The following is a 46,347-nucleotide window of genomic DNA, read 5'->3' on the forward strand; positions in this document are numbered from 1 at the left end:
TCTAGTTGAAAATGTTATTTTACTCATGTTGTCCTCTTTTCCCCATATCTTGAAACTTAAGTATATAAAAAAATACCTGTAGTTTAAACACTCTTTTTCAAGTGTCCTAACTACAGGTACCATTTTACAAAGGAGGTTTTACTATTTTTAATACAATTAGTTGATACCCTTCCTTTGTAAAATAATTATGAAATTCATGTTGATTTTTAAATCTAGCTAATGTTTTGATTTCATCAATACTTATATTAGTCCTGAAAGTGATTTTTTCACCGTTTTCTAATTCATATTTATACCTCTTGATTAAACACACCCCCTAACTAACAATTGTTACTGGTTCAATAATTAAACTTCTAATACAGAGATACCTTCATTTTCGCACGGATTAACGTACTTTTAGAAATTCCAGTCATATTTTCAACTTGTTTTTACGAATTAGTTTCTAACAGTTTTAAAGCATGGTTTATTTGTTCCTTACCATACTTATTTGGCCTACCTTCTTTAAAAGTCATCACGTTGCTTAGCAAAAGCCTTGCCTTCCTGAGTACGTTCTACAATCATATCGCGTTCAAACTCAGCAAAAGCACTCATTATATTGAATATTAGCCTTCCGGTAGGTGTTATCCTCAACCAATCCCATATTTAGTACATGGACTTTTACACCTTTTTCAAATAGTTTCTGTACTGTTTCAATGGCATGTGTTGTACTTCTAGCAAACCTATCCAACTTAGTTACAATAAATGTATCCCCAGGCTCTAATACTTCTATAAGTGCTTGAAACTGAAGTCCTCTCTTTTATAGTTCCAGTAAATTTCTCTGAAAAAAATTTCATCGCAGCCTGCTTCTTTCAGTGCGTTTATCTGTGCTTCTAAATCTTGTGATACTTGCATTACCGTATTTAGCCATTAAGTTTTTTCAATCTCCTTTTTAAACCACCACTTATGAAACTAAGTTATGACACCCTTTAATACCTTGATACTACAACACCGCCAATTTGGTATCAATACTTTTAAGTTTTGATACTTAAGTGTAGTGACATAAAACTTCGGTGTTCATTTGAATACGTACACAATTTTTAAATCGAATCTTAATGTTTATTTTACGGTTTAGGTTTTCCCAAACATAGTTTTCACGATCTATGTCATATTCACGCAACAATACTAATGCAGATTGGGGAAAATTCTCAAGTCGTCTCTGAACGATTTGGGCATAGCCGAGTTGGTATTACACTGGACTTGTACTCACATGTAAGTGATGACTTACATGAACTTGCACAGAGAAATTTAGGGAAACATTATTCAAGAGGAGAAACACTCCATCACTTCAAGAAAATAAATGTACAGGATTAGTACAATGGCAATAAGTGCTTATTCAAAGAAAGGAAAATCACAATAAATAAAAAAAGCCAAAAACCCTTGATAAACCAAGGATTAAGACTCTCAACATAAGATGATTCTCCGTTTGGGCTCAAACCAACGGCCTCCACCCTGCCAAGAGCGTTTGCGGATGGTTCGTTTAAGGTCAGGGAGTTTTATGTGTTATTTAAATATATCATAATCAAAGTCTGATACAATAGGATTAACTTTGCTTAACCACATATTAAATCTTAACAAGGCCAAGCGAGGTATTATTTACAGGAATGATAAATATCGGAAGTATAAAAAGGCGAGAACATATATGCGCCAATATGACTTGGGAGGTCATTGAACTTTATTCGTTCCCACCTTTAACATAATATAACAAAATATTCACACAAAAGGAAGTTTTTGTCGAAGAAATTGTAAAAGTTAATTTCCTAATCTATTTTCGAATGAAGATACGAACATTATGAATGAAAAAGATTATGAAAGAAAAATGTTAAACAACAATCCGTTTTTTGTGCGATTCTAGTACCTAATGCGTCAGCTTTTTAGTATCACTTACTTTTAATACATTCACCTCAGCTATGTATTTCATAGTTTCTTTTTCTACATGCTAATATTTGACTTTACAGATTCAAGATGATCATAAGCTTTAAAGGACTACCCAATTATTTTTTATAGCAGTTAACACAATGTTCGTTCGGTCTGAAACATTCATTTTTTTCATGATGGCACTAACATAATTTTTTACGGTCTTTTCGGAAATATAAAGAAAGTTTGCAATCTGCTCATTTTTATAACCTTTGGCAAGTAGTTCTATCACTTCCCATTCTCTGTGTGAGAATACTCCATCTGGCTTTTCAGGTTGATTCATTTGGGCATAATAACCTAACAAAATTTGAGAGAGAGACTGGTCAATATAGCTTTTACCATCCAAAACTGATGAGATTGCAAAGAGTAATTCTTCTTTATTTATCCCGTTATAAAAATAGCCATCCAATTTCAACTTAAATAAAACAGGTAAATCTGCTTGATTTATAGTTGGGATCCATACAATAACTTTCTTGTTTCGTTTTATATATAAATCTATCAGAGAGTGTATGTTTAGCTTCGTATCTATATCAATAATAATTAAATCAGTAGAATTTGCTTCTTCTACTAATTTTCCATAGTCATTGGAACTGTAAGCTTCGATTTCATATCTACAAAAATGTTCTTGTAGTATTTTTATAACTCCCTCTCTTAATAAAGAAGGCTCTTTAACAACTGCTATTTTCACGTTTCTCACCTCTACTAAAAATAATGGAAGATTATTTAGTACTTAGACTTATAATAAATCCAAAATATCACTTATCTTACTCCATGCTTGAATAAATCATCTAATTATTGACCTGGATAAAATTGCTCATGTTTTCATATGCTACTTTAAGGTTACTGATACAATATTCGCGAAAGTTATTACTACATATAAAATCATACGTAATGTCTTTTTTTAATCTTAAATAAATATTTTCTAACTTTTTATCAACAGACAAATTATCTGAATACTCGTTTGAAATAGCATTAGCTATTTCTTTTTCAAAATACTCAACAGTTCCAAATAACACAGTCAAAATAAATCTCTCCTCTTAAAAAAATTCATGGAATAATTTACACAATCCTACTATTTATTTCATTTATAGGTAATGGTTTGTCAAAAAAATAGCCTTGCCCTTCTTCACATTCGAATTCTTTAAGTATCGCAAGTTGACTTTTCGTCTCAATTCCTTCTGCCAGAACTTTTAAATTCAAATTTTTTCCTAATTGTATAATTGTTCTCAAAATTTCTTCATCGCGTTTGTCCGTGTCAATATTTTTAAGGAAGGATTTATCAATCTTGATAATATCCATTGGAAAATGTTTCAGATAATTTAGAGAAGAGTATATTGTACCAAAATCATCTAAGGCAATTTGAACGCCTATAGATTTTAATTTTTTTAATTGTTCTACAGTAAAATCTACATTTTCTACTAATGTACTTTCCGTAACTTCCAATACCAGGCTATTTGGATTAATTCCTGATTCACTGATTATATCCTGAACCATTTCGGTTAAACCTTCTTGACGAAACTGTATACTTGAGAGGTTAATAGACAATCGTGTTTGAAATCGTTTAGGTGTCAAGAGACCCAATTGTTTACATGCTGTTCGAAGTACCAACTCGCCGATCGGAATAATTAGCCCTGTTTCTTCTGCAACTTTAATAAATTTGTTTGGGGTTAATAATCCAAAGCGTGGATGCTGCCACCGAATAAGTCCCTCTAGACCAACTATTTGATTGTTATACAATTCAATTTGAGGTTGATAATAAATCTCAAATTCATTTCTATGTATTGCTTGACGAAGATCTTTTTCAATCATTAATTTTTCTGTTAAATCATAATTAATAGAAGGTGTATAAAAGACAAAAGTATTTTTTCCTTGACTTTTTGCCTTTTTCATTGCAATTTCAGCATTTTTAACTAATGAATTAATATCAGAACCATCCGATGGATATCTACTAACCCCTATACTTGGAGTTACTACAAATTCATGTTGACCAAGTTTAAAAGGAGCAATTAATTCCTTTAATATTTTAGAAATAGCAGATTTTATCTTATTTTCTGATTGATAAGGAATAAGAGAAATGAATTTATCACTATTCCATCTCGCAATAGTACTATCGTCTAAAATATGAGATAGCATTGTCGCTATTTTCCTAAGTACATTATCACCAAATTCATACCCTCCTATGTTATTAATTACATTAAAATGATCAAGATCTAAGAACACTACAGCCAACTTACTGTGATCTGAACTTAATCTGTTCAATTGCTGTTTGGCTTTCTCTTTGAAGTTTGAAGCGTTAGGTAGTTCGGTAACAGAATCATATTGTCGAAATTGTTCTATCTGAAGTTCTGATTTTTTATAATCAATTACAATACCAGATAATCTAGAATAGACTTCAATCTTTTCCTTTTCTGAAGCATCGGGAACACGGTTTTCAGTTAAACAGATTTCAATTCTGCCCACTACTTTTTTTGTTGGCGTAAAAATCGGAATAGACCAACATGCTTCAAATCCAAAATTTAATAATACACTTTTATACTCTTCACATAAGGGACTTTTATTTATCTCAGATGCAATAATAGTTTCATCCAATAAATCTGCACGTTCTGATTGATTAATCGTAATATTACTAATTAATCGGATGAACTTTTCAGGTAGGTTCGGTCCGATGCCTTTGCAAGCAAATTCAATTTCACTATTTCGTAAATGAATGTAACACATAGAACCATGAATTTCTTGCTCTAATATGAAAACTAATTTCTCAAGTATATTAATTGTCGATGTGTTGTTAGCTAGTAATTCTAAAACTTCCTGGTTGTGGTACAACGTTTTTATATGTTGTTTTTCAAAATCTAGCCTTTTATTCATACTTTATCCCCCTTTTATTATTTACTTAGAATTGCACTGAAACTTTATAAAATCACTTGCATTGATTGCTCTGATTCATTTTTGAGTCATATGATTTTAAACCAGGCACTTACTTCAAATAGATTTATTAAACCTATAATAAAAAGTTAGCCACACATAAATATTTATCTCATTATCGTCTTAATTGTTTTTATTTAGGTTTATCTGGTTCAATCATGTATGTTGGATATTCAGTCAAATCTATTTCTTGGTCATTTGATAACATCTTCACAACAGGTCTATGTAAGTGTTTATTTAATTGCGTAACAATCGCTGGATATTTATCAATTAACACTTTCGTTCCTGGTGGATAAGTAGCAACCGATAAACAAAAAGCATTAACGACTCTGTGCGAGAATGACCTATCAGAGGTTGCCATAATAGCTTCCATTGCTTCATGAGGTGGGAGTTTTTCCTTGGTAATTAAATTATCGTATTTGTTAGACGCTCCACAAATTTGCGCGAATTCCAGAAACTCATTGTTTTTTATATGTCTAGGAACTCCCTCACCATTTATTGATTCATGATGTTGATAAGCAATATGTGCTGATACAAGACTAAACTGGTGAATATCGCGTAAGAAATTAAATCCAACTTCTGTATGTTGGTCGTTATCATCTGTTAAAGCCTTGCCAATATCATGCAATAAAGAACCAATAGCTAACTCTTTCATATTTAAATCGTTGTACCCTAACCTTTTTCCCGTTAACAATGACAGGAGAGTTACGTTAATTGCATGTGCATATGGCTGTAACTCGGTTGCGACTGTTCCAGATGGGATAAGTACAAATGTAGGACGTTGTTTTACCTCATCCAGTAATTTAGTTGCAATTTGAAAAATACTTCTTAAATCTAGTTTGTCTTTGTTTTTTACTTGTTCGTAAAATGATTTCATTACATCGATTGTATCTGTCCATGTTGGCATATCCAACATATCCTCTATACTAATCCCTTTTGATACTTCATCTTCAATAAATAAATATTTAATTCCTATGGCTTCTAATATTGGAGTGATTTTAGGATCAATCGTTCGACCAGCTGTAAGTAATATACGCTTTTGTGCATCATAAACAGGTTTTATTAACGTCATACTTTTATAATCATACTCTGATATCTCAATTAATCTCATTAATCTTCCCCCTTTTTTATAGGAAATCAATAACTACTTTTCATTAATAATTAACCTATCAAAAAAAATGGTCCAACCGAAAAAACGGTGGACCTGTATTAAAACAAACTGATGCTAAATCAGTAACAAAATAAACAGACATTTACCTACCAATTTCGGTAACTGCTATCCATAGTCAATTGAATTTCAAGGATAACTTCGCGCTCTTACTAATTCTTTTCATAATGATTATTAATAATAACTAATATATAAACATATGCTAGTATAGGTCCCAATCACCTTTCACTACTATTTTTATTCGATATAAGGAGTGACCTTGCTACATTTGACCTGTTAGTTAAAATAAGGAGTGGAAATCAAACTTACAACTTAAATTTGTACATATTATTAAACATCTCACTAGAAATATTAGATAATTCATCAGATTGATATTGTAAAGAATTTAATAAATCCGATAACGTTATGGTAATATCTGTTGCTGATGCTGATTTATTACTAGATAATTCTTTAATACGATTTATTTCAGAAAGGATACCCTCAAAATCCGTCTTGTTAGGTAAAGAACTAAGTTTTTCCTCTAAACTATCTAAGAAGTCTAAGATTTCATAATTGTCTTCTCTCGCCTTAGAAGTTAATTCAACCGACAACTCATACACTTTCTCAACAGATTCATCAGCATCCGTCTTTAGAGCTAAAGAAAGGTTTTGTATGTTTTCCGCCTCTTTAGTTGTATCCTTCAAAACCTGATTTAAAGTATTAGTCATTCGATTAGTACTGTGAGAAAGATCTGCCAACTCGTCTTTTCCTTCAATTTTACTTTGAGTGGAGAAATCACCAGACTCTAGATTCTTGATTTGAGAGATTATCACTTGAATCTTCTTATAAATATCGCCAAAGAATCGTGTGGATAGAATGAATAACGCCAATAATGATATCACACTGAATATAAGTAAGATTAATGCCATATTCTTTAATGGTGCACTCAAATGATTATAATCTAATCCTACATAAATAACTTTTCCATCTTCAGTGGGAATGAACATTTTATAATATGTCTCGTCTCCCACATCCTCAATATAAGAGGTCCTTTTGGGATTTTCGGCTAAGTTAACTAACGTTTTCTCATCTTTTTCTGTCTCTGAACCAAATTCCCCATATACAACTTTCTCCCAAAGTTCAGTCTTAATTTCCAATAAAGACGGATCAGCAAATACTTGTGGATCTAATACTGCAATCTCCTCTACATTTTCATTTGATTCGTAAACAGTTTCAATCCACGCATTTGGTCCAACTTCCTGAGTAAAATGATAAACCTCATTTGCTTCAAAATAAGGATTTATAATATAATCCTTGTCATCCCCAACATAATAGCCATATTTAAAAAAAGTAGGTGTTTCATTATGCGAACCAGAAGGTGCAGTAGGAAGTACAAATGTATTTTCATCAGCGTATGTCTCATAGGTTACTTTTAGTTCATTACCATGTAGTAAATCATACATAATCCTGTAACCATGTGAGTTTTCCCCTAGAACCTCCTTAAAATTAAACCCAATATCACTTGATGCAGTTGACTTCACTCCTACTATATCACCGTCTTCTTGCTCATCTAAAAGGGATATACCGGCAATATCAAATTTTTCCTTAAGTACTTTCAGTTCTTCATTTGTTATTTCTTCTATGGGTTTATCACCTAATCGATCGCTAATATGTTGTGCAATTAACTTTAGTTTTAGATCCAGCTGATGTTCAATCGCTGTAGATGCTTCTTGAGTCTGAGTGAGACCTTGCTCAATACTTTTGCTAACCTTAAATGCTTCTACCGATACATCAGAATCAATTTTTCCACTTAAATAAATGTACTGAATGGCACCTAATAAACTTAATATGACTAACAGAACGATAAGCAACCTAGTTACAAACTGCTTTTTTAACGTACTACTTTTTTGTTCCATTGACTCTTGCATTTAATTATTCCCCCTCTCTAACAAAGACTTCAACTTTATTTTATCTACCTTACCTTGGGTTAATGGAAATTCTTCTACAAATACTATTTGATCTGGAATTTTAAAAGATGCAACTCGGCCTGAGCAATAAGAGCGGATATCCTTAGAATTTAGTCCATCTGCGATGACAAACGCTACCACCTGCTCGCCATATATATCATGAGGTAAACCAACTACTGCCACACTCATTATCCCCTTAATACTACTTAATATTTGCTCTACCTCACTAGAAACAACTTGTTGGCCTCCCTTTTTAATTACATCCTTTTTTCTTCCTACTAGTTTAAATGTTTTATAACCTGTAAACTCTACTAAATCTCCCATTTTGAACCAACCGTCTTTAAAAGCTTCACTCGTTATATTAGGATTATTATAGTATTCGGTAAATAAACCTCTTGTTTTCACCAACAACTCATTATCAACAGTTTTATACTCTATTTCATTTGCTATCGTAAACTCTAATTCTTCTGAGTTTTCATTAAGACAAACGTTTGCAAGAGAACCTGACTCGGAACTTCCATAATGTGATATAAATGTACATTTTTTCATTAATGGAAAATTGCTCTTGAAATTTGCAGGTATTTTCTCACCTATAACACAAACTAATTCCAACTTTTTTAACACTTCCGGTTTTAATCGACTTGCAAAATTATATAATGCTTTAAATATGGACGGCGTTGTAGTAAATTTATTACAGTTTGATTTCTCCATTGTATCTATGATTTTCACTAGATCGAAATCATTAGAAACAACTAGAGTTGCTCCAAATTTCAACATAGAGTTCATCGCAACCACACCATAAAGTGTACTAGGTGATGCGTAAACAAAAACATTGTCCGCAGGTTTAATATTCATTGCCTCTAATACCTTTTTACTCCCGTAATCAAATACACTATCCTTAAACACTATACCCTTAGGTGTTCCTGTGCTTCCTGAAGTAAAAGTAATGAAACCACCTAAGTCAGACTGTAATTTCTTAGAACTACCCTTAAAGGTGTTTAATTCCCAATCCACACCATTTTTAGACGTGACTACTGTAGTCTCACTGTCCTTACTTTTTGCCCAATTTGTCACCGTTTCTGAAAATGCAAAACCATTATGTTCATCTACCGTAAGAACAATATGGGGATCTAAAAAATCTAAAACATTCAATAAATCATCTTGTCTGAATTGCCAACTCAAAGGTGAAACAGTACCTTTGAGTTTATTAGCTGCTAAAAATAAAGGTAAGAATTCCTTAAGACTAGGAATCAAAAGTGCTACCCTTTTTCCTTCTATATTAAGAGGGGTTAACATGGATTCATATCTAGAAACGGAATCCCTTAAATCACCTGCTGAGAAATAACCATCAGGAGATACTAAAGACAAAACATCTTTCTCTAGATTAGCTAATACTCTATTATAGAAGTTCATTCCGAGTTACCACCCTTCACAATATTAAACAAACCGCCTACTGTTCCTGTTTTGTCAGCATTTTCAATAAACAAACTAAATGGTACTTGGAAATGATCTGCCAAAGCTGTAGTTAAATTGACCATTTGTAGTGAATCAACGTCCAATTCATTTTTAAGGTTAGTTACTTCAGAGACTTCGACTTGCTCTCGCTCAAGTAAGTCAAACATTACTATACAAAAGTCGTTAAATGTCATAAATGTCTCCCCCCTTAAACCATTCGGCGGAACGGTGACGAATCTCACCTAATTTAAAGTTACAACAGTGACCTTCCTCATCATAAGTAATAAAGCGTTTTTCCGATGAAAACTGATCATATAGCTCTACTAATTCCTTGCCGTTTATTAATAAATCCTTACCTCCATGAAAAACTACAATGTCTTTGATTTCAGAAACGTCATCGAATGAAGGTAAATGCCCTTTTTCAAAATCTACCAACATATTACTCATACGTTCTCTAAAATAGTCAGGTAGTTTAATGTTGGTCGCATACTTAGGCGGCGGGCTTACTGTAACCACTTTTGATACATAAGGATGTCTACTTCCTTCAATTGCCCAAGCACCACCTGAACTTGTACCAAATAGGTTAATAGGTAAGTCTGAAAACTTGCTTGCTGCAAATTCGACTATCCCCTTTATGAAATCCTCCCAAGACTCTAGGTCTGCTTTATGTCCATTTACTAGTAATGTTTCCCCTTGACCTGTTCCATCAAAGCTCACCACTACATAACCTTCTTTTGCGAAGTCTTGCTCATATAGATGAAATTCCTCTTTGGTGGAGTCCGTTGGCATGACAAGAATTACAACGCCTAACTTCTCCCCTTTTGGAATACGTATACGTCCACCATATTTTTTCCCTTCGATTGTCAATGTATGGCGTGAAACCTTATCTTCTGATACATTATCAGCAAGATTAAATTGTTCTAAGCATCGGTTATACCATTCTAATCTATCTTGATTTGGTTCCGGGAATACCCATTGTGCAAGATTATAATAAATACCTGCTTTACCATAATGATACTCTGCTAGTTGAGCATCTCCTGACTTCTCAAAACCTTTTGCTAGATTTGAGTGCTCCATAGCTTTATTAGATAATATTTCCGTCCACCCTTTTACGTTAACCATCTTTGACTTGCTTGAGTTGATAAACGTTTCATCTACACCATGAGCTATCCAGCGATGCCAAAAACCATTATCCATGACACTGGCAAAAATGGTCTTATCTATAATCTCATTAGTTGGCATTTTTCTAAGTTTATTTTGTAACTTTTCCATTCTTCTTCCCCTTCATCTTTATCAAATTTATCGTTTGAACATCTGATTCTACTAAATTAGGATTTCTTTTATTCAAAAACATCGCTTCCTAATATTTCGGGAAGTTGAAGAATATCAAATACGTCAAACACTTCGTCCCTGACATGTGAAATCTTAACTTTTTTTCCGGACTCTTGTAACGTTTGCACTAAATTTATTAACAACCCAATACCAGAGGAATCAACAAATGGAATGGCTTCAAAATTCAACACAATGGTCTTATAACTCTCCAACAAAGGAGTTAAGTCACCCTCAATTATTTCTGTTCCTTCAATATCTAAATCTCCCTTAAGTTCAACTTCTATACGTTCGCCGTCTTCTCTCGTAATATATTCAAGCATTATTTTCGCTCCCTCACATTTCAAACTTCATACGTCCATCTTTATCTAGCTTAGCTTTTAGATCATAAGTTACTTCTTTTAATACATGCTTCACATTACCTATTTTTAAAACGGTATCTTCCAATGCCTTGGTGATATGAATACTCTGATCGTATGGGACTGAAATGATTGTTTTTGTCCCCATATCGGACCCTACCTCATTAATATTTACTCCCATTCTTCCATAAACCTCTCCACCACGCAGCACACCAGTAATCCTTAACTCACCGCCTGCATGAACCTTAGAGTTAATACTACCTTGTCCAATAATTGTAATGTCCCCACTACTATACAAATGACTATTCAAGGTATCGGAGACTGTAATATAAGAATCCGGTTCTATAGGAGTTTGACTAAATTCATACAATTCTTCCATTTGTTGAGAAAGTTGATGCAAGTGGGCAACCGTTGTCACTTGATTAGATAATGATAAAAAGATATTGGTGAGATGAACTGAAACTCTTCTCCAACTGTCACCTTCTAAATACTGTTCTCCCCCGTTAGTAACTCCCACATATTTTTTTATAAGTGGAACAAAGTCCTGGAACTTTTTTTCAAGAAGAATATGTATTAACGGTTGAATTCCATTACTAGCAAGATCATTTGATTTAAATGCAGTTGATTGTGTGATCTGATTAATAACAGCAATCATACTATCCAGTTTTTTCTTCATAATCCCTAATAAATGACCTAGTTCAGCAACTAACATATTATTTTTACCTGCAGATAATTCAGAACCTATGACATTCCCCTTCACGATAAGAGACTTTAAAGAAGTTAACGTTGCCGAATGGACGGACTTATGAACCACAATATCCCCACCAGCCTCTACTATCATCGTTTCCTCTATTTCACCTAATACTTCTACATCCCCATTAAAGTGAATATTTCCAGACGATAAATTAACAGGATCACGATGTACTAACTTTGGCATAATCGATGCACTCACCAACATACCTCGTTGTTCAATAACAGGCCGGCCCGATTCAGTTGCCACAATTTTATCATCGACTTGGGTTACACCTTTACCAATTTTTAAAGCGATAGGATGTGTTTGTTTTGCCGGTAATGGCTCATTCGTCACCGTTACCCCGGGATTTCCAGGAATCGGTGGATGAATAACCGCAACCACTTTCCCTTGATCCACTGTAGGAATCATCTTACTCTCTCTAAAATCAATTTCTCCTACCTCGTTTTCAATCAATCCGTTTTTCGTATCAACGTCTACTTTAAGCTCAATCTTACCGTTTTCTCCTGGGGTAGCCTTTTTCCCTTTTGCAATAACAAAAATACCGAGTTCAGTAGTTTCGATCGCTTTTAAAATTTCTGCTTGTTCAAATCCATACTTCACATGGAGTGATTCCATCTTTTTAAATATATCTTCATAAGATAATGTATTTACGATTTCTTTATGTTCTTCTGCAACTAATTTAATATGCTGCGCCGGTTGAACATCTTGAACAATACGGTTGATTTTGTATCCTGGTTCTATTTCAATAGTAACTTCTAATTTTTTCTGATCTATTGAAACTTTCCATTTCGTTTCTCGTTCATCATGATCACATTTAATTTTTATATGATCATTTTCTGAAACAATAATGGTACCTTGTTGGATTGCTTCGTCATTTTGGATAATATTAATATGTTTACCAATACTAACTGTTGGATATTGAGTTGGAGAATCTTTCACATAGAGTTGTCCATTTTCAACCCATACTTTTTCTTTTTGCACTTCTTCTTGTAATGAAATATCTACGTTATTAGTAGAGTGATATGAAGTCTGCTTCTCCAACTTTACATGCTCATCGGAATCCAATTCATTGTCAATTACCTCTTCTATTGATTGATGAGAATATTTATCTTTTGAATGACTACCATGTTGTTCACTTTCATTTCTTACCCTAGTTAATTTAACAATAGCTTCTTTTCCGCCAATCCCCATTAGGCCTCTAGTTTCCTGTTGTTGAATTTCTATACTTACTTCATTTTTTTTCAGTTCCATTAACTCTAGCCCTAATTTAATAGCCTCTTTTATATTCTTCCCTTTAGAAACGATGCTTTGCATGTAAACACGCCCCCTACGAATCAATGACCGGCATATTATAACTGGTTATATCAGAATGCTCTGAATTCACTTTTAGTAAAACCATTGTAATATCATCTCTTTGGGGTTCCCCATTCGTGAAATGATGAATAGATTTTATTACTTCATCCTGAATTGCATTTACGTTTTTTTCTCGATGAGTATCTAATGTTTCCATCAATCTATCCATTTGATACTGCTCACCACTTGAATTTTGCGCTTCTACAATACCGTCTGTATAAAAGAAAACAATATCATTATTTCCAAGTTCAATGGACCCTTCATTGTAGGTTTGGTTAGGAAGCCCTCCAACCATAACACCTGAAACATCATTTAAAGTAACAACTTCTTTATTTTTGTCATTGATGTATAAGGGAGCATTATGACCAGCATTTGCATACGTAAGGATTCCTGTATCTGGGTCCCAATCCGCACAAAACAAAGTTACAAATGAACGTAATTTACGTAAATCTTTATACAAAGCATGATTCATAGAAGTTAACGTTGCACCTGGACTTCTAGTACTTTCTGCCGCTGTTCGGAACGCACCTCTTGTCAATATCATCAGCATCGCTGCAGGAATCCCTTTTCCCATAACATCGCCAATGACAATACGTACCTTTCCATTAACTAATGGGTAAAAATCGTAATAATCTCCACCAATTAACCTTGCAGGAAGTGATGAGCCTACTACCTCACCTCCATCAATTTCAGGGGTATTACCATTTAGTAGAGTCGACTGTATATTTTTGGCTAGATTAATTTCTCTTTTTAATGTTTTACTTACACCACCGTCTTCTTGTTCACTTTTAACGTGATCATACTTGAGGTTATTGCGATACATTACTGTTCCCCCCCTTGTACGGCGTTTAGAATTGTATATACCCCAACCATCTCAAAAACTTCGTGTGCTAAATCATTCACACCAGTTAACTCAATTTTAAAATTCTTTTCCTGGGACATATGAATTGCATCTAGAATAGACCCTATCCCTGTCGAATCGATAAATTCTAGTTCACTAAAATCAATGATCAACTCGTCTATTTCTTTAATCTCTTCTAAATAAGGGTTGATTAAATTTGTAGTCGAAAAATCTAAAACGCCCCTAAGTTTTAAAATGCTAGTTAAGTCTTTTTGTTCTCTTTCAACAATTAATGACACTAAGATCGCCTCCCTTTAGTTTGATTTGTCGTCAGTTATTATTTTTTATGGAACTAATTCTTTGTTTTCCATCTTTGCATTTGAAGCATCAAAAATTAATACAATTGTAGAGCCCTTTGAAGAAGTACATAATATTACCCTCTTTGCCATCTTCATCATTAGAGTAAAACCTTGTCCCATAGATTTTTTTGAAGAATAGCCAGACAATAAAGTGTTATTAGGTAATTCCTCTAAAGAAAAACCTGCCCCTTTATCTTCAATCAAAAACCGGACCTCGTTATTTTCTTCGTCTTCTATAAGTGTCATTTTTCCTTCTTCAGCATGCTTAATCGTATTTGTAATTGCTTCTGACAGTACCAAAATCCAACTCATGAACTTAGATTTTTTATATCCAAGGTTTTCTAATTTCTCTTGAGCCTCATTTCTACATTTTGGTATATCCGCTCTCTCTTTAATATTTCCTTTACAAAAAATGTTTCCTTTTTTATACTCAGCTAGTTCTTCCTGCGAAGCTAGTAAAAATTGTCCTTGAGTTGACGCATATATAACATCACGATAGATTTCCCATTTACTAAGATTATTGACGGGATCGGATGAAGATGGTTTTCCTTGTTCTTTCATTGAACTAGAAAACAATTCCTTTCTAAATATGTCATGAGTTTTTAACATGGCATTCTTTTCAACATTTTCAAAATCTTTATTGTGCTTAATTTTACTCGGAATATCTTCATCCTGTTCATGCCACATCAGCATCTGATCACTTAAACTTAAAATATAATCGATTTGTGCTTCAGAACTTTCCCTTTCAAAGGAAATCTTTGAAAATGAATTAAAAAAGAAACACTCTCCCTGAGTTTGATTAAAAAGATACTCACTAATTTTCTTGGCAAGAAATCCTCTTTTCGTCATATAACTGAGTTGTGAATAAGATATATCGGAAGGGAGAGATGGAAAACGTATTTCGGGTTTTTTAGTCGAATTTTTTAACACATTACCAAAAATCCGCCTCATTTAAGTATCTCCTTTCGATTACAAAATACCTAAAGGAGGCATAATGGTAATTTCATCAATAAATGCTCCTGGCGGCTGATTAATAATAGAAAATAGTTGTTTCGCTATCGTTTCAGTTGGGATCATTTGAGACATATCTGGTGTAGACTCCATACCATCCCAAAAACTACTGCTAATTGACCCTGGAATAACAGCAGTAGTTTGAACCCCTTTTTGTCGGAGTTCAGCTTGTAAGACCTTTGTTAATCCTGACACACCAAATTTTGAAGAAGAATATCCTCCGCAACCTGGTAAGGCTGTTGTCCCAGCTATAGAAACCAAATTTATAATATGACCTTTACCCGCTTCCGCCATATGTCTTCCAAAATATTTACATGTCAAGTAAGTACCACGTAAATTAATAGAGATCATATCGTCAAAATCCTTCGTATCTGATTCTAAAATACTTGAAAATATGCCTACCCCTGCTGAATTAATAAGGACATCAATACGTCCAAATTGTTCCATTGTCACATTAACTAATTCCTTTACAGATTCTTCATTACGAACATCCACTCTAAAACAAAGAACATCTTCCCGATCAAACTCCTGTTCTAATTGGTCAATTTGACGAGCAGCTAAAACAAGTTTTGTACCGTGTTGATTAAGATAATCCGCAGTCGTTCTTCCAATTCCTTTACTTGCACCTATTATGACGATTACTTTATCTTGTAATTGAGACATATCCATTATGCGTCCCCCTTTGATCCAAAATATTCAAAGTAATTCTTTTCTGTTTCCCACAAACCTATCTTATAAAGATTTGGTATATAATCCGATAGCATGTCATAAGTGACTTTAGCAACAACTTCTGATGTTGGATTAAGACCTTTGAACTCGTCCATATCAAGGTTTAAGTGTTTATGATCGTATTTATTTAATACAACAGACTCAACAGTTTGATCTAATTTAGCTAAATCTGCCACCATTCCTGTGACAGGATCTGGTTCTCCTTTGACTGAAACTTCCAAATAATAGTTATGGCCATGACCATAAGGGTTATTACATTTTCCGAATAACTGAGTATTTTCTTCCTCCGAAAGTTTTTCACTATGCAACCGATGGGCCGCACTAAAATGATATTGCCTTGTTAAAATCACCATTTGACCTTCCCCCTTCTCTGACCACAAATAAGGATTTTCATATAACCGAAGTCTATGTAACTCACACCCCTCTAATTGTGGTGTAATGGCATCCCATAAATAAGCGACAATGTTTTCTGTTGTTGGGATATTTTCTTGAAAAAAAGAATGCTCTTTGTTTAGAAACTTTCCATCAAGTTCTTCTTCAACCAAATCACCAACGATCCGCTTTATATCTACAGTATTAACAACAATTCCAGATCGTTGAACTAGCTCTCCTTTAACCATTACTTCTAATTTGTAATCATGTCCATGGCCACTAGGATTACTGCATAGCCCAAAAACTTCCCTGTTCTTTTCTTCACTCCATTCTGATATGCGATAACTATGCATAGCAGAAAAGTCAATTCTCCTTGATAAATAAAGCATATTTCCCTCCCCCTAACTATCTATTTTGAAGCGATACTTCTTTCAAACTCTCTAATTAATGATTCATCATTTAGAAAACTTCCCTTTTTAACCGTAGTCACTGTCGATGTTCCAGGTTTCTTGACACCGCGAGCACACATACACAAATGCTGCCCTTCTACACTAACCATCACTCCTGTTGGTTGAAGGACCTCATGTATAGAACGAGCAATTTGTTCCGTCATTCGTTCTTGTACTTGAGGACGTTTAGATGTCAATTCAACTAATCGAGCAAACTTACTAAGTCCTACTATCCTTTCATTTGGAATGTAACCAATGTGGGCTTTTCCGAAAAAAGGTATTAAATGATGTTCACAGAATGTGTAATAATCAATATCTTTGACAACAATCATTCCGTCATATCCCTCTGAGTCAAAAGTAGTAGTTAAGGCTGTCGCAGGTTCTACACCGATTCCCTCAAACACTTCTTTATACATCTTTGCTACACGCTTAGGTGTATCTATTAACCCTTCACGATTTGGATCTTCTCCTAATATTTCTAAAATGTCACGAATATTTTCCTCTAAACCACTTTTCTGTAAGACTGTCACTTTGCATCCTCCTTAAAATCTCAATAAAAAAAGTCCACCCAAAAAGAAGGGTGAACTTTACATAGAAAACATGCCCTTATGCATGCAAACTAAATAATAATTCATTTCCAATTCTTTTCGGTAACCTGGCAATCATAGTCATAAGACCTTAGACCCGAGGCTTTGCGTCCTTATTTTTCAATAAGTTTGCCGCTATCGAAGAATTCTTTTTTATTATCGTCATTCATTTCTTTTTTTGGAATGGTAAATCATTCCAAAAAAAGAAATGAATGACGATAAAGACTATAAAACTTAAAAATTTACCGTAACAACTATATCAAAAGATTCAACAAAAATAAATAAAAATAATACTTTTAGTCTATATATGTCAAAAAAATCGAGTATCGAACCTTAGACCCAAGTCTTTGCGCCTTACTTTTTGGTAAGGTTGCAATAACAGAATTAGATTCTATCACTTTTATGTTACTACCTTTATAATAAACATTCCTTAGCACTAATATCTATCACCTTCTACTCCTATTTTCATGGATGAATAGGAGTGGTTTCCTAATTAATGGTAATTTTGACTATCAAAAAACTTCTTATTGCATTAAGTTTGCTTTTCATTAATACTATTACAATCTAATATAAATAGTTAGACTTTAAATATTGATGCAATTATATAATTGCATTTATGTTGTTACTTAATAATTTTATAATATATTATGGGAGGGGAAATAATATCTAGATTGAAGGAATTACATCTAATATTAAATTAACAGAAACTTATTAAAATCCAATCATAATGCCCATAGGTACTTCAAATTATATTTTTATAAACATTCTATTGATTTAGATAAGTATTTATAAGAAAATAGTTACTGTTGTAGCAGAAAAAACTAAGAGTGGTGACTAATAATGAGCAGTTTAAATTACCTAAGTAATGAAGTGTTAATTATAGCTTTTGAAAAAGCTATAGATTTAAACTTAGAAAATGATTTCATTATGTTACTAGAAAGTGAAATAAAAGAAAGAGGACTAAAATTCTGATGATTTAGCACCCAATTTAGGGTGTATTTTTTTTGCAATCCTGTAAACTTCCACAATATATCCTCGTCAAAACAATAATCTTCCTCAAGGGGAGAGGGGTTTAAACTAAACACTGACACGTCTTAAATCTTTTGATCGTTCCTCACTAGTACTGAATACCACTACACACGATTAAATGGTATTTGCAGAAATTTCGGTAGAGTATTGTTTACCTAGCCTAATCATCACATTTAACAGTCGCGCTTGATTGATTGTTGAATATCATTTGTCTATTGAATAGTTTGTTCTACTACGTAATACATAAGTTACTCCACAGTCTGTTTCGTATAGAGAAAACTGATTTTCTGATCAAAGGTCATCTGTCTGTGTTCATCTAGCTATGTTCTCTAAGTTGTTTGATTTCAAAAGTTCAGTAATTTTCCACAGTAGTTCGTAATTATCACCCATAATATATAACCACCTACCAGTTTAGATTAAATGAAGGATTATTATGTATTATTTAGATATTTTACTTAGTATGTTGTCTGAAAATTTTAAAACAAACCTTCCTCATTAGTACAATACTTCACCAAAAAGGAACTTATCCTTCTTGTAGCCTGATCCTCAAGATTTTCAGTTTTTAAAGTCCCTGTAAATGAAGAAGGCGTTAATAAGTAATTTAAATATTTTTTACTGCATTTTGAATCATTAAACCTCTTGGATAATGATACTAAAAATACTTTTTCAGACTTTTTCGACAAACCTCTTCCGTTTTCGCGAAAATCCTGTTAATATCTGATGAAGGTGGGGACACAATATTCAATGACCTCCCAGTCGATATGAATACATACACGTTCCCACCTTCTTTCTACTCTCAAATTCAATGATTCCTTCACATTATTGTTTTAATACGCCTTTGTTAGTAATCTATTTCAAAAAAAGACACTTTCTTTTAATATAAAAAGTGCCCCGTTAACCTCCTTGACGTTATTAAAGTAAGCTATGATGAATTATTACTTTACAACTTTTCCCACTATGGTAATCATTAACTTCCATATTATTTACCTTATTCGTCCTTAATATCCTTAGGAAATAAACAGGCTAGGCCAGTGTGACCGCTATAATACAAGAAATAGTTTTTGCTAGATAAGAAGAAACACTTATTACCTAAATGTACCAGCAAAAAATAAGGACCTTCCATTGTAAAATATCTATGTTTATAAAAATCATACAACAATGGAGGTCGCACAAAGGTGGATAAGTGGGAAATGTACATGGAAATACATCAGTTAATCAAACCTAAACGAGGATAGTTGGAGAATGGAACATCGTAAAACGATTTTTGGTGAATAAAGTGTTTCAAATTAATCAGCAGAAATTGTGTCATTCTACTTGACGGTCACAACATTACATTTCCACAACTTATATTGTGTATTGAGTTGTTTTGGGTACATAAAAACAACCCTTTGTAGGATGTTTGTGAAAGCTGTATGTCTTGTTCCACATAATCTATAAATTCAGCATCTCTTATTGAGTACGAGATATGTCCATTTAACAGAATACCCGTTCTAGCTTCTTCGGATATCATTCCATCACTAGGATCCTCCCCTTTCGTACATAGGGTTAGTATGTAACCATCTGTTCCCCATCCACTAAAGAAATCACCTTCGAACTGGGTATTCATAAGGAAATGTTCTATAGTTTCAATAGCTAATCCATTCCACTCCAAATAACCCTTTATATCTTTCTTTATTTTGCTAGAATTGTAATTATAATTGTCGTCAAAATAATCTTTTAAATTATCTTCTTCATGCTCTAAAAAGGCTCCAAAAGAATTATAATAAAGTATTCCTTGGATATCTTCTTCTAATTGATCATGAATTTTAAATTTAGATTTATCTGCAAAGTCTTTAGTATTATTAGAAATAAATACAACATTATCTGGATTGTTTCTTTTACAATAGCTTACTATACTCTCCCAAATTATTGAATCTTGAAAAGAAGGTTTATTTTCACCAAACGGTTTTATTACTCCAAAATACTTATTTGAAACCTTTTTAATTAAGCTTTTATCCTCAGGGTAACCAATTATATTTATACCGTGTTCGTCAATGATATTATCAAGAAACACCTTATATTGCTCTACATAAACCTCAGCCTTCATCTTTCTGTAATTTACTAAGTCATTTATACCTGCTCTCTCAAATCCTTATTAGCTTCTTTTATCTCTTTAACAACTGGCCTTACCTATCCCTGTATTTCTTAAATAATTTCATTATAGTTAAATTCTGTAATACATAAGTCAACCGGTTCATGGGATGTAAACTTTAGCAGTTGCTTCATACGACTGGTTCTAAAAAACAAGTCGTCATAAATGATATTTGTATCTATGAATATGTAATAGCCCAAATTCCCCCTCCTACTCTTACCATTTCCTATAAAAAAGGAATCATTTTTAAAATTATTGAAAATAAGATATTGAAAGAGTTATTATTTTCAAATGATGCTTTTTGTCATCCATAGGGGGGATTTTTTTATTATTGTTCTATCCTAACTAGAGTGTGCTTTCACATTTGTTCACAATCTAAATCAATTTTTAAAACAAAAATCTAATTTATAATCCTAACTATGATACGCTCAAATAAAACAAGGACACATCCTGTTACAACTGTTACAGAATTGTGTCCGAATCGGGAACACTTGAATTCGAGATAGCTTTTGTTAAATTAGACTTTTGCAAAAGCAACAGTAATTTTATTTAATATACTATTCTTTTACGGCCAATTCTAAAGGAATAGGTATTGAGTCTCCTAAAACCAGAGCAGTCCCTGTAGGCAAAGATGACAACCTTGAGATTTGCAATTCTGTAATATAAGGATTACTTTTGCGAATAAAATCTAAATCTAAACTATTTTTCATTCGGTGCATGATAAAGTTTCCGCACTGTGAAATTACAGTTGAAGAAAGTTCATGAGGTTGCTGACTACAGATACATAAATAAACACCAAATTTCCTTCCTTCTCTTGCTATTGTTTCAAAAATATCTGTAACAATGTCTTCACCTATCTTATTTTTCTTAATGTATTTATGAGCTTCGTCAAAGATGAAGTTTATCCTATCAATACTTTCACTTTGTTTTTGCTTTTTAAAAGCTACTCGTAATATTAGGTGAGTTATAAAACGTAAAGTATCATCCGGTAAATGGGAGACTTTTAATATTTTAGTTTTTTTATCATCAAATATTTTATCAAAGTGCTCTCTCTTTTTTTTATCATTCACGAAGTATGCTTTAAAATGAGAAAGTAAGAGGTCAATTCTTGTCATCATAGTTTGACAATGCGATCTAACTTGCAAGTTACCCCTTGATTCTTCTATAGTTAAAGCAATATCAATCCCTTCTTTTAGATTATCAATACTAATTGTAGGATTACTCTCACCTAGATATTTGTTAACTATATATTCTTCTCCTTGATTTATATCCAACCCTGTAATTTCATAAAACCTTTCTGCTAATCCATTCATAAGTAAATCAGATTTGTCAAAGTTCCCATACTTTAACTCAAAGTCCTGCAGAGCTTTATTAACTTTTTCGTTATTAACTATTCTTGAATAGTTCTTTACAAAAACTAATTTTGTAGATGAAGTTTCAATATTAGAATTGAATGCAGAATAACTAATAAAGGCTGCCAGATCCTCTAAAACATCTCCACCCAAATGTTGTGCATACTTTATACCGTTAATTAAAATTGGAAGTTGAACTAAAGATGATGGATTAATAAGGTTTATCCAGTCTTCTATATCGATATAAGCAGGATCTATTGAAATATCCTCAATATGAATCTTAGAGGTGTTTTCAATCTCATACTCATCGTGCACATCAAATATAATAGAATTAAAATTTTCATCTTTCTTTAGGGTTTCTTTAATGATTCTTTTTACTGTAGTTGATTTTCCTGAGTTTGTATTACCAAAAATAGATACATGACTAGAGAAGAACATTTCATCATTTATGGTAGGGGTTAAAACTTCCATGGCTGGTATTGAGCCAATACTTATACCTTCATTAGAACCGGAGTATGTTTTTTCCTTTTCTTCTAAACTTGAAAGAAAGACTTGGTCACCTACCATAGGAAAAATATTCACACCAAAATCCACCCTTTCTCTGGTCATCTCAGCTAAAGGTATTGCTTCAAACACAATGCTTTTTTTAAATTTGGAATAATCTACTGAGTTATAAACTTGTTCTTTCTCATAAATTTTTATGACTTGATAAATCATTGTATAATGATTAAAGCTATCGTATAAGCTAACAAGACTTCCCACGCTGTTTAGGTTGTAAGTATCACCTTGGAAATTAAATGGAAGCTGTTCTGTTATAATCTCACAAGAAATTTTTGATGCAGTTACCTCAAGTACTTTTGCAAAACACCTAGACATCTTTGACTCTCCCTATTTTTTATAATATGTTGTTCACCAGATACGATAAGTAATGTATTTTTAAGCCTTCCATGGTATCTCCACCTATTATATGTAAATTATTTTTATTTTTATTTTGGTTGTGAAATTTGTCTAAACCTTCTTCAGTGATATCCCCAAATATAATTAAATTAAAAGTTTCATTTGATAATGCTTGCTGAATTAATTGATTGATATGCTCGTCCGGAAATCCATAACCCAAAATAATCATAGTAGTATTTGGTTTTTGAAGATTTATAGAAAGCTCTCTAAACAACTCAGAATAAGGGGTCTGTAAACTTTGATTATGTTTATTGATTGTAGGATATATAACAGTTTCCCCTCCATTAAATTCAGTTTCATTACCTATGTGCTCTGATATATATTCTCCATTGAAAAACCAGTTTATAGAACCGTGCAATTTATACAGCCTAGCAAAGCGAGAAACGGGATCCCACTTTTCTCTATACCTATTTTCATCATCTACATATCGTAGTCTAAATACAGAAGGATCAAATAATCTATTCACTACACCAGTAAAACCATTTATGTAGTGGGCACTAATACTTTCGAATGTTCTTTCTATCAATAAATCATAATTCGTAGTAAAGACATTTAATGGTTGGTGATTGTCTTCTTTTCTAACACTAAATAGTAAATTAAATAATTTAGCATATGTTTCTATAGCTAAATTCTCTTTGTCTTTGCTTGTATATATAATCGATTTCTTTAGTTCGGTCAAAAGATCAAGATATAGCTTTTTATATAATTCATATTTGGTATCATCTTCATTTAAGAATTCTAAGCCAGCGTTCAACCAATTTAAGCAAGCTTCTATATTTTTATTACTTTCAAGAGCATATTCTCCAAGATATTCAACGTTTTCTATTTTTTCTTTAGCATTTAGAAATGTTTTTCCCATCAGTGGTATTGCATCAATTGAACATCCTGAACCTATAAATAAATTAATATTCTTGCTTAAAAGAAAGGGTTTTATACGGTTTGTAATTTTTGTTAGTGCTTCTTCAAAATCTTTTTCAAGCATTTGGATATCTTCTTCATCATGGGGATCGTCAAAAATATATAGTAAGTCTTTACTATAAACATTTATATCTGAGGAGATCCTTTCACCCTGTGTTGGCTTAATATTATTTTGATTCGAGCTAATATAATACGGATATATCTTTGTAATAGTAATCATCCCATCTTATTTTAGTTTTAGAATTTCAAGACACATTAAAATCAAGAAATTAATCATTATACAAATCAATCCAATTTTTCAAAATACGTTCAATTGTTTTCATAATCATGAAAAATCATCTAGAACATTAATCTCAATTTCAAGTCTTCCAGATTATGGCCTGTTTGGTTGAAATCTACTTCCGATAAATAAAACCTCTTTAATAAAGTACATTCTTTGATAAACGAAATTATTTGCTGCGCAGTATTTGTCTACTACGTAATACAAGAATTAATCTGTACTCATTAGTTATACAAAAGTATTCAGTGGTAAATTCCTGTCATTTGCAGGTACAATCTTTGTCACTTGCTGGATAAGTACGGCGATGGTGGTAAATTATATTGGAAGAAACCACCTTCATGATATCATTAATAGGAAAATTTTTTTAATTAATTTTCCAAGTATCAACATATAATCCCATGTTATAAGAACAACACCATTGAACTAAAAGTTTTGAACGCTACTCTGTTCCATAACATTAGATCTTTCTGTTTATATGTATTTCGACAAAGTATTGGAATTTCCTCCAAAATAAAACAGGATATCCTATTTTATTTAAGGACATCCCAATCTATAATATAAGAATATAAATTTTCTTAAGTTACTTGAGTCTGTGTGTATCTATTATCTAGTTGAGGTCGAATTTTTCTCAGTTTTTAATTGGTTCACGCTACTAATTCCTTATCTTCCTCTAATTATTAGGAAGGAGAAATAAAAAAGAAGTCTTGCAGAGAATTTAATCCCCACAAGAATTCTTGTATATCAGAAACCATGAAATTACCCTTTTTTAAAAGTTTTTCTTGATAAAGATCGGTTGATGACACTAAACTCCATTGGCATTATTCTTAAATTGTTGAGTATAGTTCTGGTTTACGGTCTGCGACACTTGGTAGTTTTTCTCGTACTCTTTTTATTCTATCGATATCAATTTCAGATATTATGAGAGATTCTTCTTCCCCTGCACCTGATAATATAACCCCCATGGGATCAACAATCATGCTACGACCAGAGAAAATATTTCCGACTTGATCTGCCGCAAAAACATAGATGGTATTCTCTATTGCTCGAGTCTTAAGAATCGTTTGCCAATGGTCTTCTTTCATAAGTCCAGCAGCCCATGCAGCAGGCATGAAAATAAAATCAGCACCATCTAGAGCTAGTTTTCTGCAAATTTCAGGAAAGCGAACTTCATAACAAACCATAAGTCCGACAGTACCAAATTCAGTTTCAATAACGTCACCACTACTAGAACCAGGAATAATCGTATCTGACTCATTAAAATTAAAAGCATCATATAAATGAGTTTTACGATATGCTTGTAACAACTTTCCTGACCTGTCTAGAAAAATAGTAGTATTATAGGCTCTTTGCGTATCATGTGGTGCTGTTTCATAAATCCCGCAAACGACGTAGATCTGATGTTCTCTTGCTGAATCTGCTAATGATCTAACAAATGGGCCATCCACTGGTTCCGCAACCTCTCCCGGCATGATATCTGGGGATAGCACATCAGCCATATAAAGTTCAGGGAACACAATAAAATCTGCTCCTGAATTTTTCGCCTTCGTAATATATTTTTTTGCTTTTTCTACATTGGCCTGTTTATCAATACTAGATGAGAGTTGAGCCACTGCAACTTTCATAGAAGAATCCTCCTTTTTGATTTATACACTAAGCCTACTCGAACTGAAAACTTAGTTACTTAATTCCTTTATCTGTTCATAAATTTCCGCACCAAAGGACTCTATCGCATATTTTTCTCTGACATCTTTTGTTGCCTGTTGAAAAGCTTCTTGATCTGGCTGTATGAATGTCATGCCTTCATCCTTTAACTTTTGAATGTAATCAGCCTCACTCTCCTCAAACGTTTTCTTAATTAATGCGGATGCCTTTTTCCAACTATCCTTAATCTTTTGTTGTTGTTCAGATGATAAAGAGTCATATAGTTCCTCATTCATGATCAAAATTCTAGCTGGCATAATATGATTAGTTTCTACAACTGTGTCTTGAACTTCATAAAAACTACTATCATATATGATTCGATAAGGATTTTCCTGCCCATTAACTGTGCCTGTTTGAAGCGCAGTATATAGCTCTGTAAAGGCAACGGGTGTAGGACTAGCTCCTAGTGTATTAAAGGTGTCTACATAAGTTGAAACTTCTGGAACACGAATCTTAAACCCGTTCAAATCACTTGGTTTTTCAACCGTCTCCCCCTTAGTTGTAATCATACGTGGAGCATCGTAGGTAAATCCTATTACCTTCAACCCTTTATTTGCACTTTCACTTTCCATCAACTCTATTATTTGCTTCCCTACATCTCCATCAATAACTTTGCTTAAATGCTCCCCATTTTTAAAAAGATAAGGCGATATAAACCCATCAGCTACCTTACTTCCTGGTAAAATCCCCGTTATGGCAAAATCAATACTTCCAAGCTTTACGCCTTCAACAATTTCACTATCACTGCCTAGCTGACCTGCAGGATAATGATTAACTTGAATTTTTCCATCTGTTTCGTTATCCAATTCATCAATAAACTTCTCCATTCCTAATGTATGTGGACTCGTAGCACTTACAACGTCACCTGATTTCAACTTAAGCGTTTCTTCAGAATTCTGGGAGTCAGTACTAATTTGAGATTCACCATTAGAATGAGATTCATTACCACATGCAGCTAGTAAAAACAACACACAACCAATAATTATCACTGATATCATATTCGTCATATTTTTCATTAAAGATCCCCCTCTTTAATTAAATAAACTTGGTATAAACAGTGAAGTTTGTGGTACAAAAGTTACTATAAGTAATGCAACGAGTAGCACAATAACAAATGGGAAGGACTCTCGTATGACTGACATAATCGGGACTTTGGCAATAGATGATGTAATAAATAAATGGAGCCCTACGGGTGGTGTCACCAAGCCAATCATAAGATTTACTGTCATAATGATAGAAAAATGAATAGGATCAATACCTAAGCTAGTCAATATTGGAAACATGATCGGAACAGACAATAATATAATCGGAATAGCTTCAATTACCATACCGAGAATAATTAACATTAGATTCACAATTAATAATATAACTATTGGATTTGTACTGATCGAAAATAGAATATCTTTTATTACAATTCCAATGTCATAATAAGTAGCTACCCAACCGAATAGTACTCCTCCTACCGTCACTAGGCCAATTGCACCTGTAGCTATGGTTGAATTGAGTAATACCTTATAGAGTAACTTTGCGTTCATTTCTTTATAATAGAATACGGTTACTATCAACGCGTATAACACACCTATTGCTGCAGATTCTGTGGGACTTGCAATCCCTGTAACAATGCTTCCTACAATAAAAACAGGCAATAGTAGAGCAAAGAATGCACTTTTGGTAGATTGAAAACGTTCTTTATGAGTGGCTTTCTTCTTGACGGCTAATTTGTTTTTTTTGGCATAAATATAAATATACACCATTAGGGCGATCCCCATTATAATTCCTGGAATAATACCAGCCAGAAATAATTTACCTACTGAAATACCTGATATTGAGCCAATAATAATAAGTGGGATACTTGGTGGGAAAACTGGTCCTATTGTAGACGCACTAGCAATAATTGCTGCACTTCTTTCAGAGCTATATCCATCTTTTTTCATTGCTGGAATCAAAACAGAACCAGTAGACGCACAGTCGGCTACCGCTGACCCGGACATTCCAGCCATGATTACATTAATCACAACCCCTACTTGACCCACTCCACCACGTATATGGCCGATAAGTTTTTGTGCGAATTCTACCAGTTTATCTGTAATTCCCCCTCTATTCATAAGTTCACCAGCTAAAATAAATAGAGGTATTGCAGTGAAACTAAATGAATCCATGCCTCCAAAAATGTACTGTGGAATTACCTCAATAGGGATAGATAAGCCACCGGGCATGTGGCTTAATAAAACAATTAGAATCGGACTCATTAATAAAACAAATGCCATATCCATTCCTAATAAAATCCCTAAAAACATTGATATAAATAAAAGAGCTAACAACAAATCACCTCCTCTTATTTACGTTTCCTTTCTCCATTCTTTTTTCAAATTACTGCATAACTTTACAAAAATCAGCATATATCCAACAGGGACAACTAAAGTAACGATAGCCTTATTCCATTGAAGTGCTATAGAAGGAATGCCCCATATATCAATCACATAGATGGCACTGGTATAAATTATGATCAACATAATTAGTAAACTCAGTATAATCATAGCTATATCATTAATTTTCCTTATACGGGGTGGGAGTTTTTCAACAAAAGTAGTAATTCGAAAGTTTTCTCCCCTATGGTACGCAAACGCTCCCCCTAGAAACGCTAAAGCTAGGAAACTATATATAGATAGTTCTCCAGTCCAAGGAAGAGATAGACTAATTAAACGAGAAAAAATTTGAAGGATAACCACACTAGTTAATATAATCATCAAAAGAATGGAGACATATTCTAGGGTCTTATCAATTATTCGCACGATAACCCCAGCTCTCTTCTAAAAATTGTATAATTCTATTAACAGATCTTTTGACTAATTCTTCCCCTTTTTCTGCAGTACCCAAAGTGGCATTCCCAATCGTGCCAGAATTAGAGAATTCATCATAACTATGATACTGAATAATTTCTGGAAACTTGTTAGTGAATTTTGGAGGTTCATTCACCCACTTATTTGTGTCCACAAGTTCAGGATATAGATGCATCAAAATAGAAGTACCTGCTTCACTTGCATGAGCATGAGCTAATTCGCCAGATTCGATAACTCCCTTATCAAGTGGCTTGATAAAGCGCCAATAATCAATCTGTGCACATCGGATCTCGTCATCCCGTTGCATTTCATACGCAATTTGGTTAATTAAAGGTACGTTTCCTAAGTGTGGATTAACAAATAGAAAATCTCTAAACCCCCACTTTTTTAAACTATCTACAATATCTATTAAATATAATTTAAAACTCTCAGGTTTTATTGTTATAGTCCCTGGAACTACATCTAATATAGCAGAATCCCCTACTTCTATTGCAGGGCCAACAATACTATCGACTTGTTCGGCTACTAATTCTGAAATTTTAGTTGATACAAGCGTATCTGACCCTAGAGGTAAATGCGGACCATAAACTTCAAATGCTCCTGATGGAATAATGACTAAATCTGTATTCTCTTTCTTTTCCTTAAATGTCTTCCAACTCATCTCTTTGAGAATGTTCGTTTCTTTTGCACTCATGTTTCCAACTCCTTTTTAATATTTTTCTAAAAATTGCATCTTACCACCTTGAATATGTGACTCTAACACTTTGGATAGCGAATTATAATCGCCTTTTTTTAAATTCTCTAATATGGCTACATGTTCTTCTATAAATTTTGGTATATCGTTGGTTTTCCTGAGAACCAAAGTGGAGTGAAAAAATAACCTATCCCATATATTTTGCATTGTGTTAATAAATGCCGAGTTTCCGCCAATTTCCAATAAGTATTTGTGGAAATCAGCATCAGCACGTGAGAAGTTATAGAAATTCTCTTTTTCAAAACTCTGCTTTTGTTCTTCAATCAGTTGCTCTAACTTTTGAAAGTCGTCGTCAGTTGGTAGGTGGTTTATTCGTTTAATTGAATAGGTTTCAAGTGCTATTCGCATATCAAATAACTCATTTGTTTCTTTTATAGACAATTCCTGTATAATAATCCCTTGCTTTGACGCAACTCTTACAAAACCTTCGTTAGCAAGTCGTCTTAATGCAACTACAATTGGTGTCCGGCTCATATTTAATTCCTCTACTAGTTGACTTTGAGAAGTATAGTTCTTTTCTACAAAATCCCCCCTCATAATTTTATCTTTAATTCTTTGGTAAGCGATTTCGTTTAATGGTTTTTTACTTTTAATCTAATTACCTCCTCTCCATTTTGGATAATACAACTTGAATTCAAGTTGTGTTTTGTTACTTAGACTATAGTTTGGTTTTATGTTAAATATTCATAAAATTCAAAAAATAAAAAAGAATTTCTTTTAGGTAAGTATAGAAACCACATGATATTTAATTAATGGATTTTAAACAAAATACCAGTAATCACAGTCATCTAGTGTATTAACCTTAACCCCATTGCTCCATAATCAAATGCATTAAAAAACAAATATTACTGCTATGTTATTTTAATTTCCAAAAATATTTATGAATATTAAAATATAAATAAAATTAAGGATGCAAAACGCAATGCGATTCACATCCTTAAATAATATGCTATTTCTATTCTCTCCTCCCACTATCGCTGATGAGGATTACAACTTCTTTATAAAAGCTTAATTAAGCAGTATAAAAACTAGTAAAAGTTAGTGCAAAATTAACTCTATCATAGCTTTCTTAAGTACACACATTACGTATTAATAAGATGAATCATGACTAAACTAAATAAAGTTATGTCCACTTAAAAAATGAACATAACTCTCAAGGACGTGCCCCAATAATCCCCTATCCCGAACCAATAATTATAGGAACTGCACGATAAGTATCACCAGAGCTGAATCCAATATATATTATAGGAAGTTTCGATCGCTCAACCTTCGATTATTTCTTTAATTGCATCACAATTTGTCGATCTTCCTACTAACATTACGTTCGGGGTTAGTTTCAATTGTTGTAAAAAATCAGTTGGTAATTCTCACAGGAGCATCTCCTCCCCTTTCTATCGATGATTGTTTCCTTATTTAAAAATACAAATATAAAGTATTTCTAGAGTAGTAATCCTCCTATTAAACCCGATTTCAAATAGGTATGTGAACAGTTAAATGCACAAGGGTTAAATTAATTTTTAAAAATGTATTAGGAAGAGCTGTGTCTTACTGTACAATTAAACATTCATATGTCTCCTTAACGCCTTTATAGACTCTTTAGGTATTTTAAATCATTATCATCTAATGCAAACCATTCATCACCATTATTTTTAGAAGAATGTATTCCAGATACTTTTTTTGAAGAAAAATCCCTATGCAATTTAGATTCAAGGTTTATTAATCGTTCTTTCTCATTTAAAGTTTGGAAGTCTGTCTTTTTACTGTTTCTCCAATGAATTTTATTATTTGTAATCTGTTCTTCAATCTCGACACTATATTCAATAAAATGTAATAGTTGGATTTTAGTGATCCCTTTAAAGTCACTAATAAGTCCTTGAAGACGTGTTTTAATATTCCTTGTATAGCCAATCTTATAAAATCTTCTATTTTCACATAACTGATCCTCAATATTATAGATTCTAATTTCTTCCGGAAAATAACCAGTGCATATGTAGATACCAGCTGCGTTTTTGACTTCTTGTGGACAAAAATGTAATAAACGCCCTTCTTTTAATTCCTTTTCTAGCTCACTTTTTTCATTTTCGAATTTTAAAAATTTAGTTCTATGTTCTTCTGATAACTTTCTAGTCCTTTCTAATAAAGTTAACCATTTATCTTCCATTAATAGCATTTAGAAACTCTCTTTCCTTTAAAATAATATCGAATATTATCTACATCATAATCATCCAGAAGAACATATATACATTTTTATTACTATTTGTGCAAATTTCCTCCTAACCCTTTTTAAATAGATAATTTTATACAGTGTGATGTATGTACTAAATTTAATTCTGTTGAAGCCTTCTGTAAGCTTTTTAGTATTTTCTCCTTTTAACGATAAAGTGTTTTATATTCTTTAACGTAGGTAGTGATTTTGGACATTCCTAGAGATTATGGATTAGTACCTTATTAATTGCAATTCGACAATAATGGTTATAGACAAAAGACAAACCAAAAATTCCCAAAGAGTAGTAAGTGTAGGTATTTTGTAGTCAGCTGAAGCTTAACGCTGAAATAAGGCACATATGGAAAGATAAACGTATCCAAGATTTGAATGGAAAGTTTGAAGGCTATAGGATTTATTACATTTAATTTGTGTGTACCTTTATATTGGATCCATTTTTAAATTTACTGTTCATTTCATCCATAAAACACCTTTAATAAATTATACGAAGATTTATTTTAAAATTTAAATTAATTCCTATCACAATAATTATGCTAGGATAAAATCAAAGGAATAGGTGCCGAGTTTGGTGCCCATTTTAATAAATTAAAAGATACTACAAAACATTAGCAATAATAGGAACCCTATTATAATGCACTTTTGAAGGCTATAGGTTATTAGGAATAACAACCCATATAGAACTTTAAAATATAATGCAGCGTGGGATTGTGGATTATTTGGAAGCACAATTGGTTGTTGTTTTGGTTCAAATCCAAAGGCTTTTCTAACACCTATCCCTCTTTGTTCCAGCCATTCTTTAGCAACTATTAAATCATTTAATTCAACATGGAATGCAATGTGTCTTAATGAAGGATGGTAAGGAGTCTCAACTTTATCTGTTTCCCATAGACCAAGCCAACTCTTTCCCTTTTCAATCCAAAAAAATGTTACTGCTTCACCCTGATGGGCTAACTCTAATCCTAAGTTACTATAAAACTCAACGGATTTAGATATATTACTCACTGGTAAATGTGCTTCATAAATACCTTTAATCATATGTGAAAAACTCCCTTTCATTTTATTTTAAATATAGATACTTCCATTAATTTGCTTATTCCAGTAACCTGCCTCTTTAGCACAATAGGAGTTATCAGATTGACAACTCCTTTTTAAATATTCGCACCCTTTACTTTAATAAAAACATATTATCTTAATTAAGATTTTTTCATATATTCTCGGATATTAGAATGTAATAGAATTACTGCAATTAACAATACTCCCTCCCAGGATAGAGCAAACTCCCAAAGGCTTCCTAAAATGTGTAAAAATCCACCGATTAGTTCCATCATTAGTAGTAAAGGAATTGTTAAAAGAAAATTTTCAGTTGGGGCTATATTTTGTTCCAAAATCATATTTAGAAATTCGCTAAACCTATATCTTTCTTGTGATATAGATAGCAAAATCACCCCAGTAATTATAATCCACTTTTTCATTATTTTCTCTCCCTCCCAAAGAATTGATTTGTTAAAGTATCTGCCCTTTAACACAATAGGAGCTGCCGTATCGACAATTCCTTATTAAATATTTGTTAGCAATAGGTAAGCATTTGAAGTTATCTCCAGCTTTTCCCCTGCTCCACACGAAATGTGACAGTTTCCCGTCATTTCGCGCTCCATCTAACGCTATGTACTTAGACTATAAGTTCCTCGTTACCCTTAAACAAGAAGGTTCCTACTACTCTACTTGTTAAGAGCTCGCACTGCGAAAAATCTCGCATTCCTACCCGATCGGTGCGATGAACGCTTGGAAAATAATCATTCCATTTCGTTAGACTTGGGGCTGTTCCTCCACTCCCATTACAGGAGATTCATCAGTCGTACCCCTACCTTCGCAAGAATAGATGCATTTCAGCTTTTTGCCTTATAGCAAACGTTTCGGATGACAGTCCTTGTTTCAACGTTTCCTGCTTCCCAAGTACCTTACAACGTAGCTATCCATTCTAGACGTAGGTGCTTCCTGTAAGCCTGTGAGCTTGATACCGCCGTTGTTCGGTATAGTGTATTTCAGAGGGAGCATTTTTACTCTACACCACTCACCCCAACGTTGGTTGGGACATAGCTTTACACTATGTTCTAACTTTAGACCTGTACATTCGGAAGTTTGTCAGTTCACTTCTATTGGAACATTCTCACCTTATCTAGTTTTTCAGCCATGCGGCATATCAGTTAGCGTACCTTTTCCAATGGAATGGCTCTAGCCTTCCTTCTGCCGAATCTACCTGTGCTTCGAACCCCATAAACTATCATTCATGACGCACGCAGGAGTATTGATGGGATAGTTTCAAGAAACATGGTTCTCTCATTCCTATCCTCCGTTGTAAAGTTAAAGTTTATCTAGTAAACTTCCTGTATTTTCACGCAGCAAAGCGCTTATAACAGAACTTGTCGCGCGCTCCCGTTAGTTCAATGACATAGTAAGTTCATTAAAGAAGTTTGGAAAGACAAAAATTAAAAATAGTCCGAAAAACATCAATAAGATATATTTCTTTCTGTCTTTTCCTTCTTTTAATTCCCAAAGTCCTGTTGTTACTAAATATAAACCGACTACCGTGCATAATATCTGTAAAATGTACATGAAATTCATTTTTCTTCCCCCTAACAAATGCTCCTTAAATAAATTTTACCATAAAAAACCAAACTCCTATTAAATAATCCTGCTCTTTAACGAAATAAGGGCTGTATCCCTTGTTCCAGATAAGCTCCCAATAGTTGAATAATTACTATTTTGCAGCTTCCTTATTTTGCAAATTATCTTTTAAGTCACTCCAGTGTTTATAAAATTCCGTATGGTTCGAAAAACTCTGTAAAGTTTTGCTTTTCATATTCTCTGAAAGAAACACCATATCCTTGGAAATCATTTCTGCCCGTTCTTTAAGCCTAATTGAACGCTCTCCTAACTTTATTTGTTCTAAATCGTTTGAAATCGTACTATGATAATGAATTAGAAACTGTGCTAAATTAGTAAAGTTTGAGTTAGATACATTACCTAGACTAATCTTATAGTATTTTGTTGCTGGTCTTCCCCAAAGTAATCCTTCTGCCTTTAAGAATTCGTTATTTAAAATGTTTGCAGCATCTGAAGCCTCATTATCCCACTCAGCTATAAGACGCTCTGAACGATAAGCTAGCTCCTCAAATTTCGATTCAATACTCAAAAAATCCCTTTCTTGCTGCAAGTTTAAAAGGGTATTCGCTACGTACCATTGATACGCGAGAATAATCACAACAATTATTAATACGACAAAACTTACGATGGTAACTCTTTTTTTCATATATACCTCCAGTATATCCAGTAAAACGTTGTACCTGACAGTTCTACATTTGCACCCGTTAGGTGAATTATTTTGCATTAAATGGAATTGCGTATATTGCTTCTCCTTCTTCCCAACTAGCGTGAATTACATATACATAATTACCTGATTTATTTGGAAGGTTTATTTTGTTATTTGTTCGAAGTATATTCACCATTATTATCCTCCCATATTCCTCCTTCCTTTTTAGAAGGCTGGTAATCAAAGGTAATCACTAACTCTGCATTAGGTGAAACTTCATTATTTTCTAAATCCACAACGAGATTTGATGGTGTTGGTGAATCAGCATTTACAGCTTTGTTATCATTAGACCAAGAATAAGTACCTCTTTTATATGATACTTCCTTACCATCCACTGTGAAAGTCGGTTCTGGTGGCTTCAGTTCTTCATTCATTTGATTATCACAAGATACTAAAACAAAACAAAAGAACAGCATTATCAATATGTATAACAAACTCTTTTTAATTTTAATTCCTCCTCTCTGTACTTAATGAGACGTTAATTTTTATATTTCTTTTCATCAACCTTCTTCTTCCACTAACCTGCTCCTTTATTCCAATATATAATGGCTTCTGATTAGCCGGTTAATCTCATTTAATAAAAAACCATAACAAGCGAAGTCCGCAGGTTGCATGAGTTATCGATTATCGAGATGCGCTGGGACGGTTCTAGTTGCTTCGCCATTACAAAAGAGTCACTAATCGAGAACAAAAAGAGGCTTCTCAATAGTTTATATAACTAATGAGAAGCCTCTTTTAATTTACATTATGTTAGCATTTTGTTAGCAAATTTCTTAAGAACGCTTATATACCAAGGGTTTGAGCAGCAATCACATCATGCCGCCCCCCTATGGTGAGAGTGTGTAATATCTTTAACTTGATGTGCATAGAGTGCGGTATATCAAGGTTTTGCTAAATTTTGTCTGTAACATCTTTAACGGGATTTTACCGTTTTTTACTGGATTCCGTTAGCAAAATGTTAGCTATTTAAAGCACATTGTCTATTAATGTTTTTCACACACTCCACATGAAACTCTATTCAGAACTACTTAAGAAAATTTAGTGCTCTTTTTTATATTACAACGATGATTAACTTTCTAAATAATCCACCACATCTTGTTCTAGCTTGACTCCCAGTCCGTTTTTCATTAACAGCAAGATGTCCTTTACTACTCTTTGTTCATTATCATCTATTAGTGACTTTAACTTTTCATCTATTTCATCTGTACTGCTAAAATTAATCCTTTGCTTAATATACCTATCTATCCAAAACTTCTTAAAGTATGGAATTAGTATCATGTCAGTACCAAACTCATCCTTATTAAACGCTTGTTCTAATACTTGTAGGACTTTACATTGTAATTCTAGTGCCTTTTCGGGTGTCGAGTGATTAGACATAGCTAAATATGCTAAACATTGTATTGTAGTTTTATAATCCTCAGTTACATTATTAGCTAATTCTATAATTGCACCGTCTTTTGTTGCAGGAACAACAGCTTCTTCAAAAACTTTCTTTACTAAGTCCCAAAATTTTGAGTGGTCATTATATTCTTTATCCGCATAATCTAATACCCGTTTTTGAATAGTATTAGCATCTTGAGAGCTCTCAAGATTAACTGTACTCATATATAACATAACCTTTGGTAGACTAATATGATTAGCATTATAGAAGGCATTCTTCTTAACATTCGTTTCCGCCTGAAAAGCAGTCTCTTTATCAATTCTTTCTTTAGTATCTTGGGTCCAACCCTTTTCATAAAAGACCATGCTAGCCCTTAGCAATTCTTGTCCTCTTATAGATGTTTTTATTGCTTCTTCTACTTTATCATCCGATATAAGATAACTAATTGAGTTAATTAAATGATAAGTGGAAATAGCGTTTTCAATATTATATGCATCTATGATTTTTAAGCCAGAATACAACCACTCTTTAGCCTTAACATATTTTTTCATTCCATCAGCTAATAAGAAAAACAACGTATGAACATGAAAGGTTACACTTTCTTGAAAAAAGTTAGTTAACTCTTCACTTCTAGACATAAAAGCACCTATATAAGGTTCCCAGCTATCTTTTCCCTCTTTTGGAGGATTGCCAGTTCTAATTATAGAGCTATAATAGCCTAATACATGCCCTAAAATACTAAAGGTATTCTTCCAAGAACTATCTTGAAATTTATTTTCGTTTAATTTTTTTAGAGTATTTTCCAAAGCCTCGAAAGACTCATAGAGTTTTCCTTCTTTCCACAAGCTAATTGCTAAGTCACCATATAATCCTGCTTGTTTACCTTCATCAACAAATTCATAGTCCTCAAATATCTCTATAGCCTTTTTTACCATAGGTGTTGCATTTGCTGGCCCATTTATATTATCTTCACAAACTGCAAGTTCTAAGTAAGCATCTACTCTTTCTAAATAATATTCATTTACTGTAACTGACAATGCTTTATAATAATAAGGTAATGCTTTGTCATAATCCTTAACTATAAAGAATTGTTTAGCCAATATAGAGTTAATTAAAAAAACAGACTTATCATCTACAACATTACTTAAGTAATTATCGCCTAAGTTTTTTGCAGTCTCTAATTTGTTCATATATTCAGCAAGAACAATTATTTTAGACCTTACTACACAAGATGTCATTAAGTGAAGTTCTACATTTTCAGAAAATCCTTCCAGTCTATTCAGATACTCATAAATTAAAGACCAATCTTGTTCAGACTTATCCTTTTTATGTTCTCGCATCCATATATTCGTTGGTATTGCTAAACAACCAACAGGATACAATTCCCCTTTTGAAGCTGTAGACAGTTGATTTGGTGATAAACTCTTCACCATTTCCATCCACTCATCAACCATTTCTATATTATCTAGTCTATGAGATAACATCCAAATAAGTTCTTCTATATCCCCCTCCACTTCTACTTTGTCTAGAATATCATAATCGAATTTATTTAGAGCTTCTTTCATGTAACGTAATGAAGATAAAGTATCTGTATTCATAAAATGAATGGATAATAATATTGAAGCATAAGAAAGTGTTAATGAAATATTACTCTCATGATGATGATTACTTATATACTCATTAACTTCTTCTTTAATATAAGTGTTGTCCTTATTGAACTTGTCCAATAAAATCAGTTGCTTAGTTCTAATAATCAATTTCAAATCAAAAGTAATATCTTCAGGTAATGGAGTTTCTCTCCATAAGGATGTAATCCCCCAGTAATCCTCAGACAAATTTTCCTCTTCTAATGAAGTAAGTAAATTAAGATAAGCGAATGCAAGATTATTATATTCTTCAGCATTTAATAAATGTGTAATTAGTTTCATGCCTTCTAAGGGGGTTAAGGTTCCTTTACTAGATATATGAGAACCTAACCTACTGTGTACAGCTTTTTTCACCTCGTCTTGTAGGTTTTTTTCACCGATTTTATTAACTAAGGGGGATAATTTATATTGCTCCTCCTCCATGGAAACCCATTTCCCCATCAACTTGTGCAGACGTTCATATGGATGGGAAATATTCGGTGTTACATCTGAAATAATGGTCAAAACAGTAGTATCAAATTGTTCATTGACTACAGAAAGTCTGTAGAGCATTTCCTTTGCGTTTTCATCATCAATACTTTCCACAAGTAATTTCTGAATTTCATGTATAAGGTCGTTGGCATAATCTCCTTTAGTAATGGTCTCAAATACTTCTTTTGACATATCCCAATCATGATATGCTAAGTATTCTGCAATCATATATAACAAGCTAGGATTATTATGAGTTATTGCAGCAAGAAAAGTTGAAAGATCTCCTGCCATTTTTGTAGAAGCACCTTTATTAATTAACAATTCTTTTATTTCACTTTCTTTAAAGTCCGGTATATTCCTTGAAACTATTGTATTTCTTCCTAACTGATGTTTTACCTTAACATTCAAATCCTGACTCGCAGATGTAAATAACTTCACACCTTTTCTGCGGCACATCTGGATAAATTTAACTATCACATCATTCAAACTATTTTGAAATGCACTTATAGGTAAATCATCAACTAATATAACATCACCTTCATTGAATTTAGAAAGTGCTTCATTGTACCAGTCTCCGTTACTATTCATATTAGTATTTGTACTAGCCGCTAGAGAAGTTTGAAATGTTGCTACTGCTTGTTCATTACTCATACATGTCATGCTAATCCAAATTACTTTGCCATTATATCTATCTGAAATTAATGTTAATAACTGTGTCTTTCCAGTGCCCACACCTCCATATAAATGGCACCAAGAATGCTGTTCTATTGAATTTACTAAATGGTCAACAACCTCGACTCGATGAATTCCATCTAACACTAAAGTTGGAGGTTTATAGTCAATATTTGCTGAAGAAAGTTTATGAATATTTAATGGTATGTCAGAACTTAATTTATCTTTAAGTACATCTATACTCTTAGAAAAGGTATGAGATATGAAACCCTTAAGACCTTTTAAACCTTTTTTTATATCTTCTTGGTTCTTTTTAATTTCCTTCATATGTGCTTTATCAGTTAGTATTTTATTTAGAAAAAAATCACTATACATCTCATCTTTTAAAAAGTATATAAAATCAGCAATGGCTTCTGCTGTTCCATCTTTATACCCATCAAAACTAACACCTATAATATCACTGGCTTTCAAACTATCCTCACTATAAAACATTGACCGTATCGCAATATCTATGTTTTTTTGCCTCGATAAAAAACTATTTAATTCACTACCGAACTCATCTTTATATTTCTTATAGAAACGTTTTTCAGCTTTCTCATAAGCTTCTTGTACTTTTCCACTTACTATCTCTTCATTTCCAAAAATAGCATCATAGCCTAAGTTAGCAATAATTCCAGTTACTATTCCTCCGACAGCACTTCCCACTACCATGACACCCCTCCGTAACTTCTTAGTAACCCTGAGGAACTAACATTAACTTCCATATAATTTATTTTTAATTATATCATTAAATATCCCTTTTAATGCTATAAGCGCTTACTTCAAGTAAAAGGTTATTACTATAATAACATCCACATTTTTCATTAATAAAATAGAAGCGGTATAAATCCGCTTCTGTAAGCTAAAATTCGATATCTTCTTCCTCTACTGTAATACAACACCTACTTACTACTTTCAAATTCATTTTGTTCTCCTGAATACCCCTTAATATGATTAAACCCGTTATGGAATATTGGTCTGAGAAATGTTTTGGAGTACAGAAAGAGGCTTCTCAACAGTTTAATCAACTAATGAGAAGCCTCTTATATTATTTCACTATGTTAGCATTTTGTTAGCAAATAAACCAAAAATCTTTATATATCAAGGGTTTGAGCGGTCATCTCATCATGCCGCCCCTATGGTGAGAGTGTGTAATATCTTTAACGATGTATTACTAAAGCGCGGTATAACAAGGATTTGTTAAATTCCGTCTGTAACATCTTTCACGGGAATTTATCGTTTTTCATTTTATTGTGTTAACAAAATGTTAGCATTTTATTAGTACAATTATCAATTAAATTTCAATCAAGTCCAAAGTTAATAAAGATAACCAGTTAATGTATTATTTTTAGTAAATTTCCTACTGAACAGTATCCTTGAACTGCGCAGCAAATGACTTTGTATTATTACACTCCGTTTGTAATAAGTATTATCGAATATTACTTGTTGTAAATAACATACCAGTTACAGGATCTAAATAAATTAAGTCAACAGATTCACTTTTAATGTGCTGCTAGAACCGTCCCCATGTGCCTATCTCCGTCTGATATTGCTCATTTCAAATCCACTTTTGGGTAGGGTTGGCATTTCATCTAAGCTATAGTTTAAGTCTTGGTTCGGGATGTCGTAATTAATTCTTTTAACTAGAAACTCTAACGTTGCTTTCATTACCTCGAGCGTAACACCTTCTCCAGGACAACGATGCCCTTTAGCAGGGTCACCCCCACCCTGTGGAATAAAATTATAAAGACTGCCATTCCAATCTTTGAACCGACTTGGTTTAAACTCGTTAGGTTTTTCCCATAACCTTGGATCATGGTTTGTTCCATACATATCTAAAAATACAACTGTTCCTTTTTTAAATTGAAAGTTTTTCCAATTAAAATCATTTCGGACCTTAGCACCTACAAATGGGCCAAAAGGATAAAAACGTCGAACTTCGTGAATAAACCTTTCCATGTCGTCACTGGTACCAGTCTCAAGCTTTTCTTTTTCATCTCTATATTGATAAAGAGCTAAGGCAGCGAATGTAATAAACGTTGCATTCGCCACAATTGGTCGTAACACGTTAATGAGTTCTACTGCTGCCATTTGGGTATCCAATTGTGTTCCATCAGGTTGTTTAAAAAATGCCATTTCATAAAGGGCTGTCCCTTTTTCCGATTGTAATTTTCCAGTTCGGACGTTATCGATGACTCCTCTAATCCATACCTCTGCTCGATTACGTGCTCTTCTACCTTGCCAATGTTCTGGTCCAACTTTTCCAAAGGCATAAATCATCGAAATAAAGTCATTGGCACGGTCCGTTATTTCTGACTCAGCTAGAGGAACCCCAGCCCACTGGCATACGACATTAGTTAGGATATTCTTCGCTTCCTCAAAAAGTACAATCCTTTCCGCATTCTCCCATCGTTCTAAGGCAGATTCCCAATGCTCACGAGTAAGCTTAGCAAGCTGTTGTTGGTTAGGCGGAGTTAATAAGGACATAAAAAGTAATTTCCGATGTAGATGCGCTTCCCCATCCATCGTTTGAATACCATTTTTTCCAAACAACGTTTCCTGTACGCGTTTTGGAGCCGCTCCTTTTCGTTGGAACTTTTCTGGATCATAAAACACTTTTGCAGCTTCTTCCCCTCTCATACAAATAGCATTTTTGCCTAGTACACGAGCTTCAAAAATATCTGATTCATATCGTTTTACTCGATTCTCGATAAATAGATAGCCTTCTCTTAATAACGCTAGACTGTTATCTAAACTGTCATCATGCGGAAGCGATTGATTCGTTACCATATTTTCGTTCTCTCCTTCGTGTTATCGTAATGATTCATGATCTTCGCTTAGTTGCTGCTAATGCTAATGCCCCTAATCCAATAACTGCCATGGTAGAAAGGATCGGATGTTTACTAGCTTTCACATAAAGACTCTCTGAACGAATCCAGCCGGTATTCGTTCCCCGTTCATGTAATCCGTAACCAGCTTGGTATAAGGCACTATTTCTATTCAAAGCTGGTCTGTTTGCGTACTGAGTAGGTGGCATCAAAAATTCAATGAGTCGATCAGTAAGTCGTGGAAGAAGTGTGCCCATCAGTTCTAGAAGTTTAGCTTGCGAGCCTACGTACATATCTCTTTTTGGGTGTTCTACAGCGAATAGAATTGCTTCTGCAACAGCTTCTGGTGGATAAATCATCCCTTTATGTACCGGGTGCTCGTTTAAATAACTGGTGGCATGCTCATTATACGGTGTATCGATTCTTCCAGGATGGATCAACGTAACGGAGACAGGGACATTTTCTTTATCTAATTCCATTCTTAGACTTTCTGTCCATCCATGCACAGCAAATTTAGTAGGGGCATATGTGGATTGAATGATTGTCCCTCGATCGCCGAAAAGACTACCAACATTGATTAAGGCACCTGTGACTCCTCTTTCTTTAAAGTGGCTCACAGCAACTCTACTCCCATAAACGACACCCCAATAGTTGGTATCGTGCATCCGCTTCATGTCATCAATCGTTACATCCATCGCATAGCCATAGATCGTAACACCAGCATTATTCACCCATGTGTCAAAACGTCCGAATTGTTCAATTGCCTTTTGGGCAATTTTTTGGACATCCTCTTCACGTCCCACATCCGCTTTTACATAAGTCGCTGGATACCCTTTTTCTCTCAGTTCTTCTGTGACTTTTTTTAATGCCCCTTCATTTCTAGCAGCCAATACGACCTTTGCTCCTTTAGAAGCCGCCATTCTTGCAGTGACCAGCCCAACGCCACTAGATGCCCCCGTAACAACAATAACTTGGTCTTTTAATTGCTTTAAGGGCGAGTTACTTCTTTTCTGAATTGTTGTTGTTTGATAATTCCATTGCTTGTTCTTTAGTTCTGCCATTCCTTTTAAATCTATCACCTTGTCATAATATTCATTTTTTTCATCCATCATCTCAATTCCCAAGGATGTACCCCCTTTTTCTCAAAATCTTAACCTCAGTATTTGTAATCAATTAAGAAAAATACATGGTTTACATACTAAATTTTAGTTAATTTCCATCGGTTTATTTTTTAAAAGGTAGGGGAAGTTATGGATGTTCTAAAATGTCATGAAAATGAAATGACACATAATAAAGAAAAAGGAAGTGGGATTAAATTGGAGCTTTCTCCAGCGATATATCATCGATTAATTCGACCTAAATGGATTAATCAGATGTATATTCATAATAGAATTCAAAAGCATCTAAAACTACACGACAAAAATGTACTTGATTTTGGAGCAGGAACAGGTGCGAACTGTAATCTTTGTAAACCTGGCAAATATGTAGGAATTGATCCGGATGAGAAAAGGATACATTTTGCAAAAAAGATTTTTCCTGAATACGATTTTGATTTATTCGAAAACGATGAAATAAACGTTAAAAATAATTCGATTGATGTAATTTTGATTATTGCCGTGTTGCACCATATTCCTCCTGATAAAATTAGGAGTTATGTAAAACAGTTTAAACAAAAACTAAATCCGGGTGGGAGAATAATAGCAGTTGAGCCTTGCTTCTCTAAGAAAAGTAAAATTAGCAACTGGTACATGGATAAAAGTGATAATGGATCTTTTATCCAAAACGAAGAAGGGTACTTTGACTACTTTAAAAGAGAAGGATTCCAATGCGAAACGATTCAAATGTTCAGAAAATTATTTCTCTATAATGAACTTTTCTTTACCGCTTATTATCCGAACAGTTCCTTTTTAAGTGATAATCAAAAGGTTAGATAGTTATGTACTGGGAGATTATTAACGGAAGCCCATGGGTTACAGCGATTCTCATTACTGGACATCTTATAGGATTGGTGTTTGTTATTTTTAACCAAACTAAAGAAATTAGTTCAACTTGGGCATGGATGTTTGTTCTAATCTTTATTCCTATCATTGGATTACTTGCCTATTTGATCTTAGGTCGTCCTCTCAAACACAAAAAATGGTCCGGAATATCACCTGAGGAAGGTGATATTCCGGACCAAGTGTCCAATGGGCAAATGGAGCGGCTTGTCAGTACGCATTTTAATGGCAACGACCTTTTAAACAAATATTCCAAATTGATTGTCATGAATTTCAACTCTTCTCATGCACCACTATCGTTTGATAATGAAATTAAAACTTTTAGTCACGGGCATGAAAAGTTTGAAGCTTTATTAAAAGATATTAGAGCAGCAAAATCTGAAATAAACTTACAGTATTACATGTTTAAATCCGATCAATTAGGGTTGAAAATTCGAGATCAGCTAATCAAAAAGGCAAAAGAAAAAGTAAAGGTTCGTGTTCTATATGATGAGATTGGATCGAAATCAATGGTGTCTTCTTTCTTTCATAAACTAGTTTCTTATGGTGGTGAAGTTCGAGTATTTTTTCCATCATTTTTAGGGGTTATCAATTTTCGGATAAACAATCGAAACCATCGAAAGCATTGTATTATTGACGGGCGAATTGCCTATATAGGTGGATTCAACATAGGAAATGAGTATGTAGGAGCTAATAAAAGGTATGGATATTGGCGAGATACCCACTATAGAATTCAAGGCGAGGCTGTTAATCATATTCAAAGAAAATTTATTTTAGATTGGCGGATTGTTACCAAGAATAAAAAGGATGTATCCAATCAATTTTCTTTTCAAAAAAAAGAACATAGTGGAAAAAGTCCTGTCCAAGTAATAGCAAGTGGCCCTAATTCGAAAACAGAGCACATTAAAAATATGTACATCCAGCTGATTATGTTAGCTAGACATAGCGTCTATATACAAACACCTTATTTCATCCCTGATACAAGTTTTATGGAAGCTTGTAAGATTGCATTATTATCAGGTGTTGATATCCGAATTATGATACCAAATAGGGACGATCATTTTATCCATTGGGCTTCTCGAGGATATCTAGGTGAACTTTTAAATTACGGTGCAACAATATTGATGTACGAAAAAGGTTTCTTGCACGCTAAAACAATAGTGGTTGATGGGGAAGTCGCATCAGTAGGTTCTTCCAACCTTGATATACGTAGCTTTAAATTAAATTTTGAAATCAACAGCCTCGTTTTTGATGAAAAAGTTGCTAATGAACTACAGCAGTTATTTCTTGAGGATAGCAAGGTCAGCAAGGAACTAACATTAACCACGTTCCTCAATCGCCCACTACTCCAAAAAAGTAGAGAGGCATTTGCCCGGTTATTGTCACCAATATTATGATTCGCTTTTTATATGAACGAGTGGAACAAGTAAGTAAATAATACATGTATATAACGGATAGGAGTGAAAATCATGCTGGAAAACCAGACAAATAAACGTATTACCGTGGATGTTCAACGTCAGTCCCAAAACGATCAAAAACTAAAAAATAGCAAAGACAAAACACATTCGGAAAAACTTCGATATGGCCATGCAGACGAAATATATGAATAAAAAATCAAGAGCAATGCTCTTGATTTTTTATGGGCTATAATTGGGATACAAACAATATCTGTTAAATTATACATACTTTAAAAGTCTAAATCATTACAAAAAAGATTATCGTAAAAAAAACTACGCTTTTATTCTGATTCTTTACCGTTATAAAGTTAATTTTTCCAAAGCCTATTTATATCTAGAGGCACATAAATTTCATCACCGTTAATTTGACGGTGCACCAGTGGATTTTCAAAATAGTTCTTCTCTTCCTCTTTTCCTTTTAATCTTGCCCTTGTATCTATCCCATAAACTATATCCCAATAATTATGTTTTTGATTCAAATTCATCTCCCCTTTCTTATGTTCAATAATGGTATTTTTGCTATTCTACTTTGCTTAAGTACTTTCTTTCACAAAGTCATTAAAAGCAAAACATCTGCTGCACAGTATTTGTCTACTACGTATTAAGGAAATGACAACTTTCCTTATTCCACACCGCTAAGGCTATAGTCAATTGTATTCATTCACAAACTCAGGTCAATCATAATTCCATTTATAATTTTCCTACTTACTCATAAG

General features: G+C 33.3%; 41 protein-coding genes, 1 pseudogene and 1 riboswitch. Of the genes and pseudogenes, 4 read left to right on the forward strand and 38 right to left on the reverse strand.

From position 1 onward, the window contains the following. Positions 1–350: 350 nt before the first annotated feature. The 17 genes and pseudogenes from FCI53_RS17935 to folE all read right to left on the reverse strand — a co-directional run bounded on the left by FCI53_RS17935 (position 351) and on the right by folE (position 17,527). A pseudogene (locus FCI53_RS17935) lies at positions 351–888 on the reverse strand (recombinase family protein). 1,123 nt (positions 889–2,011) lie between these two features. Further along, positions 2,012–2,638 (reverse strand): response regulator transcription factor, encoded by a 627-nt coding sequence (locus FCI53_RS17945; protein ID WP_138420399.1) that lies wholly within the window; start codon positions 2,636–2,638, stop codon positions 2,012–2,014. Between the two features lie 100 nt (positions 2,639–2,738). Further along, entirely contained in the window at positions 2,739–2,972 is a 234-nt protein-coding gene (locus FCI53_RS17950) for a hypothetical protein (protein WP_138420400.1), read from the reverse strand. 37 nt (positions 2,973–3,009) lie between these two features. After that, positions 3,010–4,815 (reverse strand): sensor domain-containing phosphodiesterase, encoded by a 1,806-nt coding sequence (locus tag FCI53_RS17955; protein ID WP_138420401.1) that lies wholly within the window; start codon positions 4,813–4,815, stop codon positions 3,010–3,012. Between the two features lie 190 nt (positions 4,816–5,005). Then, the gene (locus tag FCI53_RS17960; RefSeq protein WP_138420402.1) at positions 5,006–5,983 is read right to left on the reverse strand and encodes an HD-GYP domain-containing protein; all 978 of its coding nucleotides are present in this window, start codon (positions 5,981–5,983) and stop codon (positions 5,006–5,008) included. Between the two features lie 362 nt (positions 5,984–6,345). Further along, the gene (locus FCI53_RS17965) at positions 6,346–7,947 is read right to left on the reverse strand and encodes a sensor histidine kinase (protein WP_138420403.1); all 1,602 of its coding nucleotides are present in this window, start codon (positions 7,945–7,947) and stop codon (positions 6,346–6,348) included. After that, positions 7,948–9,399 (reverse strand): class I adenylate-forming enzyme family protein, encoded by a 1,452-nt coding sequence (locus tag FCI53_RS17970; protein ID WP_138420404.1) that lies wholly within the window; start codon positions 9,397–9,399, stop codon positions 7,948–7,950. It lies immediately after the preceding gene. Next, the gene (locus tag FCI53_RS17975) at positions 9,396–9,635 is read right to left on the reverse strand and encodes a phosphopantetheine-binding protein (protein WP_138420405.1); all 240 of its coding nucleotides are present in this window, start codon (positions 9,633–9,635) and stop codon (positions 9,396–9,398) included. The genes FCI53_RS17970 and FCI53_RS17975 overlap by 4 nt, the downstream gene beginning before the upstream one ends. After that, complete coding sequence (locus tag FCI53_RS17980; RefSeq protein WP_138420406.1) at positions 9,625–10,713, reverse strand: alpha/beta hydrolase; 1,089 nt, start codon at positions 10,711–10,713, stop codon at positions 9,625–9,627. Before FCI53_RS17980 ends, FCI53_RS17975 begins: the two co-directional genes overlap by 11 nt. Positions 10,714–10,781: 68 nt before the next feature. Continuing rightward, entirely contained in the window at positions 10,782–11,093 is a 312-nt protein-coding gene (locus tag FCI53_RS17985) for an STAS domain-containing protein (RefSeq protein WP_138420407.1), read from the reverse strand. 13 nt (positions 11,094–11,106) lie between these two features. Then, the gene (locus FCI53_RS17990; RefSeq protein ID WP_138420408.1) at positions 11,107–13,197 is read right to left on the reverse strand and encodes a FapA family protein; all 2,091 of its coding nucleotides are present in this window, start codon (positions 13,195–13,197) and stop codon (positions 11,107–11,109) included. 13 nt (positions 13,198–13,210) lie between these two features. Next, complete coding sequence (locus FCI53_RS17995; protein ID WP_138420409.1) at positions 13,211–14,059, reverse strand: PP2C family protein-serine/threonine phosphatase; 849 nt, start codon at positions 14,057–14,059, stop codon at positions 13,211–13,213. After that, positions 14,059–14,376 (reverse strand): STAS domain-containing protein, encoded by a 318-nt coding sequence (locus FCI53_RS18000; RefSeq protein WP_138420410.1) that lies wholly within the window; start codon positions 14,374–14,376, stop codon positions 14,059–14,061. The genes FCI53_RS17995 and FCI53_RS18000 overlap by 1 nt, the downstream gene beginning before the upstream one ends. A gap of 45 nt (positions 14,377–14,421) precedes the next feature. Continuing rightward, positions 14,422–15,387: an ATP-binding protein gene (locus FCI53_RS21565; RefSeq protein ID WP_171038226.1), complete on the reverse strand. Its 966-nt coding sequence runs from the start codon at positions 15,385–15,387 to the stop codon at positions 14,422–14,424. 18 nt (positions 15,388–15,405) lie between these two features. Then, the gene (locus tag FCI53_RS21570) at positions 15,406–16,116 is read right to left on the reverse strand and encodes an SDR family oxidoreductase (protein ID WP_171038227.1); all 711 of its coding nucleotides are present in this window, start codon (positions 16,114–16,116) and stop codon (positions 15,406–15,408) included. Then, complete coding sequence (locus FCI53_RS18010) at positions 16,116–16,937, reverse strand: 6-carboxytetrahydropterin synthase (protein ID WP_138420411.1); 822 nt, start codon at positions 16,935–16,937, stop codon at positions 16,116–16,118. The genes FCI53_RS21570 and FCI53_RS18010 overlap by 1 nt, the downstream gene beginning before the upstream one ends. Positions 16,938–16,957: 20 nt before the next feature. Next, entirely contained in the window at positions 16,958–17,527 is a 570-nt protein-coding gene (gene folE / locus FCI53_RS18015; RefSeq protein ID WP_138420412.1) for a GTP cyclohydrolase I FolE, read from the reverse strand. Positions 17,528–17,643: 116 nt separating this feature from the next. Then, positions 17,644–17,728: riboswitch (cyclic di-GMP riboswitch) on the reverse strand. A gap of 696 nt (positions 17,729–18,424) precedes the next feature. Here folE and sda point away from each other — a divergent pair. Further along, positions 18,425–18,556 (forward strand): sporulation histidine kinase inhibitor Sda, encoded by a 132-nt coding sequence (gene sda, locus FCI53_RS18020; RefSeq protein ID WP_138420413.1) that lies wholly within the window; start codon positions 18,425–18,427, stop codon positions 18,554–18,556. A gap of 1,378 nt (positions 18,557–19,934) precedes the next feature. Here sda and FCI53_RS18025 read toward each other — a convergent pair. The 20 genes from FCI53_RS18025 to FCI53_RS18110 form a co-directional block, all read right to left on the reverse strand. Further along, positions 19,935–20,699 (reverse strand): PIN domain-containing protein, encoded by a 765-nt coding sequence (locus FCI53_RS18025; protein ID WP_246050146.1) that lies wholly within the window; start codon positions 20,697–20,699, stop codon positions 19,935–19,937. 98 nt (positions 20,700–20,797) lie between these two features. Next, complete coding sequence (locus FCI53_RS21960) at positions 20,798–20,944, reverse strand: hypothetical protein (RefSeq protein WP_246050147.1); 147 nt, start codon at positions 20,942–20,944, stop codon at positions 20,798–20,800. 357 nt (positions 20,945–21,301) lie between these two features. Next, positions 21,302–22,972, reverse strand: a complete 1,671-nt coding sequence (locus tag FCI53_RS18030; protein WP_138420414.1) for an ATP-binding protein — start codon at positions 22,970–22,972, stop codon at positions 21,302–21,304. A gap of 19 nt (positions 22,973–22,991) precedes the next feature. Continuing rightward, entirely contained in the window at positions 22,992–24,191 is a 1,200-nt protein-coding gene (locus tag FCI53_RS18035) for an SIR2 family protein (protein ID WP_138420415.1), read from the reverse strand. Between the two features lie 884 nt (positions 24,192–25,075). Continuing rightward, complete coding sequence (locus FCI53_RS18040; RefSeq protein ID WP_138420416.1) at positions 25,076–25,873, reverse strand: carbon-nitrogen hydrolase family protein; 798 nt, start codon at positions 25,871–25,873, stop codon at positions 25,076–25,078. Between the two features lie 51 nt (positions 25,874–25,924). Next, positions 25,925–26,968, reverse strand: a complete 1,044-nt coding sequence (locus tag FCI53_RS18045) for a TRAP transporter substrate-binding protein (RefSeq protein WP_138420417.1) — start codon at positions 26,966–26,968, stop codon at positions 25,925–25,927. Positions 26,969–26,983: 15 nt separating this feature from the next. Continuing rightward, positions 26,984–28,273 carry a TRAP transporter large permease gene (locus tag FCI53_RS18050; protein WP_138420418.1) on the reverse strand — a complete coding sequence of 430 codons (1,290 nt, stop codon included), beginning with the start codon at positions 28,271–28,273 and terminating at the stop codon, positions 26,984–26,986. 18 nt (positions 28,274–28,291) lie between these two features. Continuing rightward, complete coding sequence (locus FCI53_RS22245; protein WP_425457196.1) at positions 28,292–28,699, reverse strand: TRAP transporter small permease; 408 nt, start codon at positions 28,697–28,699, stop codon at positions 28,292–28,294. Between the two features lie 31 nt (positions 28,700–28,730). Beyond that, positions 28,731–29,486 carry a creatininase family protein gene (locus tag FCI53_RS18060; protein ID WP_138420420.1) on the reverse strand — a complete coding sequence of 252 codons (756 nt, stop codon included), beginning with the start codon at positions 29,484–29,486 and terminating at the stop codon, positions 28,731–28,733. Positions 29,487–29,501: 15 nt separating this feature from the next. Continuing rightward, a complete protein-coding gene (locus FCI53_RS18065) occupies positions 29,502–30,140 on the reverse strand; it encodes a GntR family transcriptional regulator (protein WP_342774229.1) in 639 nt (212 codons plus the stop codon). Between the two features lie 991 nt (positions 30,141–31,131). After that, positions 31,132–31,716 carry a GIY-YIG nuclease family protein gene (locus FCI53_RS18070; protein ID WP_138420422.1) on the reverse strand — a complete coding sequence of 195 codons (585 nt, stop codon included), beginning with the start codon at positions 31,714–31,716 and terminating at the stop codon, positions 31,132–31,134. Between the two features lie 639 nt (positions 31,717–32,355). Further along, entirely contained in the window at positions 32,356–32,805 is a 450-nt protein-coding gene (locus FCI53_RS18075; RefSeq protein WP_138420423.1) for a VOC family protein, read from the reverse strand. Positions 32,806–32,963: 158 nt separating this feature from the next. Further along, entirely contained in the window at positions 32,964–33,242 is a 279-nt protein-coding gene (locus FCI53_RS18080; protein ID WP_138420424.1) for a hypothetical protein, read from the reverse strand. Between the two features lie 964 nt (positions 33,243–34,206). Further along, positions 34,207–34,392 (reverse strand): hypothetical protein, encoded by a 186-nt coding sequence (locus FCI53_RS18085; protein WP_138420425.1) that lies wholly within the window; start codon positions 34,390–34,392, stop codon positions 34,207–34,209. Between the two features lie 136 nt (positions 34,393–34,528). Further along, positions 34,529–35,080, reverse strand: a complete 552-nt coding sequence (locus FCI53_RS18090) for a hypothetical protein (RefSeq protein WP_138420426.1) — start codon at positions 35,078–35,080, stop codon at positions 34,529–34,531. A 67-nt stretch (positions 35,081–35,147) separates the two neighbouring features. After that, positions 35,148–35,276 (reverse strand): hypothetical protein, encoded by a 129-nt coding sequence (locus FCI53_RS22085; protein ID WP_281279561.1) that lies wholly within the window; start codon positions 35,274–35,276, stop codon positions 35,148–35,150. Beyond that, positions 35,251–35,514, reverse strand: coding sequence for a hypothetical protein (locus tag FCI53_RS18095; protein WP_138420427.1), 264 nt, complete (start codon positions 35,512–35,514; stop codon positions 35,251–35,253). The genes FCI53_RS22085 and FCI53_RS18095 overlap by 26 nt, the downstream gene beginning before the upstream one ends. 694 nt (positions 35,515–36,208) lie before the next feature. Continuing rightward, positions 36,209–40,021 carry a tetratricopeptide repeat protein gene (locus FCI53_RS18100; RefSeq protein WP_138420428.1) on the reverse strand — a complete coding sequence of 1,271 codons (3,813 nt, stop codon included), beginning with the start codon at positions 40,019–40,021 and terminating at the stop codon, positions 36,209–36,211. An 861-nt stretch (positions 40,022–40,882) separates the two neighbouring features. Further along, positions 40,883–42,139 (reverse strand): CYP152 family fatty-acid peroxygenase CypC, encoded by a 1,257-nt coding sequence (cypC, locus tag FCI53_RS18105; protein ID WP_138420429.1) that lies wholly within the window; start codon positions 42,137–42,139, stop codon positions 40,883–40,885. A gap of 34 nt (positions 42,140–42,173) precedes the next feature. Continuing rightward, the gene (locus FCI53_RS18110) at positions 42,174–43,301 is read right to left on the reverse strand and encodes an SDR family oxidoreductase (RefSeq protein WP_246050148.1); all 1,128 of its coding nucleotides are present in this window, start codon (positions 43,299–43,301) and stop codon (positions 42,174–42,176) included. A 126-nt stretch (positions 43,302–43,427) separates the two neighbouring features. Between FCI53_RS18110 and FCI53_RS18115 the strand changes: the two genes are divergently transcribed. The 3 genes from FCI53_RS18115 (at position 43,428) to FCI53_RS21575 (ending at position 45,784) form a co-directional block, all read left to right on the forward strand. Next, positions 43,428–44,111: a class I SAM-dependent methyltransferase gene (locus FCI53_RS18115; RefSeq protein WP_138420430.1), complete on the forward strand. Its 684-nt coding sequence runs from the start codon at positions 43,428–43,430 to the stop codon at positions 44,109–44,111. Between the two features lie 2 nt (positions 44,112–44,113). Continuing rightward, positions 44,114–45,571 (forward strand): cardiolipin synthase, encoded by a 1,458-nt coding sequence (gene cls, locus FCI53_RS18120; protein WP_138420431.1) that lies wholly within the window; start codon positions 44,114–44,116, stop codon positions 45,569–45,571. Positions 45,572–45,643: 72 nt separating this feature from the next. Beyond that, the gene (locus FCI53_RS21575; protein WP_171038228.1) at positions 45,644–45,784 is read left to right on the forward strand and encodes a hypothetical protein; all 141 of its coding nucleotides are present in this window, start codon (positions 45,644–45,646) and stop codon (positions 45,782–45,784) included. A 155-nt stretch (positions 45,785–45,939) separates the two neighbouring features. Here the strand turns inward: FCI53_RS21575 and FCI53_RS21580 are convergent, their stop codons facing one another. Further along, complete coding sequence (locus tag FCI53_RS21580; protein ID WP_171038229.1) at positions 45,940–46,110, reverse strand: hypothetical protein; 171 nt, start codon at positions 46,108–46,110, stop codon at positions 45,940–45,942. Positions 46,111–46,347: the final 237 nt, after the last annotated feature.

It is taken from the genome of Aquibacillus sediminis, assembly GCF_005870085.1.
GTDB lineage: Bacteria > Bacillota > Bacilli > Bacillales > Amphibacillaceae > Aquibacillus_E > Aquibacillus_E sediminis.

Excerpts from the sequence above, each read along its gene's own strand:
- FCI53_RS21565 (WP_171038226.1), bottom strand. The coding sequence starts at position 15,387 with ATGAGGCGGATTTTTGGTAATGTGTTAAAAAATTCGACTAAAAAACCC.
- FCI53_RS18070 (WP_138420422.1), bottom strand. The coding sequence starts at position 31,716 with ATGCTATTAATGGAAGATAAATGGTTAACTTTATTAGAAAGGACTAGA.
- cls (WP_138420431.1), top strand. The coding sequence starts at position 44,114 with ATGTACTGGGAGATTATTAACGGAAGCCCATGGGTTACAGCGATTCTC.
- FCI53_RS17985 (WP_138420407.1), bottom strand. The coding sequence starts at position 11,093 with ATGCTTGAATATATTACGAGAGAAGACGGCGAACGTATAGAAGTTGAA.
- FCI53_RS18045 (WP_138420417.1), bottom strand. The coding sequence starts at position 26,968 with ATGAAAAATATGACGAATATGATATCAGTGATAATTATTGGTTGTGTG.
- FCI53_RS18060 (WP_138420420.1), bottom strand. The coding sequence starts at position 29,486 with ATGAGTGCAAAAGAAACGAACATTCTCAAAGAGATGAGTTGGAAGACA.
- FCI53_RS17965 (WP_138420403.1), bottom strand. The coding sequence starts at position 7,947 with ATGCAAGAGTCAATGGAACAAAAAAGTAGTACGTTAAAAAAGCAGTTT.
- FCI53_RS22085 (WP_281279561.1), bottom strand. The coding sequence starts at position 35,276 with ATGGTGAATATACTTCGAACAAATAACAAAATAAACCTTCCAAATAAA.
- FCI53_RS17975 (WP_138420405.1), bottom strand. The coding sequence starts at position 9,635 with ATGACATTTAACGACTTTTGTATAGTAATGTTTGACTTACTTGAGCGA.
- FCI53_RS17955 (WP_138420401.1), bottom strand. The coding sequence starts at position 4,815 with ATGAATAAAAGGCTAGATTTTGAAAAACAACATATAAAAACGTTGTAC.
- FCI53_RS18095 (WP_138420427.1), bottom strand. The coding sequence starts at position 35,514 with ATGAATGAAGAACTGAAGCCACCAGAACCGACTTTCACAGTGGATGGT.
- FCI53_RS18040 (WP_138420416.1), bottom strand. The coding sequence starts at position 25,873 with ATGAAAGTTGCAGTGGCTCAACTCTCATCTAGTATTGATAAACAGGCC.
- FCI53_RS17980 (WP_138420406.1), bottom strand. The coding sequence starts at position 10,713 with ATGGAAAAGTTACAAAATAAACTTAGAAAAATGCCAACTAATGAGATT.
- FCI53_RS18035 (WP_138420415.1), bottom strand. The coding sequence starts at position 24,191 with ATGATTACTATTACAAAGATATATCCGTATTATATTAGCTCGAATCAA.
- FCI53_RS17960 (WP_138420402.1), bottom strand. The coding sequence starts at position 5,983 with ATGAGATTAATTGAGATATCAGAGTATGATTATAAAAGTATGACGTTA.
- FCI53_RS22245 (WP_425457196.1), bottom strand. The coding sequence starts at position 28,699 with ATGATTATATTAACTAGTGTGGTTATCCTTCAAATTTTTTCTCGTTTA.
- FCI53_RS18075 (WP_138420423.1), bottom strand. The coding sequence starts at position 32,805 with ATGATTAAAGGTATTTATGAAGCACATTTACCAGTGAGTAATATATCT.
- FCI53_RS18030 (WP_138420414.1), bottom strand. The coding sequence starts at position 22,972 with ATGTCTAGGTGTTTTGCAAAAGTACTTGAGGTAACTGCATCAAAAATT.
- FCI53_RS18090 (WP_138420426.1), bottom strand. The coding sequence starts at position 35,080 with ATGAAAAAAAGAGTTACCATCGTAAGTTTTGTCGTATTAATAATTGTT.
- FCI53_RS18025 (WP_246050146.1), bottom strand. The coding sequence starts at position 20,699 with ATGAAGGCTGAGGTTTATGTAGAGCAATATAAGGTGTTTCTTGATAAT.
- cypC (WP_138420429.1), bottom strand. The coding sequence starts at position 42,139 with ATGGTAACGAATCAATCGCTTCCGCATGATGACAGTTTAGATAACAGT.
- FCI53_RS18100 (WP_138420428.1), bottom strand. The coding sequence starts at position 40,021 with ATGGTAGTGGGAAGTGCTGTCGGAGGAATAGTAACTGGAATTATTGCT.
- FCI53_RS17970 (WP_138420404.1), bottom strand. The coding sequence starts at position 9,399 with ATGAACTTCTATAATAGAGTATTAGCTAATCTAGAGAAAGATGTTTTG.
- FCI53_RS18010 (WP_138420411.1), bottom strand. The coding sequence starts at position 16,937 with ATGCTTTATTTATCAAGGAGAATTGACTTTTCTGCTATGCATAGTTAT.
- FCI53_RS21570 (WP_171038227.1), bottom strand. The coding sequence starts at position 16,116 with ATGGATATGTCTCAATTACAAGATAAAGTAATCGTCATAATAGGTGCA.
- FCI53_RS17995 (WP_138420409.1), bottom strand. The coding sequence starts at position 14,059 with ATGTATCGCAATAACCTCAAGTATGATCACGTTAAAAGTGAACAAGAA.
- FCI53_RS17990 (WP_138420408.1), bottom strand. The coding sequence starts at position 13,197 with ATGCAAAGCATCGTTTCTAAAGGGAAGAATATAAAAGAGGCTATTAAA.
- FCI53_RS21575 (WP_171038228.1), top strand. The coding sequence starts at position 45,644 with ATGCTGGAAAACCAGACAAATAAACGTATTACCGTGGATGTTCAACGT.
- FCI53_RS18115 (WP_138420430.1), top strand. The coding sequence starts at position 43,428 with ATGGATGTTCTAAAATGTCATGAAAATGAAATGACACATAATAAAGAA.
- sda (WP_138420413.1), top strand. The coding sequence starts at position 18,425 with ATGAGCAGTTTAAATTACCTAAGTAATGAAGTGTTAATTATAGCTTTT.
- FCI53_RS18080 (WP_138420424.1), bottom strand. The coding sequence starts at position 33,242 with ATGAAAAAGTGGATTATAATTACTGGGGTGATTTTGCTATCTATATCA.
- FCI53_RS18085 (WP_138420425.1), bottom strand. The coding sequence starts at position 34,392 with ATGAATTTCATGTACATTTTACAGATATTATGCACGGTAGTCGGTTTA.